This window comes from Chryseobacterium taiwanense (assembly GCF_000813825.1).
GTDB classification, from domain to species: Bacteria; Bacteroidota; Bacteroidia; order Flavobacteriales; family Weeksellaceae; genus Chryseobacterium; species Chryseobacterium taiwanense.
Genome location: NZ_JWTA01000001.1, coordinates 1 through 57,671 on the forward strand (window position 1 = coordinate 1; position 57,671 = coordinate 57,671).

General features: G+C 33.8%; 52 protein-coding genes and 2 pseudogenes (1 of these 54 running past the window's edge). 26 read left to right on the plus strand and 28 right to left on the minus strand.

The genetic code is table 11. The features are described 5' to 3' along the window. Positions 1 to 421: pseudogene (locus tag RM51_RS00005) on the plus strand (DNA polymerase III subunit alpha); the annotation flags it as partial. Positions 422 to 487: 66 nt separating this feature from the next. On the opposite strand, the gene RM51_RS00010 reads toward RM51_RS00005, so the two are convergent. After that, positions 488 to 796 (minus strand): HigA family addiction module antitoxin, encoded by a 309-nt coding sequence (locus RM51_RS00010; RefSeq protein ID WP_039363593.1) that lies wholly within the window; start codon positions 794 to 796, stop codon positions 488 to 490. 1,101 nt (positions 797 to 1,897) lie between these two features. Between RM51_RS00010 and RM51_RS18920 the strand changes: the two genes are divergently transcribed. From RM51_RS18920 to RM51_RS19655, 6 genes and pseudogenes are all read left to right on the plus strand, one after another. Beyond that, positions 1,898 to 3,121: a site-specific integrase gene (locus RM51_RS18920; protein WP_052248321.1), complete on the plus strand. Its 1,224-nt coding sequence runs from the start codon at positions 1,898 to 1,900 to the stop codon at positions 3,119 to 3,121. 7 nt (positions 3,122 to 3,128) lie between these two features. Next, entirely contained in the window at positions 3,129 to 4,121 is a 993-nt protein-coding gene (locus tag RM51_RS00025; protein WP_039364510.1) for a tyrosine-type recombinase/integrase, read from the plus strand. Positions 4,122 to 4,123: 2 nt separating this feature from the next. Then, positions 4,124 to 5,143: a tyrosine-type recombinase/integrase gene (locus RM51_RS00030; RefSeq protein WP_039363599.1), complete on the plus strand. Its 1,020-nt coding sequence runs from the start codon at positions 4,124 to 4,126 to the stop codon at positions 5,141 to 5,143. 134 nt (positions 5,144 to 5,277) lie between these two features. Continuing rightward, entirely contained in the window at positions 5,278 to 8,433 is a 3,156-nt protein-coding gene (locus tag RM51_RS00035; RefSeq protein WP_039363601.1) for a P-loop NTPase fold protein, read from the plus strand. 164 nt (positions 8,434 to 8,597) lie between these two features. Next, positions 8,598 to 9,626, plus strand: a pseudogene (locus tag RM51_RS00040) (Y-family DNA polymerase); the annotation flags it as partial. A gap of 57 nt (positions 9,627 to 9,683) precedes the next feature. Next, the gene (locus RM51_RS19655) at positions 9,684 to 9,836 is read left to right on the plus strand and encodes a DUF4113 domain-containing protein (protein WP_262483689.1); all 153 of its coding nucleotides are present in this window, start codon (positions 9,684 to 9,686) and stop codon (positions 9,834 to 9,836) included. A 72-nt stretch (positions 9,837 to 9,908) separates the two neighbouring features. Here RM51_RS19655 and RM51_RS00045 read toward each other — a convergent pair whose 3' ends face one another. Then, a complete protein-coding gene (locus RM51_RS00045) occupies positions 9,909 to 10,523 on the minus strand; it encodes a YdeI/OmpD-associated family protein (RefSeq protein ID WP_039363603.1) in 615 nt (204 codons plus the stop codon). A 5-nt stretch (positions 10,524 to 10,528) separates the two neighbouring features. Further along, positions 10,529 to 11,662, minus strand: coding sequence for a serine hydrolase domain-containing protein (locus tag RM51_RS00050; protein WP_039363605.1), 1,134 nt, complete (start codon positions 11,660 to 11,662; stop codon positions 10,529 to 10,531). Positions 11,663 to 11,744: 82 nt separating this feature from the next. Here RM51_RS00050 and RM51_RS00055 point away from each other — a divergent pair, with 82 nt between their 5' ends. Next, positions 11,745 to 13,046: a M48 family metalloprotease gene (locus tag RM51_RS00055; protein ID WP_039363606.1), complete on the plus strand. Its 1,302-nt coding sequence runs from the start codon at positions 11,745 to 11,747 to the stop codon at positions 13,044 to 13,046. Positions 13,047 to 13,070: 24 nt separating this feature from the next. Here the strand turns inward: RM51_RS00055 and RM51_RS00060 are convergent, their stop codons facing one another. Next, a complete protein-coding gene (locus tag RM51_RS00060) occupies positions 13,071 to 14,597 on the minus strand; it encodes a hypothetical protein (RefSeq protein ID WP_039364514.1) in 1,527 nt (508 codons plus the stop codon). 82 nt (positions 14,598 to 14,679) lie between these two features. Further along, entirely contained in the window at positions 14,680 to 16,221 is a 1,542-nt protein-coding gene (locus tag RM51_RS00065) for a glycine--tRNA ligase (protein ID WP_039363609.1), read from the minus strand. Between the two features lie 213 nt (positions 16,222 to 16,434). Between RM51_RS00065 and RM51_RS00070 the strand changes: the two genes are divergently transcribed. Further along, positions 16,435 to 17,130, plus strand: coding sequence for a pseudouridine synthase (locus RM51_RS00070; protein WP_039363612.1), 696 nt, complete (start codon positions 16,435 to 16,437; stop codon positions 17,128 to 17,130). Positions 17,131 to 17,599: 469 nt separating this feature from the next. Further along, positions 17,600 to 18,637 carry a quinone-dependent dihydroorotate dehydrogenase gene (locus RM51_RS00075; protein ID WP_039363614.1) on the plus strand — a complete coding sequence of 346 codons (1,038 nt, stop codon included), beginning with the start codon at positions 17,600 to 17,602 and terminating at the stop codon, positions 18,635 to 18,637. A gap of 183 nt (positions 18,638 to 18,820) precedes the next feature. Here RM51_RS00075 and RM51_RS00080 read toward each other — a convergent pair whose 3' ends face one another. After that, positions 18,821 to 20,065 (minus strand): DUF445 domain-containing protein, encoded by a 1,245-nt coding sequence (locus RM51_RS00080; RefSeq protein ID WP_039363617.1) that lies wholly within the window; start codon positions 20,063 to 20,065, stop codon positions 18,821 to 18,823. A 134-nt stretch (positions 20,066 to 20,199) separates the two neighbouring features. Here RM51_RS00080 and msrB point away from each other — a divergent pair, with 134 nt between their 5' ends. Next, positions 20,200 to 20,643 carry a peptide-methionine (R)-S-oxide reductase MsrB gene (gene msrB / locus RM51_RS00085; protein ID WP_039363620.1) on the plus strand — a complete coding sequence of 148 codons (444 nt, stop codon included), beginning with the start codon at positions 20,200 to 20,202 and terminating at the stop codon, positions 20,641 to 20,643. 128 nt (positions 20,644 to 20,771) lie between these two features. Beyond that, positions 20,772 to 21,527, plus strand: a complete 756-nt coding sequence (locus RM51_RS00090) for a murein L,D-transpeptidase catalytic domain family protein (RefSeq protein ID WP_039363623.1) — start codon at positions 20,772 to 20,774, stop codon at positions 21,525 to 21,527. A 196-nt stretch (positions 21,528 to 21,723) separates the two neighbouring features. Here RM51_RS00090 and RM51_RS00095 read toward each other — a convergent pair whose 3' ends face one another. Both RM51_RS00095 and RM51_RS00100 read right to left on the minus strand, forming a co-directional pair. Continuing rightward, a complete protein-coding gene (locus RM51_RS00095; RefSeq protein WP_039363626.1) occupies positions 21,724 to 23,091 on the minus strand; it encodes a HAMP domain-containing sensor histidine kinase in 1,368 nt (455 codons plus the stop codon). Continuing rightward, positions 23,088 to 23,777: a response regulator transcription factor gene (locus RM51_RS00100; protein ID WP_039363629.1), complete on the minus strand. Its 690-nt coding sequence runs from the start codon at positions 23,775 to 23,777 to the stop codon at positions 23,088 to 23,090. Before RM51_RS00100 ends, RM51_RS00095 begins: the two co-directional genes overlap by 4 nt. A gap of 246 nt (positions 23,778 to 24,023) precedes the next feature. Here RM51_RS00100 and RM51_RS00105 point away from each other — a divergent pair, with 246 nt between their 5' ends. The 3 genes from RM51_RS00105 to RM51_RS00115 are packed head-to-tail and all read left to right on the plus strand — an operon-like array spanning position 24,024 to position 26,279. Next, positions 24,024 to 25,352 carry a hypothetical protein gene (locus RM51_RS00105; RefSeq protein WP_039363631.1) on the plus strand — a complete coding sequence of 443 codons (1,329 nt, stop codon included), beginning with the start codon at positions 24,024 to 24,026 and terminating at the stop codon, positions 25,350 to 25,352. Between the two features lie 11 nt (positions 25,353 to 25,363). Further along, positions 25,364 to 25,783, plus strand: a complete 420-nt coding sequence (locus RM51_RS00110) for a Dabb family protein (RefSeq protein WP_052248324.1) — start codon at positions 25,364 to 25,366, stop codon at positions 25,781 to 25,783. A gap of 22 nt (positions 25,784 to 25,805) precedes the next feature. After that, positions 25,806 to 26,279 carry a cupin domain-containing protein gene (locus RM51_RS00115; RefSeq protein ID WP_228375752.1) on the plus strand — a complete coding sequence of 158 codons (474 nt, stop codon included), beginning with the start codon at positions 25,806 to 25,808 and terminating at the stop codon, positions 26,277 to 26,279. 87 nt (positions 26,280 to 26,366) lie between these two features. On the opposite strand, the gene RM51_RS00120 is transcribed toward RM51_RS00115, so the two are convergent. The 12 genes from RM51_RS00120 to RM51_RS00175 all read right to left on the minus strand — a co-directional run bounded on the left by RM51_RS00120 (position 26,367) and on the right by RM51_RS00175 (position 39,356). Continuing rightward, positions 26,367 to 27,479 carry a TlpA family protein disulfide reductase gene (locus tag RM51_RS00120; RefSeq protein ID WP_039363633.1) on the minus strand — a complete coding sequence of 371 codons (1,113 nt, stop codon included), beginning with the start codon at positions 27,477 to 27,479 and terminating at the stop codon, positions 26,367 to 26,369. Between the two features lie 249 nt (positions 27,480 to 27,728). Further along, positions 27,729 to 28,970, minus strand: a complete 1,242-nt coding sequence (gene fabF, locus RM51_RS00125) for a beta-ketoacyl-ACP synthase II (protein WP_039363636.1) — start codon at positions 28,968 to 28,970, stop codon at positions 27,729 to 27,731. 1 nt (position 28,971) lies between these two features. Continuing rightward, the gene (locus tag RM51_RS00130) at positions 28,972 to 29,397 is read right to left on the minus strand and encodes a PaaI family thioesterase (RefSeq protein WP_039363640.1); all 426 of its coding nucleotides are present in this window, start codon (positions 29,395 to 29,397) and stop codon (positions 28,972 to 28,974) included. Between the two features lie 11 nt (positions 29,398 to 29,408). Continuing rightward, positions 29,409 to 30,677 (minus strand): acetyl-CoA C-acetyltransferase, encoded by a 1,269-nt coding sequence (locus tag RM51_RS00135; protein ID WP_039363643.1) that lies wholly within the window; start codon positions 30,675 to 30,677, stop codon positions 29,409 to 29,411. A 10-nt stretch (positions 30,678 to 30,687) separates the two neighbouring features. Next, positions 30,688 to 31,293 carry a TetR/AcrR family transcriptional regulator gene (locus tag RM51_RS00140; protein WP_039363646.1) on the minus strand — a complete coding sequence of 202 codons (606 nt, stop codon included), beginning with the start codon at positions 31,291 to 31,293 and terminating at the stop codon, positions 30,688 to 30,690. A gap of 354 nt (positions 31,294 to 31,647) precedes the next feature. After that, positions 31,648 to 32,067, minus strand: coding sequence for an OsmC family protein (locus RM51_RS00145; RefSeq protein ID WP_034677843.1), 420 nt, complete (start codon positions 32,065 to 32,067; stop codon positions 31,648 to 31,650). A gap of 89 nt (positions 32,068 to 32,156) precedes the next feature. Further along, positions 32,157 to 33,023, minus strand: coding sequence for a helix-turn-helix domain-containing protein (locus tag RM51_RS00150; RefSeq protein ID WP_039363651.1), 867 nt, complete (start codon positions 33,021 to 33,023; stop codon positions 32,157 to 32,159). Positions 33,024 to 33,166: 143 nt separating this feature from the next. Continuing rightward, positions 33,167 to 35,851 carry a TonB-dependent receptor domain-containing protein gene (locus RM51_RS00155; RefSeq protein WP_052248325.1) on the minus strand — a complete coding sequence of 895 codons (2,685 nt, stop codon included), beginning with the start codon at positions 35,849 to 35,851 and terminating at the stop codon, positions 33,167 to 33,169. Between the two features lie 68 nt (positions 35,852 to 35,919). Then, on the minus strand, positions 35,920 to 36,288 hold the full coding sequence (locus tag RM51_RS00160; RefSeq protein WP_052248326.1) for a hypothetical protein: 369 nt from the start codon (positions 36,286 to 36,288) through the stop codon (positions 35,920 to 35,922). 21 nt (positions 36,289 to 36,309) lie between these two features. Continuing rightward, entirely contained in the window at positions 36,310 to 36,930 is a 621-nt protein-coding gene (locus RM51_RS00165) for a hypothetical protein (RefSeq protein WP_039363654.1), read from the minus strand. A gap of 87 nt (positions 36,931 to 37,017) precedes the next feature. Beyond that, positions 37,018 to 37,704 carry a response regulator transcription factor gene (locus tag RM51_RS00170; protein ID WP_039363658.1) on the minus strand — a complete coding sequence of 229 codons (687 nt, stop codon included), beginning with the start codon at positions 37,702 to 37,704 and terminating at the stop codon, positions 37,018 to 37,020. A gap of 104 nt (positions 37,705 to 37,808) precedes the next feature. Further along, entirely contained in the window at positions 37,809 to 39,356 is a 1,548-nt protein-coding gene (locus RM51_RS00175) for a sensor histidine kinase (protein WP_039363661.1), read from the minus strand. A gap of 205 nt (positions 39,357 to 39,561) precedes the next feature. On the opposite strand from RM51_RS00175, the gene RM51_RS00180 reads away from it, so the two are divergent. After that, the gene (locus tag RM51_RS00180; protein WP_039363664.1) at positions 39,562 to 40,047 is read left to right on the plus strand and encodes an SRPBCC family protein; all 486 of its coding nucleotides are present in this window, start codon (positions 39,562 to 39,564) and stop codon (positions 40,045 to 40,047) included. A gap of 225 nt (positions 40,048 to 40,272) precedes the next feature. Here the strand turns inward: RM51_RS00180 and RM51_RS00185 are convergent, their stop codons facing one another. From RM51_RS00185 to RM51_RS00200, 4 genes are all read right to left on the minus strand, one after another. Beyond that, positions 40,273 to 40,617: a hypothetical protein gene (locus RM51_RS00185; RefSeq protein WP_039363666.1), complete on the minus strand. Its 345-nt coding sequence runs from the start codon at positions 40,615 to 40,617 to the stop codon at positions 40,273 to 40,275. Next, a complete protein-coding gene (locus RM51_RS00190) occupies positions 40,610 to 42,661 on the minus strand; it encodes a S9 family peptidase (RefSeq protein WP_039363669.1) in 2,052 nt (683 codons plus the stop codon). The genes RM51_RS00185 and RM51_RS00190 overlap by 8 nt, the downstream gene beginning before the upstream one ends. Before the next feature lie 88 nt (positions 42,662 to 42,749). After that, on the minus strand, positions 42,750 to 43,490 hold the full coding sequence (locus tag RM51_RS00195; RefSeq protein ID WP_039364524.1) for a uroporphyrinogen-III synthase: 741 nt from the start codon (positions 43,488 to 43,490) through the stop codon (positions 42,750 to 42,752). An 11-nt stretch (positions 43,491 to 43,501) separates the two neighbouring features. After that, on the minus strand, positions 43,502 to 44,263 hold the full coding sequence (locus RM51_RS00200) for a DUF4271 domain-containing protein (RefSeq protein ID WP_084110865.1): 762 nt from the start codon (positions 44,261 to 44,263) through the stop codon (positions 43,502 to 43,504). Here RM51_RS00200 and RM51_RS00205 point away from each other — a divergent pair. The 4 genes from RM51_RS00205 to RM51_RS00220 are packed head-to-tail and all read left to right on the plus strand — an operon-like array spanning position 44,247 to position 47,601. Then, on the plus strand, positions 44,247 to 44,963 hold the full coding sequence (locus RM51_RS00205; protein WP_039363672.1) for a polyprenol monophosphomannose synthase: 717 nt from the start codon (positions 44,247 to 44,249) through the stop codon (positions 44,961 to 44,963). The two genes, RM51_RS00200 and RM51_RS00205, sit on opposite strands and share 17 nt — an antisense overlap. After that, on the plus strand, positions 44,960 to 45,340 hold the full coding sequence (locus RM51_RS00210) for a DUF4296 domain-containing protein (RefSeq protein WP_117590317.1): 381 nt from the start codon (positions 44,960 to 44,962) through the stop codon (positions 45,338 to 45,340). The genes RM51_RS00205 and RM51_RS00210 overlap by 4 nt, the downstream gene beginning before the upstream one ends. A gap of 5 nt (positions 45,341 to 45,345) precedes the next feature. Beyond that, a complete protein-coding gene (gene tgt, locus RM51_RS00215; protein WP_039363678.1) occupies positions 45,346 to 46,479 on the plus strand; it encodes a tRNA guanosine(34) transglycosylase Tgt in 1,134 nt (377 codons plus the stop codon). Positions 46,480 to 46,491: 12 nt separating this feature from the next. Further along, positions 46,492 to 47,601, plus strand: coding sequence for an LptF/LptG family permease (locus tag RM51_RS00220; RefSeq protein ID WP_039364528.1), 1,110 nt, complete (start codon positions 46,492 to 46,494; stop codon positions 47,599 to 47,601). On the opposite strand, the gene RM51_RS00225 is transcribed toward RM51_RS00220, so the two are convergent. After that, positions 47,595 to 48,308: a biotin--[acetyl-CoA-carboxylase] ligase gene (locus tag RM51_RS00225; RefSeq protein ID WP_039363681.1), complete on the minus strand. Its 714-nt coding sequence runs from the start codon at positions 48,306 to 48,308 to the stop codon at positions 47,595 to 47,597. The genes RM51_RS00220 and RM51_RS00225 overlap by 7 nt on opposite strands. 86 nt (positions 48,309 to 48,394) lie before the next feature. On the opposite strand from RM51_RS00225, the gene rsfS reads away from it, so the two are divergent. The 6 genes from rsfS (at position 48,395) to RM51_RS00255 (ending at position 54,568) form a co-directional block, all read left to right on the plus strand. After that, positions 48,395 to 48,763, plus strand: coding sequence for a ribosome silencing factor (gene rsfS, locus RM51_RS00230; RefSeq protein WP_039363683.1), 369 nt, complete (start codon positions 48,395 to 48,397; stop codon positions 48,761 to 48,763). A gap of 16 nt (positions 48,764 to 48,779) precedes the next feature. Then, the gene (ftsH, locus tag RM51_RS00235; protein WP_039363686.1) at positions 48,780 to 50,792 is read left to right on the plus strand and encodes an ATP-dependent zinc metalloprotease FtsH; all 2,013 of its coding nucleotides are present in this window, start codon (positions 48,780 to 48,782) and stop codon (positions 50,790 to 50,792) included. 135 nt (positions 50,793 to 50,927) lie between these two features. Beyond that, complete coding sequence (locus tag RM51_RS00240) at positions 50,928 to 51,509, plus strand: LUD domain-containing protein (protein ID WP_039363688.1); 582 nt, start codon at positions 50,928 to 50,930, stop codon at positions 51,507 to 51,509. A 25-nt stretch (positions 51,510 to 51,534) separates the two neighbouring features. Beyond that, positions 51,535 to 52,407 carry a phosphatidate cytidylyltransferase gene (locus tag RM51_RS00245; RefSeq protein WP_039363691.1) on the plus strand — a complete coding sequence of 291 codons (873 nt, stop codon included), beginning with the start codon at positions 51,535 to 51,537 and terminating at the stop codon, positions 52,405 to 52,407. A gap of 4 nt (positions 52,408 to 52,411) precedes the next feature. Continuing rightward, the gene (locus RM51_RS00250) at positions 52,412 to 53,065 is read left to right on the plus strand and encodes a phosphatidylserine decarboxylase family protein (RefSeq protein ID WP_039363694.1); all 654 of its coding nucleotides are present in this window, start codon (positions 52,412 to 52,414) and stop codon (positions 53,063 to 53,065) included. Positions 53,066 to 53,239: 174 nt separating this feature from the next. Then, a complete protein-coding gene (locus tag RM51_RS00255; protein WP_039363696.1) occupies positions 53,240 to 54,568 on the plus strand; it encodes a peptide-N-glycosidase F-related protein in 1,329 nt (442 codons plus the stop codon). A 50-nt stretch (positions 54,569 to 54,618) separates the two neighbouring features. Here the strand turns inward: RM51_RS00255 and RM51_RS00260 are convergent, their stop codons facing one another. The 3 genes in view from RM51_RS00260 to RM51_RS00270 are tightly spaced (at most 52 nt apart) and all read right to left on the minus strand, a layout consistent with a single transcriptional unit that may run on beyond the window. After that, a complete protein-coding gene (locus tag RM51_RS00260; RefSeq protein WP_039363699.1) occupies positions 54,619 to 54,966 on the minus strand; it encodes a DUF1801 domain-containing protein in 348 nt (115 codons plus the stop codon). Positions 54,967 to 54,989: 23 nt separating this feature from the next. Next, on the minus strand, positions 54,990 to 56,828 hold the full coding sequence (locus tag RM51_RS00265) for an ABC transporter ATP-binding protein (protein WP_039363702.1): 1,839 nt from the start codon (positions 56,826 to 56,828) through the stop codon (positions 54,990 to 54,992). 52 nt (positions 56,829 to 56,880) lie between these two features. Continuing rightward, on the minus strand, positions 56,881 to 57,671 hold the 3' portion of the coding sequence (locus RM51_RS00270; RefSeq protein WP_039363704.1) for a M28 family peptidase. Its footprint extends 133 nt past the window's final position; 791 of the gene's 924 nt are visible here — the last part of the coding sequence; its start codon lies off the right edge, out of view; the stop codon is at positions 56,881 to 56,883.

Consider the following 57,671-nt stretch of genomic DNA (forward strand, 5'->3'; position numbering starts at 1 on the left):
AGGCTCCGTTTTTGTAAAAGACCTGTTGACATTTCACAAAAGACAGGTGAAAATGTTGGCATATCTGATTTCAAGGAAACATGTCCCCACTAAGAAAGGAACCATGTACTTCGGTACCTGGATCGATGCAAACGGGGAGTATTTCGATACGGCACATTTTCCGGATAGTCTGAAGCAATACAATTTTCAGGGGGGAGGATGTTATTTATTGCTAGGAACGGTGGAAGTAGATTTCCATTTTCCCACCATTACCATTCACAAAATGGTAAAAATGCCCATGATTCCCGATCCTCGGTATTCTTATGATAAGGAAAAACAGTATGATATCCACCGCCAGATTAAAGAAGATGTCAGCATGACTGATAGAAAACCTTATCCTCAGGCGCATGAGATTGGATTACTAAGACATCGAATTAATTAGCAATAGTGAATTTTAATAATCTGTATATCCAAATTACTGTTACGGCAAAACGAGGATGTTTTTTTATTAAATGTGTTTAAACTTATTAAGTTTAATCTGCTTAATCTCGAATTCTTTTTCTGCTTCTCTCAAATAATAAGTACTCTGAAGTTTTGTCCAGAAACTGGCACTTCCTCCAAAAACTTTGGAGATCCGTATAGCCATCATGGGATTAATTGGACTTTTGCCATTAACTATTTTAGATAAAGTATATTGTTTTACTCCTAGAAGATTGGCAGTTCTTTCAATCGTTAGATTATTGAATTTGATAATCTGATTTGAAAAAATTTCGCCCGGATGTGTATTATGGTTAATTCCACGAGCTAAACGTTTCATTTGATATAAATTTTTATGAAATTGAAATTTATGTGTTGGGGCAAGAAATAATAGTACAACAAACTAAAATTAATTAGGCTGTCTCTTGTAAATTATTTTTTCTTGTATTTATATTTAAGCTCAATGTGTTTATTTATGACGTTTAAATAATAGAATTGTTTATCTCTATTGTAACATTCAAAAACAAGTTTGTTATAATATTCTTCAGTCGGTATACGGTATCCAGAAAATAAAGGAATAATATCGTATTCATTTACTTTTTCCTTTATAAAGTTGACTTGTAGAAATGGTTCTATTTGGTAACGTTTCAATTGATATAGGGTATCAACCAGTTGTTTGGACAGCTTTTTTATTTTCTTTTTTCGTGCCATTACTTTTAAGTATTAAATAGAAAGGCGTGAAGCTAAAGCCAATCCGTACAAGAGGTACTGCGAAGAACCCGATAACCAGAGAGACTTAGCCCACGCCAATATAAGGCACGGGCGTAAGTCTATCGATTTTGGTTATCAAAAGAAGATTCGCAGTTTTCTTGTACCAAAACGATAGCTTACGCTTTTTCGTTAATTTATTTTTCTAGGCAAAGATAAAGTATCCATTACTATAAATGGATATAAAATTAATTATTCAGCAAATTTTGTGTTCGCGTAATTCGTTATTAAATAAATACTTTGTTATGTGTTTGTAAGATGTATGTACGACGAACATAAAATATATTAGTTGTGTAACTAATATATTGAATTTGTAATTTTGTGTAACTTTTGTTATGGATTTGATTTTTTTGTCGTAGAAGACTAATCGTTTTTTTGTAAAAATATTAGCTTTATACAGGATTTTTTGTAAATTCGCTTAAATAAAAAAATCTGTTAAGTATTGGCCCACTAACAGATTTTAAATTTTTCAGTTAAAAGAATATATGGAAAAAAGAGAATTCTTTTATCCCCTATATCTTATTTAGCAAATGTAAAAAATATCGCTGATATAAAAAAATATCTGCGCTAAATTTTCCTCATGAAATTTGCTAGAAACCATAATATTGATATGGAGGGATAATTGTCATTCTTTTAATTATTTAAGAAAAACAATTTTTAACTTTTATATATTATGGAGAAAAACATCCACGAATTACATTCGCAGCTTGAAACGTATATTAAAGAGAATATATATTCAAGCAGTATGATTGAGCGTCTATCAATCGAATACAAAAGGCTTCTGGCATACATGAAAGAAAAATCAACCGAGATTTATACGCCGGAATTGGGAGAGATCTATTTAAAATATAGAGACACAATTATCAAGAAGCGTACACATCACCATTATGATGCACGCTATGTTACATTGCTAAATGGAATGCTTCAGGATCGATGGATATTAAAAATTTCCCGAACAAAGTATGATGCACCATTTCCTGGGAGAATTGGTTCTTTTTTTACAAAGTTTCTTGAAGAGCACGTAGCTGAAAAAAGATTAAAAATATCAACAAGAAATAATTATTATCGAAGTCTTTACAAATTTTGTGAACGAATGGAGTATGAAAAGGTAATAGAATTAAAAGATATTACTGCTGAAAAAATTCTTGATTTTATGTCATCCGTAAGAAATTGCAAAGATCACAGTGCAATAATATTAAGGGCAGCACTCAAAAAGCTTCATGATAAGGGGATGATAGATCGTCGCACTTCAAAGATATTAGATCATTTAAAAATTAGAGTAAGAAATGAAATCCAAACATACTTTACAGCTGATGAAATTTTACGGCTTGAGCAAAGTATAAATAGAACTATACCAAAAGGCAAAAGAGATTATGCTATGATTTTATTAGCGACTAGATTGGGGTTAAGGTCTTCTGATATTAGATTTCTTCAATTTTCGAATATTGATTGGAAAAATAATATAATTCGTTTAGAACAGTTCAAAACAAAAGTCCCTATTGAGTTACCTTTATTAGTAGATATTGGGGAAGCATTAATTGATTACATCAAAAATGGTAGACCTAAGATAAAATCAAAGGATGTATTTCTAAGAGCTAATGGGCCATATACAACTATGACTAGCACTGCCTTTCACAATAATATACGCAAATACTTAAAAAGAGCTAATATCGACTATAGCAATAGGAAGCATGGTAGCCATGCATTACGGCATAGCTTGGCAACTAACTTATTGAAAAATAGAGTTCCAATATCAATAATTTCAGATGCATTAGGACATTCGAATACAACAGTAACAATGGATTATTTACATATAAGTGTAGAAAATTTACTTGAATGCTCTTTAGATGTACCAATGGTTGATAATAATTTTTATTTACAAGCAAATTTTAAATAAAATAAGTATGGATAAAAAATTTGTATATACGAGTAAGTTAGCGCCTTATATAAAAGGGTTTTTAAAAGAAAGAGAACTTAAGGGATATAACTCATCTGCTATTAAATTTATTTTTTTAGAGATTGATAAATTCTGTAATGAGTATAATATTCAGGATGATTATATTAAAGAAGAGACAATTGATAAATGGAGAAGTACTAGGCCGAATGATAGTGACCGCTCTTTATATATGAAATATAACGCTTGGATTCAATTAGGTAATTATATGCGTGATTTAGGTATAGACTGTTATGTACCAATTCCCTACAGAAAAGGAGCAAAAAATAATTATATCCCATATATTTTTACCCACGAAGAAATTAACACGATATTTTTACTGTCTAATTCTTTAAAGATCCGTTATCAATACTCAGGAACAATGATCTTTACCATGCCAGCAATACTTCGATTACTTTATAGTGCTGGATTAAGAATTGGTGAAGCTTTAGCAATTAAAAATAAAGATATCGATTTTGAGAAAAGAACAATAGTAATAAACGATTCTAAAAATAATACACAAAGACTCGCAGCAATAAATGATTCGTTATTGCCAGTATTGCTACAATACAAAGAGTTTAGAGACAAAAATCCAATAGAAAAAATTCTTGTACCTGAGTCGCCATTTTTTGTTACACAAAGAGGAAAGAGCTGTCTGGGAGAAAGTGTTAGGCGCTGGTTTTCTGATATTTTAAATACAGCAGGAATATCTTCAAAGCTAGGAGGAAATCCTCCGCGAATTCATGATCTTAGGCATACGGCTGCTGTTCATAGCCTTGCAAAGATGGTTCGTAATAACATAGATGTTTATTGTGCATTACCTATGATTTCGGTGTTTTTAGGTCATAACGATCCAAGGTCAACCAATAATTATGTTCGGCTTACAAACGAAATGTTTCCTGGAATAATACAGCTAGAACATCCGACGTCTCTAATTTTTCCAAAAATCCCAAAAAGTGAATAGTTATGACGGATTTTGCTAAATACTTACAAAGTTTTTTCCATAAATATCTTCTTGGAAATTTTGGGGCTTCATCCAATACGATTAGAGCATATAAAAAAAGCTTCAGTTTGTTGGTGTCATTTATGACTAAGGTAAAAAATATCCCTCCTCATAAATTAGAATTAAAACATTTAAATAAGCAATCCATAGAAGATTTCTTAATGTGGCTTGAAATACATTGCAAAAATTCCATTTCAACAAGAAATAATCGTTACGGAGCCATTTGTTCTTTTTGTAAATATTTACAATATGAAGTACCAGACAGATTAGCTGAGTGGCAAAATATCCGATCAATTAAAAGTAAAAAAGGATTTTCAAAAGTAATGAATTACTTGTCTGTAGAAGGTATAAATTTATTACTTGAACAAGCGTCTATGGAAACTTTGGCGTCTCGTCGGGATTTAGCTATGTTAGCATTGTTATATGATAGCGGGATGCGAGTTCAGGAGCTTGTAGATCTAAGCCCGTCATGTGTAAGGTTTGAATATCCTTATCATATAAGAGTAACAGGTAAAGGTAATAAGCAACGAGACATTCCTTTGCTGAAAGAACAAATTAATTTATTGGAACGATATGTCAAAGAGAATCATTTGCTCAGGCCTGAAAGACAATTTAGCCCTTTATTTTTTAATCGAGGAGGAGGAAAGCTTACTCCTGCAGGTATAACTTATATTTTAAAGAAATACGCAAAAAGTGCTAGAATAGTTAATAATCAACTGATTCCTGAAATTATTAGTCCTCACGTGTTTAGGCATTCTAAAGCAATGCACCTTTTACAAGGTGGAGTTAATATTGTTTACATTCGAGATATTTTAGGACATGTAAGTGTACAAACGACGGAAAGATATGCAAGAGTTGATTCAAAACAAAAACGAGATGCTCTTGAAGCAGCTTATCAAGATGTAATTCCTGAAAAAGGAAGACTTGGTTCTTGGGAAGGAAATGATGATGAGATAGATTTTTTAACTAACTTAGGAATATAACAAAAAGGAACTACTGATTTTGGTAGTTCTTTTTTTAATGCGAAATGATATTTTTTTTATTTACCAATAATAACAGGGTGGAAAATTAATATTACATTTGAGAAAACTACTAATAACCAGATAATAATTTAATTATGAGTAAAATTTATCCTAAATTTTTAGGAAATCAACCATTGGGTGAAGATCAATTCGAAGGTAAATCGCAAGATTCAATGGCCGGAATTATTGCGGGAAGTGTGGTGAGCTCTATTCATAATATTATTGGAATTGATGGGAATTGGGGATCAGGGAAGAGTAATTTAGTGAAAATAGTAGAAGGCAAGTTAAAAGATAAGAACTACTTTTTTTTCATTTATGATGTGTGGGGACATCAAGAAGATGAACAAAGAAGAACAATATTAGAAGAAATAACGGAATATATAAACTCCAAAAATCTTGTTCAAAAAGATAAATGGGAAGAAAAACTTAAGAATTTACTTGCTAAAAATAAAGAAACAACGACTAAGAAAAAACCGGTTTTAAGCTTAGGTATTATTCTTTCATTGGTTGCATTACTATTGATTCCATTTTTTAAATCATTTGGAGATGAAATTAAATCTGATTGGAAATATTTAGTATACCTAAGTCCAGCATTGATTTTATTTTTTGCTTACTTATATTACTTTTTCAAAAATTTTAATTCTACTGAAAATGTTTATTTAATTGCTGGAATTAAATTATTTGAAATCTACTCTAAAGATAAAATTGAAGAGACAACTTATGTTACTATAACTGAAGATGAACCTTCTGTAAAAAAATTCAGGGATTGGATTTTAGAAATTGATAAAGACTTAAAAGAGAATAAAGTTATACTTGTATTTGATAATTTCGACAGACTCCCGAAAGATAAAATCTTAAAGCTATGGTCTTCAATTCACATATTTTTTGCTGAGCAGAAATACAAAAACATTAAAGTAATTATTCCTTTTGACAGGGAGCACATAAGAAATGCTTTTGAAGATTTAAATCCTAAGGGAAATTCAAGTGAATTCACTAATTATGCAGAGGATTACATAAACAAAACATTTGACATTGTTTACCGCGTTGCTCCCCCAATCATGTCTAATTGGAAATTTTTTTTCGAGGGTAAATGGAGGGAATGTTTAGGTGAAAATTTTAAACAAGATGAATTTGTTAGAACAGTTCAAGTGTATGAACTTCTAAATAAGAAAATAACACCTAGAGAAATAATAGTCCTAATAAATGAAATAGCTACGCTTAAATTAGTTCATAGTGATAAAATCCCTGCACAATATTTAGCACTTTTTGTACTTAATAAAGATTTAATTCTATCAGATCCTATCGTGGAAATAGTTAGTCCATCATATTTAAGAGGACTTGATTTTATTTACAAAAAAGATGAAAATTTACCAAAGTATATTACTGCAATTGTTTATCAATTAGATCCAGATGATTCTTTGGAAATCATATACTCTAAAGAATTAAGGGATGCGTTAATGAGTAAAAATACCGATAGTTTAATGAAAATATCGCAAGCCAATTTCTTTTCAAAGATATTAGAAACTGAATATTCAAAAATTTCAAATGATTACTTACCGAATGTAATTGAAGCGTTAAACAGTCTCAATGACTCTGCATATGAGAATAAAAACGTTGAGGAATTAATTTGGGAAGACATAATAAATAATGTTGGGAAAGAACTAAAAAATGATACTCACGAATTTCAAGAATATCAAGGCATTATAATTTCAAGAATTAAAAAAGATAGTGATATAACAGAATACTGTAAATCCATCTGTAAAGAACTAGCTTACGAAAAAGATTGGGATTCGATGAATTATATTAATAATATTGATATACTTGATAAATTTTTAAAAAATAAAGGTATTAATGTAGATGTTTTAAATATATTGGAAGATTTTACTACCGATAGTGTAGACGATTTTTTAAAAATCCTGAAGGATAAAAAAGAATCCTATTCAAAATACAAAATTAATGTAAACTCTGCAGAATTAGATCTGTATTTATCTAAGATTGGAATAAATGATCTTGAAAATATTGAGGAAATTAAAAATATCAATATTGCTAAATATGGGTTGCCAAAATTTAAAAACACATTAAAATCTTATCTTCAACAGTACTATAGTAATAATACACACTTGAAAAATATTATTAGTTTTTTAAAGATATTTGGCGAACTTGTTAATACTAAAGATATTTCAGATTCAGAGTTATATAGTCGATTTGTTAGCTTAACTTCTAACGATGATTTATATTATGATATTATAGGAATTAGATTGTCCCGAACTTTAAATTTATCAGGATATCAAAGTTACTTTCAGGGTGTCATGAACGAAGTAGAGAATAATTTTGTTGATAAAGTAGCTAAAAAAATATTAAATTATATTGAATATGGTAATCTTTTACTAAAAATCGATGAGTTTAAAGACGTTCCACTATATAAAGAAGTAATAAAGAAGCTAACAGTAAGTAATTATGGTAAATATAGATTAGGATTAAATGAAGTTCTACCCAAGTTTGAAGATATTTGTTTTAATACGGAATTAGAACCTGATCTATTTATTAAGAAATTAAATGATTGGGATTCTGCTGTTGTAAATGTAAATACAGTAAATAAACTAACACCATTTTTTTTCGAAACTGCAGTTAACAATAATAATGCACTTGCAAACCGTTGTATAGATCTCAAAAATGATTATTTCGAGAATTTTACAAATGATAATTGGATCATTACGTTTGATAAGAGTAATTCTAAAGACTTCAAAATTTTACAAATAATTGAATACAAGAGTTGGTCTAGCGAAGCTTTGGAGGCCCTAAAATATGTTTTCAAAGAAAAATCCTCTAAAATAATAGAAAATGTTACTGAAGAACATGATATTTTTAATGATTTAATTACTTCTTTTGAAGAAAATGGGCATAAATTTAAGAATACTTTTGATACTATAAGAGATGAGTTTATTAAAACTGGAAATATGGATAATAACAGATTTCAGTTTTATGCAGAATGGCTATTTAGATATTCAAATTTAAAATCAGAAGGAGTTGTAAGAACTATTTTTAAAATTGATCTGTTAAAAAGTAGTGAATGTATTGAAATTATGAAGAAAAATGCTAAAAAGTTAAAAACAATATTGTTGGTAAATAGTGAAGAAGCTGAAGATTTAAAAAACGCTATTGTTGAAAAGTCTGAAATTAATAGCTCTATAAAGGAATTGGGAAATTTGTTAGGTTTTGTAAAGAAACAGAATAGTACTGATAAAAAGTAAATTAAGAAATTTTATTTTAGTGTCAAGTTTGGCATAATCTCGTCCTTTTATCAAAAGTGTAATATCTATTACGAATGTTTATATGTTTGATTTTGTGTTATTTATGTTTTCTTCTTTCGATATCATTTAACTTTTGATAAACTGAATTATCGAAAGCTTTTGATAACTCCTGTGAAAGAACTTTGGATCCGAAGCTTGAAAATAAACCCGTTGTGGTACTTTCCAACAACGACGGGTGTGTTGTGTCCCGAAGCCAGGAAGCAAAAGATTTGGGAATTCCAATGGCGGCTCCGGTTTTTAAATATAAAGAGCTTTTTAAAGAACATGATGTAAAAAGTTTTTCTGCAAAATTTGAACTGTACAATGCAAAAAGTCAGGAGGTGATCAGTATTGCGAAATCATATGTTGTAGAACATGAGGTTTATAGTATTGATGAACTTTTTTTGAATCTTACAGGGTTTAAGTACATCAGTATTTATGAGTATTGTCTTGAAATTAAAGATAAAATTTGGCAAGAAGTAAACATCCCGGTGAGTGTCGGAATTGCTCCTACAAAAACACTTTGTAAGGTTGCTAGCAGAATAGTGAAGAAAGATCCTGAAAGATTTAATGGGGTTTTTGCCTTAGATACTCCCGAAAAAATAGAGAAAGCCTTAAAATGGCTGAATATCGCTGATGTTTGGGGAATTGGAAGAAAGCTGGCTGTAAAAATGCAGGACAATGGAGTTTTCAAAGCTTGGGATTTATTACAGAAACCTGAAATGTGGGTTCGCAAAATTATGGGAATTCACGGGGTAAGAATGGTGAATGAATTAAAAGGAATTCGTCAGTTGGAGCTGGATGTTCCTTCTCCGAAAAAATCCATTGCAGTGACGAGAAGCTTCATGGAAATGCTGACAAAAAAAGAAGAAGTTCGTGAACGGGTAGAAACTTTTGGGATGTATTGTTCGGAACGGCTAAGAAAGCAAAATACCTGCTGTAAAATGGTGACGGTTTTTGTTCAAACCAATCGTTTCAGAAAAGATTTACCTGAATATAGAAAAGCAATGACTCAAATTCTTCCCAATCCGACAAATTCTTCAATTTTGATTGGAAGAGTGGTGAATGAATTATTTGAAGCTATTTATAAAGACGGTTTCCATTACAAAAGAGCGGGTGTTTTTGTGAATGACTTTGTTCCTGAAGACCAAAGACAGATCAGTCTTTTTGAAAAAGATACTCAAAACCAACATTTGCCTGTTATGAAAGCCATGGATGCCATGAATAAAAAATTTGGGAAAGATAAAGTACGTCTCGGAAGTATGAGCGGAGAAAACACTTTTGGACGCGCAAAATTATCTCCGGAATATGAAGCATTCTTAAAAAATAATACCCTTCCTGAAGCGAATTTTAGATTCCACTAAGATTTTAGTTCTAGAGATATGGGATTCGTGTTTCGAGATATGATTTATTGTGTTCGAAATCTTCTTAGCCGATTACTTTTTACTCATATATTTCCAGTTTCTCGCTTTCCCTTCAGAAATCCATTCTATGGCCTGTTCCATACGTTTGTTTCGGGTAGCTTCTGTTTTGGCTTCTGTAAGCCAGTTGATATATTCTTTTCTGAATGATGGCGAACCTTTAGTAAATACTTCTAAAGCGCTTTTATTTTGTTTCAAAGAATTTTGAAAATAATCAGGAACTTCTGTTTCCGTTTTTGAAGGAGCTGCCTTTTTCAGAGTAACTCCCATATCGGTAAGCTCCATCGCTTCAAGAATCATTTTTTTTAGCAATGGTTTTGGAGGAAGGTCTTCCACTTTTGTAATTTTCCCCAAGCTGAACATATTGGTTTTTTCAACGTCGGTTTCAATGTTTTTTAACGTTTTCATTTCATCATGAAGCCAAAATCCTAAGCTGCAATAATGTTTAAATGAAACCATAGAACAAAGGATCTTTCCTTTATACATAAAAGTGGGGAATTTCCATTTGATGGCTTCTTCTATATCCGGACATACTTCGTGAACGATTTCGCGGATATAATGTAAAATTGGTTTTGCAAAATCCTGAGATTTTTCAATATACTCATCAACTTTTATATTGTAATGTTCCATAGTGTTTATTGAAATAGTTGTACGGTTTCATTAACGAGAAACTTCACCTGATCTGGTCTTCCTCTGTCTGTTTTAGGGAGGTTGTTATAACTTCCGGTTCTTACGATCACCATATTGTGTTCTGGGATCATAATGATATATTGTCCTTGAAGTCCTAAGAAATAATAATGTTTTATTGGATTGTCATTATTGATCCAGAATCCCATTCCATAAATTTCTTCTGATTTTTGTGTCGGGGATTTCATCTGATTAATAAAATCAAGATTTAAAATCTGTTGGTCATCCGCTTTTCCATTATCTAAAAATAATTGTCCCAATTTTGCAAAATCTCGGGAATTAGAATGAATACAGCAGTAGGTTTTTTCCATCCCGCTTTCATCAGTACTCCAGTCTGCATGTTGTTCCATTCCCAACGGAATCCAGAATTTTTCGGATAAATAACTTGCCAATGATTGGTTAATAGCCTTTCTCACAGCAAAACCTAAAAGTTGTGTCGAACCGCTTTGATATTCAAATCTTTCCCCCGGATTTTCTTTGAATTTTCTTGAAAAAGTTGCATCGATAAGACTTTTCCCGTAGTAAGCTTTTGCATTGGGTAAAAAAGGATTTTTATAATCTTCATCCCAATTCAGGCCGGCTTCCATCTGGGCTAAATTTCTAAGCGTTAATTGATCTCCGAATTCTTTATTCTTAAATTCTTCAAAATAATTGGAGAATTTATCATCAATACTTTTTATTTTACCTTCTTCGAGAGCTTTTCCCAAAAGCATGACTGTCACTGCTTTTGCCATAGAAAAAGAATTGGTTTTTGAGAGCTGATTATAACCGTTCCAATATTGCTCATGAACCAGTTTTCCGTTTTTTACCACAATAAAAGAAGCGGTATTGGATTGAATTAAATCATCAACTATGTTTTTCGGTAATTCAGTTTTATTATATTCAGGAGCTTCTTCCCAAAGTTTTGGAGTTTTCGTAGCGATGAGGTTGCTTGAAAATAATTTACCATCGTCAATATTCGCGCTTGATTTTCCACGCAGATAGGTTTTTGAAATACCATTGAAAAGATAGGCATATCCTAAAAGATACATTGCAGCTATAATAGCAACAATAACGGTGACGAAATAAATAAAAATTATCATATCGATTGATCTGTAACAAATTTAAAATAATTTTAAAAACATGAAGCGAAATGATTTATTTTTGTGATTATTTGATGAAAATATGATTAAAAAAATTGTTTCTTTTTTATTCCTTTATGGCTTTATACTCTGTTTTGGACAGGCTTATAAACCGCTTGATACGGCAGACTATATCAAGAGAAAAGAATTCCTTAAAACTTTTACTACCGACAATGAAAACCTTATTACGAAAAGTAAATCTACTTATTCCGGGAAAAGAGGAAGTGAGTTATCAAAAATCTATAAAGACCTTGAAAAAGACTTTGAAAAACAGGTGAAAAATAAAGATTTTGTTTTCAACTCTGTATTTGAGGGAAAAGCTAAAAGCCTGATTGCCCGTTTAAAGAAAAATAATCCTCAGATTCCACAAGGCTTGACAATTCTTATTGCAAAAGATAATACACCTAATGCATATTGCTTTGCGGATGAGGTTTTTGTGATTAATATGGGACTGTTTAACTGGCTGGATAATGATGATCAGCTCGGAGCCGTGATTTCCCATGAATTAGGGCATAAAATATCCGAACATTCTTTGAAAACCTTTTTACAGATGATCGATCAGGATCAGCTTGATAAAATTACACTTCAGGACATTAAAGCGACAAAAGAAAACCGCAATTCGCGGGCTTTTAATGTCATGAAAAATAGAATTTATAAAAAAGGAGCTGAAAGAAGAAAGGATGAAATGCAGGCCGATTCTTTAGGATATGCAGTTTTTAAAAACAGCGATTTTAAGAAAGCAGAATTCATCAATACATTGAAAAGGCTTCAGGATTTCGATACAATTTCACCAAGAGAATTAAAAGTAGAAACGTATAAAAAGTATTTTAATCTTCCGAAGCAGGAGTTTAAAGATAAATGGCTTAAAAAAGAAGATTTTTCATTGTATAACTATAATCATTTTAAGGAAAAACTGAATAAAGATTCATTGGCTTCACATCCTGAAGTGGTGTTGAGAATTGAAAAGCTTAGAAAAACGTTTCCTGAATTGAAAAATGATGTGGAAGCTGAAAAAGCATCAGAATCTTATGAATCTTTGGCAAAAATTGCAAGAATGGAAACGCTTCCTAATTTATTTCATTCCGAAGATTATGGAGTGGGAATTTATACAAGTCTGCAGTTTTTACAGGATGGGGAAGAGGAAGAATATTATAAAGAATGGCTGGGAAAATGTTTTGTTAAAATTTATGAAGGAAGAAAAAACTATAATCTTAACCGATATTTGGATAGGGTAGATCCTAAAAATCAAAGTGAAAGTTATCAGCAGTTTCTCAATTTTATGTGGAATTTAAGCATGGATGAGATCAAAAATATTGCAGAGTATTACCAAACGAAAAAATCCTGACCGAAGGTCAGGATTTTTTTATCATTAGTAATTTAATCTCTCAAGTCGTACTTTATTGAACTTTTCTTTTTCGTTGTATTCTCTAAGCAAAATATACCCTTCTTTTGCTACGTAAGGCGTCACTACAAAGTTATCTTTTTCAGAAATAGGAATAATCTCCTGCTTGAATTTTCCATCGATAACCGTATTAATGAAAAGGTTCCATTTTTTCTCTTTGGTTACCTGATCTTTTTTGTAATCACGGAAGAAGAAAACAACGTCTTTTCCATCATTCAGATATTGTGAAAACAAGTAATCACTGTTTACCCATTTAGACTTTTCCTTTTCAAAAACCTGAACATCTTTTACCTTAAAGTCTTTATCCGTATTAATGTAGACTAAATCCGTTGTTTTAGGAGCGTTGTATTGTCCTGCCGGTTTAAATTTTTCAGAAAGGATTCCTACACTGCCATCACTCATAAAATAAACGTCTTTGGTTTGAAGAAAATAACCGTTTTCTACGCCGCCATCTGCGCTTAGTTTTGGAATGTGATTAGATAAATCAGGCTTATAATTTAACGTTTTAAGATCGACGTTATAGTTATTTTTATCCAAAATAAATCTTGCAAATCCTTTATCGCCTTTGTCGAAATTTCGTCCCATTAATACCACTTTATCATCGAAATTCTTATCATTATCCAGCTTTTTTCCGCTGGAATATAACGCATCAATATTATAAATGGTTTCCGGAGTAAGACCTGTGATAGGCTGGTTTGAAAGCTCTTTTCCAGTTTTCATATCGATAACTAAAAGAGAAAAAGTTTTGTCATCATCATTTACTTTTCTTAAAATTCCGTAAAGGCGATTCTCGTCTTTTTCGAGTAGAGTAAGATCTGAAAATACCTTTTTGCTTCCATCCGTATTGTAACGGTATCTCCAGACTTCTTTTTTATTTTCGTCAAATTTTATAAGGCTGTTTTTGTTTACATATTTGCCGTAATCATTGTATTCTAGGGCAAAATAACCCCCTTCTTTAATTTCTCCTACCGAAGAAACATAGTTGTAGCCTTTATCTTTTTTCTCTGCACGATTTTCTTTTCTTTCCTCTTTAAAGCTTTTAGGCTGATTGATTTCTACGAAAGTTCCATTTTCAAGATAATCGTAATAGACTTTTGGCTTTACCGTATTGGTTTTAGGATCTATAACCATGGAAACAGGCATTGCCGCATCTTTTGCAAACGCTTGAAGATAGTTGAAATCTGAAGGACGAAGAATGATCTGTCCTTTAAAATCTACATACCCATAATAATTGGAAACTAAAAGATTAGATTCAAATTCGTTATTCGCAACCGGATTTAGGTTTTTATCTAAAAGCACATATTCGAACTTTTGAGTTTTTTTATCTGTTTTTCCGTAAGAATACAAAGAAACATAGCCATATAGATTGTCTTTAGAATCGAAAAGGGCATTCATTCCTACGTTTTCTCCTGAAGCTAAAGCTGCTAAATCCTGAGTCTGAGAATAGGCGAATGTCTGAATCAGACCAAACATCAATAGTGTTATTTTTTTCATGGTTAAAATTTGAGAATCAAAAATAACAAATTCAGGTATATGTTGATAAAAAATAAAGCCCTGATTTCTCAAGGCTTTACATTTATATTTTTGAAAGTAAATTTCTGAAGTTCGTTTTCTCGTCAATGATTCTTCTCAGTTCAGAAACCGGAACTCTTTCCTGTTCCATCGTGTCTCTGTCTCTGATCGTCACGGTGTGATCTGTTAATGAATCGTGGTCGATAGTGATACAGTAAGGCGTACCGATCGCATCCTGTCTTCTGTAACGTTTTCCGATCGCATCTTTTTCTTCATAGAATAAATTGAAATCGTATTTCAAGTCATTGAAGATTTTTTCAGCATATTCAGCTAAACCATCTTTCTTCATTAATGGAAGAATAGCCGCTTTAATTGGAGCTAAAGCAGGAGGTAAAGATAATACTGTTCTTTCTGAACCATCTTCTAATATTTCGTCTTTTAAGCAATGAGCGAAAATAGAAAGGAATAATCTGTCTAAACCTACTGAAGTTTCAACAACATAAGGAACATAGTTCTGATTTCTTTCAGGATCGAAGAACTGAAGTTTTCTTCCTGAGAATTCTTCGTGAGCCTTCAAATCGAAATCCGTTCTTGAGTGAATACCTTCCAATTCTTTAAATCCGAATGGGAAATTAAATTCAATATCAGCTGCCGCATTTGCGTAATGAGCCAATTTTTCGTGATCGTGGAATCTGTAATTTTCATTCCCTAATCCTAAAGCTAAATGCCAGTTCAGACGTTTTTGCTTCCATTGTTCGTAGAATTCAAGTTCTGTTCCCGGAGCAACAAAGAACTGCATTTCCATTTGTTCAAACTCACGCATTCTGAAGATGAATTGTCTTGCAACAATCTCATTTCTGAATGCTTTTCCGATTTGGGCAATACCAAAAGGAAGTCTGTGACGTGAAGTTTTCTGTACGTTTAAGAAGTTGACGAAAATACCCTGAGCGGTTTCCGGTCTCAAATAAAGATCCATCGCAGAATCTGCAGAAGCTCCTAACTTAGTTCCGAACATCAGGTTGAATTGTCTTACTTCCGTCCAGTTTTTAGAACCCGTGTCAGGATCAGCAATTTCCAATTCTTCAATTAAAGCTTTTACATCAGCAAGATCTTCATTTTCCAGAGATTTTGCCAGTCTTGAAAGAATAGCTTCTCTTTTTGCTCTGTATTCCAATATTTTCGGATTCGTCGCTTCAAACTGAGCTTTATCGAAAGACTCACCGAATCTTTTCGCTGCCTTTTCGATTTCCTTTTTCTCTTTATCTTCAATTTTTAAGCAGTAATCTTCCACCAAAACGTCTGCTCTGAAACGTTTTTTAGAATCTTTATTGTCAATCAATGGATCGTTGAAAGCGTCTACGTGGCCCGATGCTTTCCAAGTGGTTGGGTGCATCAAAATTGCTGAATCAATGCCGACAATATTTTCGTTAAGCTGTACCATCGCTTTCCACCAATATTGTTTGATATTATTTTTTAATTCGGCACCGTTTTGTCCATAATCATAAACAGCGGATAAACCATCGTAGATCTCACTCGAAGGGAAAATAAAACCATATTCTTTAGCGTGAGAAATCACTTTCTTGAAAACATCTTCTTGCTTTGCCATAATTTTTTTCGTCTGAAGTGCAAAAATAGCAATTTGAATCCCAATTCCATGAGATTCAGTAAAAAAAGCGATGAATAATAGTTCAAATATTGATAATTTATTTTTCAGGAGCCGGGAACCTGCTTTTCGCTATATCTTTTGCTGAACAAAGTGAAGCAAAAGGATACCGCTGCAATCAGGGCTAGATCGGTTGAAAATTTCTACTTTTGCACCATGTTAGAAATTCTTTATCGAGACGAACATCTTATTGCCATCAACAAGCCCAGCGGATTATTGGTTCACAAATCTTTTTATGCCGGAGAAGCCGATACGTATGCGATTCAGGAGTTGAGAAAGCAGATTGGGCAAAAAGTGTATCCCGTACATCGACTTGACCGAAAAACTTCGGGCGTATTGTTGTTTACTTTAGATAAAGAAACGTTAAGAATCATGAGCGATCAGTTTGCCTCAAGAGAAGTCGAGAAGAAATACATTGCTATTCTTCGTGGCTGGGCAAAGGAAGAAGAAACGATTGATTACGATTTAATTAACGAAAATGAAGTCAAACAAAATGCTATTACTTATTATCGCCGTTTACAAACTTCGGAAATAGATCTCCCTTTTTTAAAGCATCAGACTTCAAGATATTGTTTGGTAGAGGCGATTCCTGAAACGGGAAGATTTCATCAGTTAAGAAAGCATTTTAAACATATTTTACATCCTATTTTAGGTTGTCGAAAACATGGCTGCAATAAACAGAACAAATTGTGGCTGCAGACATTTGGCATCAACAAAATGACGCTTCATGCTCATCAATTGATTTTTAATCATCCTGTTTCTCACGAAAGAATTACGGTAAATGCTGTGATAGATGATGAATTTAAAAGAGTGGGAGGGATATTGAATTTCGATTTGAGTTTGTATTCTTAATTTCTTACTAAGATGCAGTTTGTCATGCTGTAAGCATCTAGATATAGTATTAGAGAATTATCTGTAAAAATTGTAGCTTGGATTCCTACGGAATGACAACCTTTGAGAGTATTTGATATTATTAAAAAGAATTACCATTGAAAGTAGAATATAGTTCAAAATAAAATATAAAAAATAATTTAAACGCAAAGATTTTATTTGTATAGCTTTCTATTTTGAGAGCAAAAACAAATAAATTTGTTTTGTGAAGCTTGAACGTAGTGCTTCATCCAATCAACTTGTTGATTCCTACTTTGCACACTTATATATTGTGCTTTTTAGAATAAAATCTTTGCGTCAAAAAACAATCCCGCAGATTTTACAGATATTGGGTTTTATAGATGCCATTGATAATACATTTTTTCATAAAATATCATAGGGTAACCAACCATTAATTTTAAAATGAGTATTTTTGTAAAACTTTTTTTCAATGTACAAATCGCTCATTCGCCCGATTCTTTTCAAATTCGATCCTGAAGAAGTGCATCACTTTACTTTTTCAATGCTAAAAAATTTTGGATTCCTTACCAAATTATTTTTCCCAAAACCTATTGAAGACAAACATCTGGAAAGAGAAGTTTTCGGATTGAAATTTAAAAATCCAGTAGGATTGGCTGCCGGTTTCGATAAAAATGCAGTTCTTTTTAATGAATTGGGAGATTTAGGTTTCGGATTCGTAGAAATCGGAACGGTCACTCCAAGAGCTCAAGCCGGAAATCCTAAGAAAAGATTATTCAGATTAATTGAAGATGGCGGAATCATCAACAGAATGGGATTCAATAATGATGGCTTACAAGCGGCGATCGAAAAACTGAAAGGTAACAAAGGAAAAATCATCATCGGTGGAAACATCGGAAAAAATACAGATACAGCACCGGAAAATTATACTCAGGATTACCTGGATTGTTTTGAAGGACTTCATCCTTACGTAGATTATTTTGTACTGAATGTAAGTTGTCCGAATGTAGGAAGTCACGCCAAACTGGAAGATGTGGAATATCTTCGCGAGCTGATTACTGAAGTTAAAAAGATCAATCAGTCAAAAGCTGTACAGAAGCCGATTTTACTGAAAATAGCTCCGGATTTAAATAACAATCAATTAGACGAAATCATTGAACTGATTGCTGAGACGAAAATCGACGGGATTGTAGTTTCCAATACATCCGTGAATAGAGAAGGATTGAAAACTTCTCCCGAAGTGTTAGCACAAATCGGAAATGGAGGATTAAGTGGAAAGCCTATTCGTGAGAGAAGTACAAAAATGATTAAATATCTTGCAGATAAAAGCAACAGAGCTTTCCCAATCATTGGAGTCGGAGGAATTCATTCTGCGAAAGATGCAATAGAGAAACTGGATGCGGGAGCTACTTTGGTTCAGTTATATACAGGATTTATTTATGAAGGCCCGGAATTGATTAATGATATCAATAAAGAGGTTTTAAAAAGAGCAAGTCGTTTACCAAAATAATTTTCAAACAATGAATATTATAATCTTAGCCATTTTGAATATATTTCTGATTTCAGCATTGAAATTTTTATTTCCTGTAATGAAAGAAATGAGAATTGGAACCGAAGATTTTTATCCCAATCTTTTTAGAAAAATATTTAAGAAAAAATAGAGAGAGCTTTGAGCTCTCTTTTTTGTTAATGGTTAAAGGAAAAAATGAGCAATTGTATAAATAATCAACCCAACCAATCCACCAACTAAAGTTCCGTTGACGCGGATGAACTGAAGATCTTTTCCAACTTCCAGTTCCAGTTTTTCACTTAATTCCTTTCCCTGCCAGTTTCCGACCGTAGAACTGATGAGGTTCCCGAATTGATGTGTGTTTTTCAGGATATATTTATAAGCCGTTACGCGAATCCAATGATCTATTTTATTTTGAAGATTTTCGTCCGTCTTTAGATTTTGCGAAAATTCGTTCAGGTTTTTTGAAATATAATTTTTTAAAGAAGACTGATCTTCCTGTAATTCTTTTTTCAATGTATTTTTAATGGAAATCCAGATGTCATTTGAATATTCATCAAGTTTATTCCCTTTTAAAAGATCATTTTTAATGTTTTTAAACTCGTCTTCCCATTTCGGATCCTTTTTTAGCTCGTTGGAGAACTCGTAAATTTTTCGGGTAATCAAAGCTCTGATTTCATGGTTGGGATCTTCTTCCACTTCTTTAAAAAAATCTGAAAGCCCGCTCGCAATTTTATCAGCAATTTTATTGTCGACAAAAGCCGGAATAAAAGAATAGCTTCCTTTTTTTACGCGTTCCTGGATCATTTCATCATTTTCAATAATGTAATTTTTGATCTGGGAAGAAAGATTGGTAATGATTTTCTGATGATCATTTTTGTCTAAAAGATAAGTGATTCCGTTTCCGAGAATGACGTTTAATTGAATTGAATCCGTCATTTCTGAAACTTTTTTGCTGATGAAATGACTCACTTCAGAATCATCAAGTTTATTTAAAATATCTAAAACAATATCTGAAAGATTTTTAATTAAGATCTCCTGGTTTTTTTCTTTTACCAGCCATTCCCCTACAAAGCCCGAAATCTTTAGTTTCTGAATATAAGGACGGATATTCTGAGGAGAGAGAAAGTTGTTCACTACGAAACTTCCCAGATTGTCTCCTAATCTCTGTTTGCTGTTTTCAATAAGATTGGTATGTGGAATAGGTAAACCAAGCGGATGACGGAATAATGCGGTAACAGCGAACCAATCCGCTAAAGCACCCACCATTGCAGCTTCAGAAAAGGCTTTGACATAGCCGATCCAATGAGAATCGTTGGTTTTCTGTAAAAGAGTGGTCACGATAAAAATCACCGCCATCAGAAGGAATAATCCGGTGGCAAAAGCTTTATATTTCCTTAATTGTTTTCTTTTGGCTTCATCATTCATATGCTCAAATTTAGTAAATTTGGTTGTGAACTTATGATCTATTCTCACCACAAAAGTCATAAACGGAAGAGATAAAGCTTTTATGACTTTTGTGGTTTAATTTAAATTATCAAAAAAATAGTTAAAATAATTCTATGGAAAACCAAGCAAAAAACAATCCATACTATTCCAGAACCGATACTTCGAAACTCGATATTTCCAATGAGGAATGGAAAAAGATCCTCGCTCCGGATTTATATGCGATTTCAAGAGAAGCGGCAACAGAAAGAGCTTTTACCGGAAAATACAATGATTTTGATGAGTTGGGAGAGTATTATTGTGCCGTTTGCGGAAATCATTTATTTCGTTCGACAACTAAATTTTCCAGCAGTTGTGGTTGGCCAAGTTTCTTTGAAGCAGATAAAGAAGGCGTATATTATAAAAGAGATACCGCTTATGGAATGGAAAGAGTAGAGGTACTTTGCAAAAGATGTGATTCACATTTGGGACACGTCTTTGATGATGGTCCGAAACCTACAGGACTGCGCTATTGCATGAATTCTATAAGCTTGGAATTTGTTCCGGATTCTGAAAAATAAGAGAGTTTTATTCACAGAATCAGGAAGTTAAATTTTCTTAAATTGAGTTAAACTTTGTGGAGTTATTCCTGTTAGGTAATTATGTTTTAATACATTTGCTGACTAATTTGGATTTAACATAATATTGAATGAAAGGATTTTTTAGTTTATTAGGTATTGTTTACATGGTAACTACGTCATTCTATTTGTCTCCGAAAAAGGCAATTGTAAAGAATGAAATTGGTACAAAAAAAATTGAGAGAGTAGCCACGAAATCTGAGAAAATCACTGAAAATGCAGTGTCTTCATCAGAAGCATTATACAAGTCTATAGCGTTTGAACAAGGGCATGAACTTAACGAAGAAGTTTTCTTTAAAGCTTTAACAGGTTTTGAGAATTTAAAGAAAGCTGGTTTGCTTAATTCGGAGTCGCATTTACTTACGGTATGCGATTTTTCTATGTCTTCGAATACAAAAAGACTTTGGGTAATTGATATTAATGAAAAAAAGGTATTATTCAATTCACTGGTTGCTCACGGAAAAAACACAGGTGAAGAGTTTGCAACGAATTTTTCCAACACGGAAAGCTCGCTTCAAAGTAGTTTAGGTTTTTATATAACCGATGCTACTTATAATGGAGACAACGGATTTTCTCTGAGACTGCTGGGAATGGATAAAGGATTTAATGATGCAGCGTACAGAAGAGCAATCGTTATGCACGGTGCGGATTATGTAAGCGAAGGCTTTGCAGCCATGCACAAAAGAATCGGAAGAAGTTGGGGATGTCCCGCTGTTCCAAGAGATCTTACACAACCGATCATTAATACTATAAAAGGAAGAAATCTTCTCTTTATTTATTATCCTGATCAGAATTACCTTTCCAAATCGGAATGGTTGAAAGCATAAAACAAAAGCAGTCTGTTACGGACTGCTTTTTTATAATATTTAATTAACCACAAAAGTCACAAAAGCTATTTAATGTTTTTTAAAAAGAATAAAATCATAGATTTTTTTCAAAGCTAATATGTTCTTTTTTGCAGTGTTCTTTTAACTTTAAATAAACTACGGTGTTAGATCTTTTGTGACTTTTGTGGTTGAATTTTTATGAAGTAAATTTTATTGTAAAAATACTTCCTTTTGAAGGTTCAGACTGTAGTGAAAGTTTTCCCTGATGCATTTCCACAATTCTTTTTACAATCGACAATCCGATACCGTTTCCTTTTTCATAATTCTTATTGTTTCCGCGATAAAATAAATCGAATATTTTGGACTGATCTTCCTCAGAAATACCAATTCCGTGGTCTATGAAACGAATTTCCAGATTATTGTTTTGTACCTCAATCTCAACACGACAATTTTTATCCGGCGAATATTTGCAGGCATTTTCCATTAAATTAAGAAAAGCAATCTGCAGCAAATACGGGTTTCCATGAAAATCATAGTTGCTCTCATCTTTATCCGCAAGATTGTCCATATAATGAATCCCTATTTTATAGGTCGGATTTTTTTGAAGTAAAGCCACTTTAGCATCGGCCAAAATCTCATCCAGACGAAGATCTACAAAGCTGATTTGAGAAACATCATAACTCGCCCGCGCGAAATCGAGCAGAGCCGATGAGAGTTGTGAAGCATGATTGGCGTCCTGCAAAGCATTGTCAATTGAAATTTTGTAATCGTCTAATGTTACATTCAGTTCTTTAGCAAGCTCAAGCTCAGCGATTAAGGTCGAAAGCGGGGTTCTGAATTCGTGGGAAATAGTCGTTACAAATTGTTTGTGATTGTTGAATGATTTTTCTAAACGGTTAAAAGTTGAATTAAAAGTTTCGGTGAGCTCGTAAATTTCATCTTTTGCTTTTGGAACGACCAGTCTTTTGTTGAGGTTATGTTCCGAAATATCGCGGATCTGAAGAATAATATCTTTTAAAGGTTTTAGCGTGTAATAGGAAAACAAAAATCCAATGATGAAAATAATTAAAATTGAAATGATGTAAATAATAATGATGTCTTTCTTAAATTCTTCAATATGAGCGTTTCCGGTAACATCTACCGCGCTTCCGATAATGTAGAAATTCTCATGATTGAATTCATATTTAAAGGCCATATATTGGCGGTCTTTCCGTTGCCAGGTTATTCTGTTTTTTTTCGTTTTAATTAATTGATTTAAATAATACTGATTTTTTGAAGACGGTTCAATATCGGTAAAGATCAGTTCTTTTTTACTGTTGTAAACGCTGATATCGGCTTCATTCAGGAGTTTCTTATTGCGCTCGTGCAGCTCTCGGATTTTGGCATCATCCATTTTCGCATCAAAAAGAAATTCTGATCTCCAGGTGATTTTGTAACCCAATCGGTCATTAAATTCATCTTCTCTGTTTTTTTCAGAGACAAAATACAGGGTATACGCAAAAACAAAAAGAATTCCTGCGGTAAGAATGGCGTAGTTGAGGGCAGTTCTGGTCGCTATTTTCATAACTGATGTGTAAAAATGAATCCCATCCCGGGTTTGGTATGAATCAGTTTTTCATCGAAATCTTTGTCAATCTTTTTTCGGAGATACGCGATATAAACATCAATATAATTGGTTCCGGTATCAAAATGATTTCCCCATACATTCTCGGCAATTTCTTCACGGCTCAGAACCCTGTCTGCATGGGTCATGAGAAAAACCAACAATTTAAATTCTTTTGGAGTCAGGCTGATTTCTTTTTCGTTTCTGAAAACACGGTTCGTATTGGTATTAACAGTAAGGTTTTGATATTCAATTAAATTTGAAGAATCGCTTTTCTTAGGAGAAGATGATTTTCTTAATAAAACCGCTTTTATTCTTGCATATAATTCTCTTATTTCAAAAGGTTTTACCATATAATCATCAGCTCCGGCATCAAACCCTTCAATTTTTTCATCAATTGTTCCTAAAGCTGTAAGCATAATGATGGGCAGATCAGGGTTTTTCTGTTTGATGATTTTACTTAATTCAATACCGTTCATTTGCGGAAGCATGATATCGGTAATGACGAGATCAATGGCAATTCTTTCGATCATGACTAAGGCATCTTCTGCATCTTCCGAAATATAAATTTTGTAATCCTGACTTTCCAGCCCTCTTTTTAAAAGCGCAGAAACACGGGCATTATCTTCTATAATTAAAATGGTCATGTGAAAAATAATTTCAGAACAGATTTTCAGGTTTTATTTTGAAATACTATTGATAGCTGACTGATTATCAGCCGCTGTTTAATTTCTTGTACAAAGGTATTCCATATTTTCATTTTTAAAGAACAGATTTATTCTTTTAATGATTTTCTAAAGATTTTCTAATGGTTTTCTAACGATGTTCCTTGTTTTTCGAGCCTAATTTTGCCCTGTTGAAATCAACAAAAGGATTAAGAAAAAGAATATATTATGAATAAAAAATCTGTTAAGGTCGGGCTCATTTTAATTTCTATGATGAGTGTTTACTCTAAAGTTGAAGCACAGAAAAAGAACGATTTTAATAATCCGGGACTTACACATTATCTGAATGAAGAACATACAAGATATGTTTCTTTCAGCGGATATGCAGAGCTTTGGGCAAGATATACGCAGCTCAATCCGGGAAGTCTTATCAATAATCAGGCAGAATCTGAAGCTTCGGATCTGTCGTTGAGAAGAGTAAGAGTAAAGATGACGTATAAACCTACAGAAAAACTGATGTTTGTTTTGCAGGGCGGGACAACCAATGTGAATATGAATGCAAAAGCAAGTAATTATTTTGATTTGCTTGATGCCTACGCAGAATATTCATTCAGTGATAAAATTGCTTTCGGGGCAGGACGTTCTACATGGAGAGGATTGTCAAGATTCACAACGGGACCTTTGAATACATTATTGTATGATTTACCGGCCTATGCGACTTCCAATGCAGGTGCTACAGATTATACGGTAAGAGAACTGGGGGCATATGTTAAAGGACAATTAGGGAAATTTGATTACCGTTTGGTGGTTGCAGATCCTTATACCATGGCGACTTCAGATCCCAAGTATAATGTAGCCACTTTCAGCAAAAATGCTCCAAGTAAAGATTTCTCAGGATACTTCAGATATGCCTTTCTAGATAAGGAAAATATTTCGACCCCTTTTAATTCCGGAACGTATGGTGGAAAGAAGAATGTGCTGAGTTTAGGCGCCGGTTTCGATTATATTCATAATGCAATGTGGCATCAGGATATTAATAAAAATACCATTAATGATGATATGAAAAACTTTGCGGTAGATTTATTTTATGATGCTCCTTTAAACAAGGAAAAGGGAACTTCTATAAGTGCTTACGGAATGGCAATGCATAATGATTACGGACCTAATTTTGTGCGTTACGTAGGGGCAAATAATCCCGCAACTTCTGTGGATGCCACTCAGGCAAGTCTGAACGGTGCCGGAAATGCAATGCCTGTAATCGGAACAGGAAATACCTATTATGTTCAGTTGGGCGGAACGTTGCCTTACTTAAATAAAGACAAAAAAAATCTTCAGTTGCAACCTGCGGTAAGTATGCAGTTGTCTGATCTGAAAGGGCTTCATGATAATGCCATAATTTATGATGCAGGAATTTCTTTATTGATGAATGGAATGTCTTCCCGATTAACTTTTGATGCTCAAAATAGACCTGTCTACACGGCAGATCCTTCTAATAATGCTGTGGTTTCCGACAGAAAATGGCAGTTTGTTTTGAAATACAGAATAGATTTTAACTAAAAAATAGTACAATGGAAAGAAGAAAATTTTTATTCCGGTCGGTTCAGGCTTTTGCGCTGTTGCTGATTTCAGGAAATATGTTTGCGTCTGCTTTACCTATGTTTAACCCTATAAAAAAGAAAAAGGTGTACTTCCATTATTTGTTGTTCTGGCTTAGGAAAGATCTGTCCGAAGCTGAGGTGAAAGAATTTGAAAACTTTTTTGAAGGCTTGAAAAAACTGCCTTATCAAAAAAATCTACGGTACGGAAAACCTGCCAATTCGAGTCCAAGAGCAGTTCTTGATAATACCTTCACATATAATGCTTCTATGGAATTCGACAGTCTGGAAGAACTGGAAGCGTACGGTCAGCTTCCTGAGCATTTAGCCTTAGTTCAGAAATACAAACCGTTTTTTGAGAAAATGATGGTGCATGATACAGTTTACAATTAAAAAATAAAGAATTAAATTTATAATGAAAAATTTCGTTAAAGGCATTTGCCTTGTTTTAGCATTAAGCAGTGTTGGATTTATGAACGGTCAGGACAAAGATCATAAAAAAGTAAGCGTAAAAGCAGAAGAAACCACAGAGTTTATTCCTGCAATAAGGTTAATCAATAAACCGGATGGTTCATGCGCCTTTGAAAAAGGAAGAATTCCTACCCTGAAACACATGAATACGACGACTTTTTGGATGAGCAATAAAACCGAAGAATGGGAAAAGAATGCACATCCAGCTCCAAGAAGACAATATGTGATTACCATAAAAGGGAATATCCGATTTAAAGTGACCGACGGATCTACATTTTTGATCAAGCCGGGAACTGTTTTGCTTGCTGAAGATCTGAAAGGAAAAGGACACAGCTGGGATATGGTAAAAAGCAAAGAATGGGAAAGATTATACATCCCGATTGCTGAAGATGCCGATGATTTGTTTATTGCAGATTAAGATTTTATCATAATACTTTAATGTTTTATATACTTCGTACAATGGAAAAAGCAGTCTATATTTAGACTGCTTTTTTATGTTAAAAAGTTACTGCAAATATTCTTTAATGATATTTCTGGCTTCTTCAATATTGTTTCTGATTCTTGCAATTATTTTCCCGTTTTCGTCAATGATTAAATGAAGAGGATATCCTGTTGCATTTAGCTTCTTTTGGAAGTCTTTATTGACATCAAAGAAATTGATCCAATCGGCATTGTTTTTCTTTAAAATAGATGTAGCCAACTCCATTCTATTGGGAGCGCGTTCATCCGTAATGGTTATGAAGTTTACGTTTTTATCTTTGTAATCATTGTACAGATTTACGATTTCAGGCATGCCTTTTATGCAGGGAGCACAAGTGGTAGACCAATAATCGATAAAAGTTAATTTATGTTTCTTAAAATATTCAGAAGTCAGTTTATTCTGTTTATCAAAATAAATATCAGGAATTTTTTGTCCGATAGATGTAGACTGTTCCGCCTTTAAATGAGATTCAACACCTTTGTACAATTTGTTTTGTTTGAACTTTGCTGAAAATAAATTCATGTTTTTCAAATACCCCGAATGGTAATTGTACATTGTATAATCATTTACAATTTCCCACAACGCAACATACGAATTTGGATTTTGCTTGATGTATTCTGCAAGAAATTCCTGCTTTTTGTCCAGACTTATTAAGCTGTCTTGCTGGTAGGGATGGTTTGATTTTACATAAAATTTTTCCAGTGCTTTCTGCAAAACTTTATATTCCTTATTGGTGGGTGTATCTATATTGAGATCTAAAAAATTGATGTCTTTTGGTAAATCAATTTTAGATTTTCCTTTTTCCAGAAAAAATATTTTAGTTCCGGAAACCGATTTATTCTTTTTATCCAGATAGACAAAAGCAACCGGTTGAGGATATTCTATAAACCCGTTGATACGGTTTTCTTTTTGAACTTTTATAAAATACAGCGAATGATCCGAACCAAATTTTGAAATATTTTTATTCGGTTGTACATCGAATGTGTAAAGATCTCCAAACCCTTTTCTCGTCATGGGAGCTCCCAAAATAAGGCTGTCATTAATATAAGAATCAGAAGTAAGCTCAATCTCAAAATTGTTTTGAGAATAAATGAAATTTGAAATGAAAATTAATAAAACATAGTGGAGTTTCTTCATAAAAATAAATTGTGGTGTGTATGCGAACTTACAAAAAACTTTAAGACATAAAAAATCCCTGTGCTTCAAAACACAAGGATTGTAATTATCTTCATTAAAATCTTCCAATATTTTGTTATTCTGACGAAGGAAGAATCTATTAAAATTTTAAATATTAATGATATAATTTTTTCTCTCGAAGATCAAACAAATTTAGCCGATGTATTGCAAAAAAATCTGCGTCATCTGCTAAATCTGCGAGAGATTTATTTAAGAAAATTTCTTAAAAATCAAAGTCGCATTATGCCCTCCGAATCCAAAAGCATTACTCAACGCATAATTGATGTCTTTTTCCTTAGCTTCTCCAAAAACAATATTAATGTCTTTCGGAATATTTTCATCAATCGTGTGAAGATTGATCGTTGGTGGGATAATTCCGTTTTCAATTGCTTTAATCGAAAGAATAGCCTCCGCTGCTCCGGCTGCTCCTAATAAGTGACCTGTCATCGATTTTGTTGCACTGATGTCAAGATTTTTACTTCCTTTAAATAATTTATTAATACCATTCAGTTCAACCAGGTCTCCAAGTGGGGTAGATGTTGCGTGAGGATTAATATAATCAATATCTTCTGTGTTGATTCCTGCTTCTTTTAAAGCCAATTGCATAGCTTTTATTGCTCCAACTCCATCAGGATGAGGTGCTGTCATGTGATATGCATCTGCTGTCATTGCTGCTCCAACCAATTCTGCGTAGATTTTTGCCCCTCTTGCTTTTGCGTGTTCGTATTCTTCCAAAATCAATGCTCCTGCACCTTCTCCCATTACGAAACCGTCTCTGTCAGCATCGTAAGGACGGCTTGCCGTTGCAAAATCTTCATTTCTTGTAGACATTGCTTTCATAATTGAGAAGCCTCCAACCGAAGCCGGAGAAATAGCTGCTTCCGAACCTCCGCTCACGATAACTTTAGCTTTTCCTAAACGGATATAATTGAAAGCATCCATCAATGCTGTATTTCCTGTAGCACAAGCTGAAATCGTAGTATAATTGATTCCCTGAAGCCCGAATTTCATAGAAATCATTCCCGAAGCCATATTCGCAATGAATTTAGGAACGAAAAACGGATTGAATCTCGGTGTTCCGTCTCCGGCTGCGAAATTCATCACTTCACTTTCGAAGGTCCACATTCCGCCTTGCCCTGTTCCCCAGATTACTCCGGTGTCGAACGGATCCATATTTTCCAGTTCAAGTCCGGAATCTTTCAATGCTTCTGCTGTAGAATACATTGCATATTGTGAGAAGAGATCACTTCTTTTGATTTCGTTGTGTGTCAGATGAACTTTTGGGTCAAAACTTTTAACCTCACAAGCGAAATGTACTTTAAATTTTTCCGTATCGAAGTGTGTAATTGTATTTGCTCCACTCACTCCGTTGATGCTGTTTTGCCAGAATTCTTCGACATTATTTCCCAATGGCGTCACTGCGCCAAGACCTGTAATGACAACTCTTTTCATATTAGTTATTAATTTTGAATAAATTAGAGGTTCCTCTTGCAATTAATCTTGATTTGTCTGCGTTCCATATTTCACATTCTGCATTGACGAATTGCTTCCCTCTTTTTATAATTTTTGTTTCCGCTACAATATTATCATTTTCTTTTGCAGTTGAAAAATAATCGATGCTGTTATTTATCGTTACTATAAAGGTTTTTTCATTTAAAGAAAACATTGTTGCTCCAATGACGTCATCAAAAATTGCTGCGGTAACTCCTCCGTGAAGATTTCCCATTGGGTTCAGCCACTCTGGTCTTACGGTATATTGAAATTCAAGATGTCCTTCTTCCACCGAAATAACAATCGGGTTGAGCCATTTCATAAAGGGAGAAGGTGATGCTGTGAATTCTTTTCCAATGAATTGTCTTAATTGTGCTAATCTATCCATACGTTCAATTTTTATTTTTCTAAAATCATCGTTACCCCTTGTCCACGAGCGGCACAAATAGAGATAAATCCTTTTCCGCTTCCTTTTTCATGTAAAATTTTCGCTAAAGTTCCGATGATTCTTCCTCCCGTTGCAGCGAAAGGGTGAGCTACGGCTAAACTTCCGCCTTTTACATTTAATTTAGTTCTGTCGATTTTTCCCAATGCTTTTTCCAGTCCGAATTTTCTTGCCAGATCATCATTTTCCCAGATTTTTAAGGTGGCTAAAACCTGTGCTGCAAAAGCTTCGTGAATTTCATAGTAATCGAAATCTTCCAGATTCATTCCTGCTTTTTTCAGCATTCTTTCGGCTGCAAAAACAGGAGCAAGAAGCAAGTTTTGTTGATTTTCAACATATTCAATTCCTGCAATTTCTGAAAAAGTGATATAAGCTAAAATCGGTAAATTATTTGCTTTTGCCCATTCTTCACTTGCCAGTAAAACAGCAGAAGCTCCATCGGTAAATGGTGTTGAATTTCCTGCCGTTAAAGTTCCGTTTTGTTTATCAAAAGCAGGTTTTAGTGTTGCTAACTTCTCTAAACTTGTATCTCTGCGAAGATTATTGTCTTTATCTAAACCATAAGCCGGAGTAATCATATCATTGAAAAATCCTTCATCATATGCTTTTGCCATATTTTGATGACTTTTAAAAGCCAATTCGTCCTGATCTTCACGGGAAATTTCATAATATTTAGCGGTAATTTCTGTGTGACCTCCCATTACCAAACCTGTTTTCGGTTCCTGCCCTTTGTAAGGAATCGGCATCCAATCTTTTAATTTTGGACTCAATAATTGCTTGATTTTTCCAAAGACAGATTTTTCTTTATTGGCTTTTAACAAAGCTTTTCTTAATCTCGGTGAAGATTCAAAAGGAATGTTGCTCATTGCTTCAACACCACATGCAATTCCGCTTTCAATTTGACCTAAAGCAATTTTATTTCCGATATAAACGGCTGCTTCAATCCCTGTATCACAAGCCTGTTGTAAATCACAAGCGGGAGTTGCAGGATCGAGAGAAGTATTCATTACGGTTTCACGGATGAGATTACTTTCAGAAATATGCTTGATTGTCGCACCTCCGGCAACTTCACCAAGAAGCTTTCCTTTGAGGTTGTAGCGGTCGATCAAACCATTTAATGCAGGAAGCAATAAATCCTGATTTCCTTTGTCTGTATAAGCTGTATTCATTCTGGCGAACGGAATTCTGTTGTATCCTACAATTGCCACTTTTTTTGTTTCCATATCGTGAAGTTTATGAGGGAAGTATGTTTAATTCATTGTCAATCATTTTGGTGATCCTTTCTAAAGCAAGGTTTAAAAATTTTTCATCTCCCGTTGTTTTGGATAGTAAAATTCCTCCTTCGAGAAGCATGATGAAAATAGAAGCATATTCTTCTGCATTAGCTTTTTCATTTAAATCTCCATTTTTCTGACCTTGAATAATAACCGATGAAATTTTTCCTGCCCAGTCTTCAAATGATTTTTTAACCTGATTTTTAAGCCCCGGAAAAATATCGTCGGATTCTGTTGCGGCGTTCATCAACGGACAACCTCCATTTGAAAATACCGAACGCCAGTTTTTTCTGTAAAAGTCCACAAAAGCATGAAGTTTATCCATTGTCGTAGGAAATTCATCTCCAAAAGATCGTGACATACTTTTGCTCAATAGACCAGAGTTGTATTTGTAAACTTCAATGGCCAGTTCATCTTTGTTCGCAAAATTTCCATAAATGCTTCCTTTCGTCAGATGGGTTGCCTGTGCAATGTCTGATAAAGTCGTTGATAGATAACCTTTGGTATTAAACAAAGATGCCGTTTTCTCGATAATGAACTGTTTTGTCTTTTCCGCTTTTGACATTTTCAATTGATTATGATACAAATATACAACAAATATACCGATCGGTATATTTTATTTTACAATTAAGAATGATGGTTTTGATCTATTGAATTGAAGCATTGAGATTTTATTGAAGAAGTGAAGGTTTATTAAGGTGGATCTTTGATTTTTTTTAATTTTGGCTAAAGCCAATTGAATGGGCTTAAATTGAAAAACGGGCTAAAGCCCGTTCCTATTGATGTTTAAATTTAAACTTTCTATTTTTTCTATACGTTTAGTTTGTCATTCCGTAGGAATCAGAGCAAAGATTTATAATTATATCTCTAATAATTCGCTGAGATTCCTACGGAATGAAAAACTTTGTGCTTTAAATTCTTAGTTTGCCAAAGTAGCTTCCAAAGTAATTTCAAAGTTGAAAGCTGCACTTACAGGGCATCCTTCTTCAGCGATTTTCGCATACTTTTGAAATTCTTCTTCTGAAATTCCCGGTACTTTAGCCGTTAATGTCAATTCGGATTTTGTGATTTTTCCGATGTTTGGGTCTAAAGTGATCACAGATTTTGTCGTCAGTTCTTCAGGAGTGTAGCCTGCCTGAGAAAGTTCTGCGCTCAATTTCATGGTGAAACATCCTGCGTGAGCTGCTGCCAATAATTCTTCAGGATTTGTTCCCACTCCATCTGCAAAACGGCTGTTGAAAGAATATTGAGTTTGGTTTAATGTTGTACTTTGAGTAGTGATGTGTCCGTTTCCTTCTTTGATGTTACCGTTCCATACGGCTGTTGCGTTACGTTTCATAATAATTGTTTTTTGTTTTTAAATATTAATTGATTTTTGATGTTACAAAGGTATAGCAGATGTTGTTTCGGATAAATAGATAAATAGACCTAAATATTGTACTTTTTTCCCGAAGTGTAATTTTTTTTGAAATTTGTCGGTGTACTTCCAATTTTATTAGTGAAAAGCCGGTTGAAATACGCCGGATCTTCATAGCCTAAATCATAAGCGATTTCTTTCACGGGTTTATCAGTATAAAATAAAAGTCTTTTGGCTTCCAGTAAAATCCTGTTAATGATAAACTGGTTGGGAGATTCAAGGTTTAAACTCTTAAATTTATGCGTTAATGTTTTCGGAGCGATGTGAAGTAGGTCTGCATAATCTGCCACATTATGTTTTTCTCTGAAATGAATTTCCAGATGTCGGCTGAAATCACGGAAGATATCGAGTTCATTGATAGGAATTTTTACTTCGTCGTTATCCAGATTTTGCTTTTTCCATTTTCTTGTTGCTCGAATGATGATTTGTTTTACATAAGTTCGGATCATTTCCTCCGCGGAAGAATCTTTCCATTCCAGTTCCTCTTTAATACTTTGGAATAAATTTTTGATGATGAAATTTTCATTTTCATCAAGTTCTACGAAAGGGATTTCAAAAACATTGTGAAAGAGAAGTCCATCACAGGCTACTTCTTTATCATGAATCTGGATGCAGTAAAAATCACGGTTGTAATATAAAAGATGCGATTCGTTTATGCCTTTTCCAACATTCAAATGTTGGTTGGTTAAAAAGAATAAAGCCGGATTTTCTGTTGTATACTGCTTAAAATCTACTGTCAATTCGTAACCTTCCGGAACATAGAAAACTTTGATTTCAGATTTGTAATTGGAATCTTTGAGCGTTTGCAGATTCTTTTCAGAAAAAGTTTCGAAGCCCAATTTCTTGTAATTATCTTCAAAGATAAGTGTCTGTGACATAGATTTTCTTTAAGATAAAGGTACAAAAAAGCATGGCTTCTTAATTATTAAATTATTGAAACCATGCCTTTTTTTAATTTGAAAATTTGAGAATGAAATAATTTGAAAATAACTCAAACATAACGACTCTCAAACGCTGGAACCTAGAAAGTCACATCAAGTCCTACGTAAAAATTCGCTTTCATAATCGGAGCATACACCATTCCACCATCGAAATAATTTCCGAAAGGATTTTTAACATCAACGATTGCGTTTTTCTGATAATATGAAGTCAGGTTTTCACCACCTACATAAGCTCTGATTTTTTTATTGAAGTTTCTGGAGATTTGTGCATTTAAAATTGCATAAGATTCAGAATAGGTTGGTAACTGAAACTCTTCAGGATTTGAAGAGGTATTCGGTAGTCTTTGTTTTCCCACCAAATTCAATGTTGTGTCAAAACTCCAGAATCCGCCGTTGTTATTTTTATTGGTTGAGTAGGCCAAATTCACAAAACCTCTGTGCTTCGCCATGAATGGAACTTCACGTATTCCATCTAAATAATCTGCCTGAACATCGTAATATTTGTAAGCCAATCTTACCTCAAAGTTTCTGAACGGTGTAAAATCCCACTGTGTTTGGAATGAATTGGCAAAAGATTTTCCGTCAAGATTATAGAAAGTCAATTGCTGAGGTGAACGGTCTAAATCTATCATTACCTGATCCTGGAAATCCGTTCTGAAAAAATCGGCCACAACTGTAGATTTTCTTCCGAAAAGTTTAAACTCCTGTTGTAAACTTGCTCCGTAATTCCATGCGATTTCCGGTTTTAAACCATAAATGTTTCCACCGTTTTGTAGAATCTGAATACTTCTATTCGACGCAAAATATTGCTGGCTTTCCGCAAAAACATTCGCTGTCCTGAAACCTCTTCCCGCAGACAATCTCAAAATAGTTTGTGGTGTGAAATCATATTTAAAATTCAATCTTGGAGTAAATTGAGTTCCTGCCAAATTATGAAAATCAACTCTTGCTCCTGCAACCAAAGTATATTTTAAACCTGTTAAAGTATATTCAGCAAAAGCTCCGGGAACGATTTCGTTTCTTTTAAAATTGTTGGTTAAATACATTTCATCATAACCATCATACATAAAACTTGCTCCGGCTTTATATTTATGGTTTGTATTTCCTAAAATACTTTCAAAAATCAAGTTTGAATAATAGGTTTGCTGTTTCCCGGAATAATTTCTTAACCCAAAGAAACTGTCTTGCTGATGATACGTATATTGGTTCATCCAGCCTAAACTCTGGTAAGGTTTTCCTTTAAAAACATACCCGGTTTTATTCCAAACCTGAAATCTGGAAATATCAATTCCGACACCGTAAAGCGATTGCTTGTCCTGCGGAATTTTTTTATCAAATCCGATTTGCCCTGAAGTTCTTTCGTCTTTAATAAAGTTAATTCCAAAATGCGAACCCAAACCAGACTTTTCCAAATCGTTATAATTCAGTAAATAAGCTGCATTTAACTGAGTTCCTTTTGGTCTGTCCAGAAATCCGTCTTCATTCATGTCCGTATCTCCGAAAGTTCCGTTTCCATGAAGTAGAAATGTTTGTGACCATTTATCATTGATGGGCGAAACATTGGTAATATTGGCTTCGGCTCTTCCGTTAAAATCAGAAAATAAATTTAATGAAGTCTCAGGTTTCTCAGCATTTTTCAACAATTCTGTATTGATTTGTCCTGTAATGCTTTCGTAGCCATTTGTTACCGTACTTCCGCCTTTTGTCAGCTGAATGTTCTCAATCCATCTTCCGGGAATGAAATTCAACCCATATGCAGAAGCCAACCCTCGAATTTCAGGTAGCAATTCTTTTGTTAAGCTTGTGTATTTTTGATCTAAACCTAACATTTTCAATTGTTTTGTTCCCGTTACGGCATTGCTGAAAGAAACATCTACAGTGGCATTGGTTTCAAAGCTTTCGGATAGATTACAGCAAGCAGCTTTTAATAATTCTTTTTTATCAATAGTAAAAACCAATCCGGCTTCTTTTTTATTTAAAGAAGTTGCTGCTTTTGAACTGGTTACTGTAACTCCTTCAATCTGTTTTTCATGATTGCCATGATTTTCATTTGTGGCATTATGATCGTTGTGTTCTGAGTGTTCGGAAGTACCTTCTTCAGCATGAACTTTTGGATTAGCTTCTCCAAAAAGAATTTCTCTGTCGTACAAACAACATGCAGGTAAGTTTTTATACGTACTATCGCTGGATTTGTATTTTTCATTGTCGTGACCAACATCTGCGATTTTCTTTAAAATTTTATCTGAAGAAGTCTTTTTTGGATCAAAATTTAAAGTCACCAATTGCTTTTCGGCATTCCATTCTGCAGAATCTGCTCCTGCATCTTTGGCTGCCTTTTCAATTCTGGCTTTACAAGATTCACAATTTCCTTTTACATAGAATTCATTCTCTTTTTTGGAATGATGTTCATGGTTTTCAACAGATTTTGGCTGTAGATTTCTTTCATAATGACAACATCCTGGCAGTGCTTCGTAGGCTGAGTTGTCGGATTTGAACTTTTCATTGTCATGACCTGCTTCAGCGACTTTTTTTAAGATATCATCGGTTGAAATTGTATGGTCTGTTTCTAAAGTTAATGTTTGCAGATCAATAGAATAGGTTGCTGTTTTTGCTCCTGCTTTTTTAGCCGTGTTCTCAATTCTTTCTTTACACATTTCGCAGTTTCCTTTTACTTTGAACTGGTTTTTAGAAAGATGTTGGGCAAATATAAATTGTGTAGATAGTAAGAATACACCAAGAATAATCCTGGAAATATATAATTTCATTTTGTTTAAAATTTAGATTAATTAAAAAACGGTTCACTAAATATTTTAATGAACTTCTGTTGATTGAATTAAGCTATTTTCGGCGGTTGCCAAATCTCTTTTAAACGATCTGAAATATACGGATCGGAATACTGAAATTGTAAGTTTTTGTTTGATTTGTAGTAAGATATATCCAGTTGAAAGCTCTTCGAAAAAGGAGTTTCTATAAAAGTGTAACACGCCACACAAGTTGAACAGCAATCATCATTACAGGAAGATTTTTGTTCTTTTTTGTTGTGATTGTCTTTAGAATGTTCTTTGTGATCGTTTTTGCAGCAGTCTATACCTGATTCAGATTTGCAGCAAGTTTCCTGCATATTCTGAGCATAGAAATTATCTTTAGGAACTAAAAAAATCCCTAAACAGAAAATAACTGCTATAATCTGACCCCATTTCACTGTGGCAAATTTACAAAAAAATTAAAGAGGATCTCCTACTTTTTTGGCGCAGTCATGCCAAGGTTCTCCGTGAGCAGGGTTTAATTCAGGTTTTGGACCTGTCGGTGCGGGAGTTGGAGCCGGAGTAGGCGTGTTTTGAGCGATTGTCTGAACAGGTTGTGGAGTAGCAGCAGGTTTGCTGTTCAATGGTTGTCCGACTGCAATATCACATCTGTGGCCCGGTTCTCCATGAGGAGGATTCATTCCCGGAGCGGTTTTTACTGGTTTATTAGTACTATTGATCTGTTTTAAAGAACTAGGATCAATTTGAATAGTTTGACCTTGATTTGCGTTTACCGTAACATTTTGAGTTCCCGGCTGTGGATTTTGTGTCGAAGCGGAGCTTAAAGGCTGCCCGACAGGAATATCACAACGGTGTCCCGGCTGTCCGTGAGGAGGGTTCATTCCCGGAGCAGTTGCCATTTGAGTGGGTTGAGCGGTTTGAATTCCGGCTTGAGCCATTAGAGATGCTTTTGGAGTATTGTTGACCGTAGAAACAGGCTGACTTCCGTTTTCATCTTTTATATAGGTTGGTCTCTCATCTTTTTTACAAGAGATGGTTAAAAGTCCGGTCACTGTAAATCCTAAAAGTAAAGTTCTCATATCCAATTTGATCGTTTAAAACAAAAATAGCAAAACATTTCGAAATGTTTTGCTATTTTACATAATATATGGCTTGTTTAAAGCATTTTAATTTTTAACCAGAAGTCTAAATCCTTCTCCGTGTACGTTGATAATTTCCAATCCTTCATCATCTTTTAAAAGCTTACGAAGTTTTGCAATATAAACGTCCATACTTCTTGCGGTGAAGTAGTTTTCTTTTTTCCAGATTTTTCTCAAAGCAAGATCTCTTGGCATGAAATCGTTTCTGTGAAGACAAAGAAGTTTCAGCAATTCGTTTTCTTTTGGTGACAATTTGTATTCATTATCTCCAACTCTTAGTTGTCTCAACATAGAATCAAAGAAGATATTGCTGATCTTAAACTGCTCTTGTTCTTCGTTTTCCAATGTAGAGCTTCTTTGAAGAATAGCTTTGATCTTGTATAAAAGCAATTCCGTGTCAAATGGTTTTGTGATGTAGTCATCTGCTCCCAATTGATATCCTTTTAAAATATCTTCTCTCATATTTCTTGCAGTCAAGAAAATAATCGGTGTGTTTTTATCAATTTTTTTAACGTCTTCAGCCAACGAAAAACCGTCTTTTTTAGGCATCATCACGTCGAATATACAGATGTCGAATTCGTTTTCTGTAAATTCTTTTAATCCTTGTTCACCATCTGTGGCAAGAGTAACTTCGAAATTATTTATTGTCAAATAATCCTTCAACACTGCCCCGAAACTCTGATCGTCCTCTACTAATAATATTCTGTTGCTCATAGTTTTAAATTAATTAAAAAATTAATATTTAAGAATGAACGAAGTCACTCTTCTCTTTTTATAATTTGTTATTTGGTTTAATATTTTATTAAATTTTTTCTTTTTTAGCTCATTGGAAGCTTAATGGTAAATGTACTTCCGCTTCCTTTGTGAGAATCTACAATGATTTGTCCTTTATGTAACTCTACAATTTTCTTTACATATGAAAGTCCCAAACCTTGTCCTTTCACATTGTGAATATTTCCGGTCTCTTCTCTGAAGAACTTTTCGAAAATCTTCGTTTTATTCTGGGTTTCCATCCCCATTCCTTTATCTGAAACTTCAATAACGTAAAAATGGCCTTCATTTTTAGTTTTAATAGTGATTTCAGGCGTTTCTGATGAATATTTATTCGCATTGTCCAAAAGATTCACGAGCATATTGGAAATGTGGAATTCATCAATCTTAAAGGTGTAGTTCGTAGCATTAAATTCCTGATTAAGCGTTCCGTTTCTTTGCTGAACAATCAGATTGAAGGATTCAGTTGTCTTTTTGATCAATTCTCTTACGTTCGTTTCCTTTAAGAATAATTTTACTTCATTACGTTCAAGCTTCGACATATTCAATACGTTCTCCACCTGTTTTTTCATTCTGAGATTTTCCTGCTTTATCAGTTCGGAGTAATATTTTACTTTATCCGGATTGGTTGCAATCTTGTCATTTGCCAAAGAATCTGTCGCTACAGAAATGGTTGCGAGTGGAGTCTTGAACTCGTGAGACATATTGTTGATGAAATCCGTTTTAACTTCTGCCAGTTTCTTCTGCCTCATCATATAATTAATGGAAATAATATAAATTCCCAAAATCGTCAGCAATGAAAGGAAAGTACCTAAAAGCATCGGCCAATTGTTCATAGCTAAAGAGTATTCCTTTTTAGGGAAAACTAAAGTTAGGCTATAGATGGTACGGTCTTTTTTATCTGTAAAAAGCGGATAATTATAGAAGTTATTATCTTTTTTCTCTTTATAGATTTTGTTGGCAACACTGGTCAGAATGTTGTTTTTATCGGTAATTCCATATCCAAAAGCAGCAGTAATACCTCTTATCTTAAGCTCTTTAGTGATCACGGAATCCAAAATTTTCTGATCGACTCTCTTGGTAATGGGAAGATTGTTTCCATAGACCTTTACGTACTCTTTCATAGAGTAATCGCCTGTTTCAATATCCTGATTGATGTCTGCGGTAAGAGGTTCCCGATTGGTGGTATCTCTTTTCATTTTGTATGCTGCTTCATCAGTATATAAAGTGGTAAGCTTTATTGAGTCGCCTTTGGGAGAAATCGGCAACTGAGTTTTTTCAATGATATTTTTAGAGTAGATGATCTGTCTTTGTGTTCCGGAATCTTCTACTTGTTGTATGGTTGTTAAAGAAGGTTGTTCACTATTGGCTAAAATGTTTTTTCTGAAGTTTTTAAAATCTTCATTCAGGTATTTCTCGACCTCAATTTCGCCAATGGTCTTGGAGGTGCTTTCCAGAGCAGCATACACTTTGTTGGTGAATTCCTGTTCCAAAGCTCCATAATAACCTTTCAGCCAATAAAATTGGAGTGTGACAAAAACGATCAGTGAAATCGTCATAAACACTGAAATTATTGGGATGAATTTGTTATTCATTATTTAATTTTAATAGTTTTTTATAATTGTGAATGTTAAAATTAATCATTTTAAGATTTGATAAACAAAATACGAGCCAAAAAATTGTATAATTTTTCTTAAAAGAGTGTTTTTTAACATTTATTTATAAATATTTAATCATTTTTATAGAATTGGTTTCCGGGTGAGAATAAAAAACTAGCTTTGTTTAAAACAAAATGGTAATATGAAATCAACGATCACTTTTAACGAAGATTTTGATTCAAATTCTGTGTATGTAATGAAAATTTACCATGCGGAAGTGTCAAAAGTCTGGGACTATTTTACCCAATCCGAATTATTGGATCTGTGGTGGGCTCCAAAGCCTTGGAAGTGTGAAACTAAAGGACAGGATTTTAAGGAGAATGGAACTTGGTTGTATTCAATGGTAGGACCACAAGGAGAAAGGCATTATTCTTTATTAAAATATGGTGAAATCAGAGAGCATAGAAGCTTTGATGGAATAGATGCTTTTTGTGATGAAAACGGAACAATTAATGAAGATTTTCCACAGGCAAAATGGCTTCTTGGTTTTACAGGAGTAGAAGAGGGAACAAAAGTTACGATTAATATTCATCTTCCGTCAGAAGAAGCTTTAAAGCAATTGCTGGAAATGGGATTTGAAGAAGGTTTTAAAACGGGGCTTAATCAGTTGGAAGAGATTTTAATTTGAGAATTTGAAAATGGAGTAATTTGAAAATTAAAAGTGATATTTTTATGAATAGAAATGGGCTTTAGCTTGTTTTTTAATTTAAAAACGTTTTTAGTCAAAACTTAAGAGTAATGAGTATACTTTAAATTTAAAAAATCTCTTTAATTCAAACAAAAAAAATGGAAAGCAAAAATTACCTTCCATTTTTATGTTATACAATTCAAAAATTTTCAAATTATCTCATTTTCAAATTAATTCTTCATCCTGAAAGTATTGAATAATTGCTTTTTTCATCAGGATCTGTTGTTCATTCGGCTTTAATTCCGGAAGTTTTTCCAGTTCTTCAAAGTGTGGATATCCATCATCGTCATAATGTGAGAATTTATAATATCCAAAAGGTTCCAATAATCTGCAAACCGCAATGTGGATTAAATTTACCTTATCATCTTTTGTATACTTCTGTTGGCCACTTCCCAATTCCTGTAGTCCGATTAAAAATAAATAGGTTTCAATCGGAGCGCCTTTTTCAGTATCAAAATTTTCAATGAAAAATTGTTCTATTTTTTGCCAATATTCTGCTTCGTTAATCATCCTTTTTATTTTCTAATTTTAATAAAAATGCATATTCCAATGCATCTTCTTTTAGTGACTCAAATCTTCCGCTTGCTCCTCCGTGTCCTGCACTCATATCGGTCTTGAAAACCAAAAGATTATCATCCGTTTTTACTTCTCTTAATTTTGCCGTCCATTTTGCTGGCTCCCAATATTGAACCTGAGAATCATGTAATCCGGTTGTTATTAATATATTTGGGTAATCTTTTGCTTCTACATTGTCGTAGGGAGAATACGATTTCATATAATCGTAATATTCTTTATCGTTTGGATTTCCCCACTCATCATATTCCCCAGTAGTCAATGGAATCGTTTCGTCAAGCATGGTAGAAATTACATCTACAAAAGGAACCTGTGCTACAATTCCATTGAATAAGTTAGGTTCGTAATTTACAACTGCTCCAACCAATAATCCTCCTGCGCTTCCGCCCATCGCGTATAAGTGTTTTGACGAGGTATAGTTTTCTTTAATTAAAAATTTTCCGACATCAATAAAATCAAAGAACGTATTTTTCTTAAACAACATTTTTCCGTCTTCATACCATTCTCTTCCTAAATATTCTCCTCCTCTGATGTGAGCAATCGCATAAATGAAACCTCTATCCAGAATTGATAATCTTACATTGGAGAAACTTGCATCAACGGTGTGTCCATAACTTCCGTACCCATATAAAAGTAGAGGAGTATCCGCAGATTTTTTAGTGTCTTTATGATACACTAAAGAAATTGGGACTTTTGCTTCTCCATCTCTCGAATCTGCCCAGATTCTTTCAGAAATATAATTTTCAGCTAAGAATTTTCCTCCCAAAACTTCCTGTTGTTTCAGGAGCTTGGTGGTTTTTTCCTTCATGTTGTACTCATAAGTTGAGCCTGGCTTTGTCAGAGAAGTATAGCCATAACGTAAAACCTCCGTATCAAATTCTAGATTAATACCAATGTAAGCCGTGTAAGTAGGATCGGAGAAAGGTAAGTAATAAGATTCCTGAGTTTTTTCGTCAATAATCTTTATTTGTAATAAACCTTCTTCTCTTTCTTCAAGAACCAGATAATTTTTAAAAATCTCAAATCCTTCCAATAATACTTCTGGGCGGTGAGGAATCACATCGACCCAGTTTTCCATTCCGCAGTTGTCAATCTTTGCTTTTACGATTTTAAAGTTGAAGGAATCGTCTGCATTGGTGATGATATAAAACTCATCTTCGTAATGCTCCACAGAGTATTCTAAATCATCAATTCTTGGCTGAATAATGGTCCAATCTGCAAAAACATTATTTGAAGGGATATATCTGTGTTCATCCGAAATCGTACTCGAACTTGCAATGAAAATATATTCTAACGATTTTGTCTTAAAAACATTCACATCAAAAGTATCATCCTTTTCGTGGAAAATTAAAACGTCTTCTGAAGTATCTGTTCCTAATTTGTGTCTGTACACTTGGAAAGCACGTAGGCTATCATCTTTTCTGATGTAGAAAATGTGTTCATTATCATTTGCCCAAACTGCCTTTCCTGTTGTATTTGGAATTTTATCAGTAAGAATTTCTCCTGTTATTAAATCTTTAAAATTAATCGAGTAAATTCTACGGCTTACATTATCGGTAGAAAAAGAAGTAAGCTTATTATTCGGAGAAACAGCAACGCTTCCTACTTCAAAATAATTTTCGCCTTCTGCTAAAATATTCACATCAAGAATAATCTCTTCTTCATTGTCTAAACTTTTATGTTTTCTGCAAAAAATAGGATATTCTTTTCCTTCTTCATAACGAACGATGTACCAGTATTCATTAAAGAAATACGGTAGAGATTCATCATCCTTTTTATAGCGGGCTTTCATCTCTTCAAAAAGATCTTCCTGAAGCTGCTCTGTATCCTTCATCATAAAATCGGCGTAAGCATTCTCTTCTTCCAGATACTTTATCACCTCCGGGTTTTCTCTTTCGTTGAGCCAAAAATAATTGTCAATTCTTTTGTCACCGTGTATTTCTAGTGTTTTTTCTATTTTTTTTGCCTGTGGAGCTTCCATTCAATGTTAATTCTTGTTCAAATGTAATTAAAAAAAAGCCATCTTTCCTTTACTGAAAAGACGGCCGATTTATTTTTGATATTAAAAACTACTTATGAAGTGTTTTAATATATTTTTCTAATGCCATAGTCATAGAAGGGTTTTCTTTAGTAGGAGCCATTAAGTCTACTCTTAATCCCGCTTCTTCTGCAGCTGCTAACGTTGTATTTCCGAAAACACCAATTTTTGTTTCATCCTGGTTGAAATCAGGGAAATTCTGTTGTAGTGACTTAATTCCTTGCGGACTAAAGAAAATCAGCATTTCGTAATCCTTAATGTTAATGTCTGTAAGATCACTGCAAACCGTTCTGTACATGATTGCTCTTGTCCAGTCGATATTTGCTGTATCCAATGTCTTTACAATATCCGGACTCAATACATCTGAAGATGGTAGTAAGTATTTTTCTGTCGGAAATTTTTTGAAAAGAGGAGCCAGATCAGAGAAGTTCTTCTCTCCGAAGCTGATCTTTCTTTTTCTATAAACAATATGTTTTTGAAGATAGTTGGCAATTGCCTCAGATTGGCAGATGTATCTCATCGTATCCGGTACCGAAAAACGAAGCTCTTCTGCAAGTCTGAAATAGTGGTCTATCGCATTTTTACTGGTGAAAATGATACCGGTATATTGCGTTAGATCTATCTTCTGTGTTCTTAGTTCTTTGTTGTCAACTCCTTCGACGTGGATGAAAGGACGGAAATCTATCTTTATTTTTTCCTTCTTCGCTATATCCAAGTATGGAGAAGATTCACTAGGCGCAGGTTGTGAAACCAATATAGACTTTATTCTCATCATTGACTGTTTTATAAAAATAATACCTTCCAAAGCAATAATATTGGTGCGATTTGGAGGGTGCAAATATACAAAAATTTATAATACCATTTTTCTGGCAAGATGTTGTTTCTGTGAAATAAATAGAAAAAAACCTTGAAAATAAATACAAAACAAAAGAAGTATAAATAATACAAAAAACTTTTATTTCTGTCTATCGGGAAATAATAGTGGGTGATACAGAGGATTATCATTAAAAATGATAAAACAAAATAGAATTTTGTAGCGGTAAAATAAAAAATTGACCATTTTTTTCCATCGCCTATACTTTGGTAAAATAAAAAACCTAAAATAGATTTGGTCGCATAAAAAAATACGATAGTCGCCAAAGTAAATCCGAATTTATTCAGTTGATATCCTAAAATCTGAAGATCGGCAACAAATTTTGGAATAACCGGAATATATTGGGATGCTAAAACCGACAAAGTGAGGGCCGTCACACAAGAAGTAATGATCCAACTGGGTAAGTTATTACTGGCGTCAAAATATTTTTGAAGCAGAAAGTCTTTTAGATTAGCATCCCTTTCTATGATATTCATCATAAAAATAAATAAAAAGATGCATCCTACTAATATAAAGATTACCCAATCGTTGTTCTCAGGTATTCTTACATGGTTGATGAAATTTTGTGATAATAACAACGGAATGTTTTTTGCAAAATTATAGATTATTTTGTATAAAATAAAAAGGTTAAATAAACTATCTTTGCAAACTGAAATGAAAAAACTGGTCATAATTCCGACTTACAACGAAAAGGAAAATATTGAAAATATTATTTCCGCGGTTTTTGCATTGGAAGATGACTTTCATATTTTAGTTGTGGATGATTCATCGCCCGATGGAACAGCTGAAATTGTAAAAGACTTACAGAAGAGGTTTCCACACCATCTGCATCTGTCAATCAGAAAGGTGAAAGACGGTTTGGGAAAAGCTTATATTCATGGATTTAAATGGGCAATCGAGAATAAATATGATTATATTTTCGAAATGGATGCCGATTTTTCTCACAATCCAAGTGATTTGTCAAAGCTTTTTGATGCATGTATAAATGCAGATATGGCAATAGGATCGCGTTATTCCAAAGGAGTAAATGTGGTGAATTGGCCAATGGGAAGAGTATTGCTTTCCTATTTTGCTTCAAAATATGTAAGATTTGTATTGGGGCTTCCGATTCATGATACGACAGCCGGTTTTGTGTGTTTCTCAAGAAAAGTGTTGGAAGAAATAGGCTTGGATAATGTAAAATTAAAAGGATACGGATTCCAGATTGAAATGAAATTCAGAACATTCAAAAAAGGATTCAAAATTGTAGAGGTACCTATTATTTTTACCAACAGAATTTTAGGAGAAAGTAAGATGAATGGAGGAATTATTCACGAAGCAGTCTTTGGAGTTTTAAACTTAAAATGGAAATCAATCATCAACAGATTATGAAAAAAACGATCTTCATTTTTATTTTGATGTGCCTGTTTTCATGTGGAGACTACATTGATAAACCTAAAAATCTTATCCCGAAAGATCAAATGGCAGAAATTCTGGCAGATTTGGCAATCAATGATCAGGCGACGTATATGTATCCAAATACAAACTTAGAGGCAGGAACAAGATATGTGCTGAAATCTCATAATGTAAAATCAGTAGATTTTGTTGAAAGCTTCAAATATTATGTTATAAAGCAAAAAATGCAGGGAATCACTGAAGATGCTCAGGTGATTTTATTGGAGAAAGATCCAAAAGCAGACAAATTCATAAAAGATAAATTGAAGAAAAACGGACCTTCTCAGAAGGATATTCCTGTTTTATCAAGATAATTAAGATGCAAAAGTTTTTTAATATAGAAAAAACCTCTGAGGGAAAGGCGAGAGCAGGTGAGCTTACCACAGATCACGGTAAAATTCAAACACCTATTTTTATGCCTGTAGGAACTGTTGCAAGTGTAAAAACAGTTCACCAAAGAGAATTAAAAGAAGACATAAAAGCCCAAATTATTTTGGGTAATACATATCATTTATACCTGCGTCCCGGAATGGAAACAATGCAGGAAGCTGGAGGTTTGCATAAATTCATGAACTGGGATCTTCCTATTCTTACCGATTCAGGAGGTTTCCAGGTGTTTTCATTGGCAAGCAGCAGAAAGATGTCAGAAGAAGGAGCAAGATTCAAATCTCATATCGACGGAAGCTATCATATGTTCTCTCCTGAAAAATCAATGGAAATTCAAAGACAGATCGGAGCAGATATTTTCATGGCTTTTGATGAATGTGTTGCTTATCCATGCGAATACAATCAGGCAAAAACATCTATGGAACTGACGCACCGTTGGTTGAAAAGATGTATTGAATGGACTGAGAATAATCCTGAATTATACGGTTACAAACAAAGACTTTTCCCGATTGTTCAAGGTTCTACATTCTCTGATTTAAGAAAAATTTCTGCAGAAGTTATTGCAGAAGCCGGAGCTGAAGGAAATGCCATTGGTGGACTTTCTGTAGGAGAACCTGAAGAAGAAATGTACAGAATTACCGATGAGGTTACCGATATTCTTCCAAAAGAAAAGCCAAGATATTTAATGGGAGTAGGAACTCCTTGGAATATTTTGGAATCTATTGGCTTGGGAATTGATATGATGGATTGTGTGATGCCTACCAGAAATGCTAGAAATGCGATGCTTTTTACATGGAAAGGGGTGATGAACATGAAAAACGAAAAGTGGAAAAAAGATTTTTCTCCTCTTGACGAGTTTGGAACAAGCTACGTAGATAGAGAATATTCAAAAGCATATGTGAGACATTTGTTTGTTTCCAAAGAATATTTAGCGAAACAGATTGCTTCAGTTCATAACTTAGCATTCTACTTAGACTTAGTGAAAGTGGCGAGAGAGCACATTCTTGCAGGAGATTTCTATGAATGGAAAAATTCTGTAGTTCCGGTTCTTAGACAAAGATTATAAAAGAAAGACATGATTACAATTATAGATAAATACATTATAAAAAAATATCTTGGAACATTCAGTTTCATGCTGATATTGTTGTCTATAGTTGTATTGGTGATCGATGTTCAGCAGAAAATTCCAAGAATTGAAAATGCTAAATTAATTGATCCGAAATTAGATTTGTCTTATTTTCTGGTGCATTTCTATCCGTTTTGGATTGTCAATTTGGTCATGACCTTTTTGTCTATTTTGGTTTTTATCTCAGTGATTTACTTTACCTCAAGAATGGCAAATAATACAGAAATTGTTGCTGTCATCAGTAGTGGAGCAAGTTTCCATCGTTTTGCAAAACCTTATTTACTTACCTCTGTTTTAATTGCAGGGATTTCTCTTGTTGTAAATCATTTCGTGCTGCCTTGGGCGAATATTAAGAAAAATGAGCTAGAAGCATACACCTACAATGCCCGAAATAAAGAAAAAGTATTAGGAACGGCTCCAGCATCAGCACAATTGAGCCGTACAGAATATATCTTTGTTAATTCTTGGAATAAAGCAGAACAAAGAGGTTCAGGATTTATTTTTCAGAAGTTCGATAAGGATAGAAAAATGACCTACGAACTAAAAGCTTCAGATGTATACTGGGACAAAGATAAAAAGCAATTTGTACTCAATAATTATCTTGAAAAAACGATTAATAAAGACAATTCTGCCAAGCTAGGAAACGGTGGTGAATTAAGAAAAAGTTATGGGCATAGTCCGGAAGAACTATTTCCGAATGAACTTTTAGGACAGAATAAAACCACTCCTGAGTTGATAAAGTTTATCAACAGAGAAAAGGAAAAAGGAAACAGCAATTTAAATACCCATTTAAATGAGCTTTACCAAAGAACTTCGATGCCTATCTCCATTATTATTCTTACGTTTTTGGCTTTGTCATTATCTTCTCAGAAAAAGAGAGGAGGGTTGGGAATTAACCTTGCTGTAGGGATTTCTTTAGCTTTCGTTTTCGTTTTCTCTTTTGAAGCTTTAAAAGTGGTGTCAGAAAATAAAAGCATGTCACCGGCTTTGGCAATGTGGTTTCCAAACATTGTCTTTTTTCCTCTTGCAGCTTATTTATACCTGAAAAGAGCCAATCAGTAAAGAAGTCTTATTTCTTTATGATAAAAAGATTGTAAGCCATTTTCCAGCTCAATCCAGAGTTCACCCTTTTCATCGGCTTGTCTGATGATGCCATTTTGTCTTTTCTGGTCAAGTTCAAAAACCGAAATTTTATCCTTTCGAAATAAATGAGTGTTGAAAATAGTAAGTATTTCCTTTTCAGAAGGGATTTTTTTTAATTTCTCAGAAAGAAAATCATGCAGGTCTAAAGTAAATTGATTGAGGTCAAAATGCGTTCCTATTTGCGTTAAAAGAGAACCTGCGTTAGATATTTCATCAAATTTCTCCTGCAAAATGTTGAAGCCTGCTCCAATGATGAAATAATTATTTTGATTTATTTTTTTCTTTTCGATTAAAATTCCAACGATTTTTTTATTTTTAATGATGATATCGTTTGGCCATTTTATTTCCACTATATTTTCAGTCAGATTGGCAAGAAAATCTCTTATGACAATTGCGGTATAATAATTGAACATAAAATCTGAAACCAAAATGTTTTGAGTTTTTACAGCTAATGTAAACGCCAGGTTTTTTTCTGCCGTAGCCTTCCAGGTATTTCCGTATTGTCCGCGACCTTGAGTTTGATTGAAAGTATGTAAAGAAATAAAATCTGAATCATCATAAAGTAAAAACTTAGATATTTCGTCATTAGTAGAAGAGCATTCTTTTAAGTAGAATAGTTGGCTCATTTAAGAAAACTTTAAGACATTAAGGAGGTAAAAGTAAGGCTAAAGTAAAAGAAAAACAATAAATTTGCAGATTATAGTATTTTTTAATGAATAAAACAGTAGAAAAACAAGCACTAATAGATAAAATTGTAGAGGCTATCCAAGATGTAAAAGGTGAAGATATCATGATTTTTGATCTTGCTAACATCGAAAATTCAGTAGCAGAAACTTTTATAATTTGTAGTGGTAACTCTAATACACAAGTATCTGCATTGGCAGGAAGTGTAGAGAAAAAAGTAAGAAACGATCTTAAAGACAGACCTTGGCACGTAGAAGGTACTGAAAACTCAATGTGGGTTTTGGTAGACTACGTTACCGTGGTGGTGCATATTTTCCAAAAAGAAACTCGTGAATATTACGATATTGAGGAACTTTGGGGAGATGCAAAAATCACAAAAATTGAGAATGAATTTTAAATTTTAAAAAGTATAAATGAACAATAAGGGATTTAACTGGTTTTTTCCAATAATAATCATTGCTCTTTTGTTATTTGTTGGCTCTAATTTTTTAGGAGGCGACGGTGCAAAATCTATTGATGAAGATGGCTTCTTCAGAGAAATGCAGGCAGGAAAAGTTCAGAACATTATAATTTATAAAGATACTGAGAAAGCGGATGTATTCCTTACGAAGGCTGCAAAAACAGCAATGGTGGATAAAGCAAAAGAAAACGATCCTCTTGCTGCATTTTCAGTAGCTCCTAAAGCAGATTTCACTGTTAAATACGGAGATCTTCAGCTTTTTCTTCAAAAATTTGATCAGATAAAAACGGCTAATCCAGCTTTAGCTACTACAAAAGACTATGGAACAGGGAAAAATCCAATGATGGAAATTCTTGTTCAGGCATTGATCTGGATTACGATTTTAGGAATATTCTATTTCTTCCTTTTCAGAAAGATGGGAAGCGGTGGCGGACCTGGAGGACAAATTTTCTCTATCGGGAAGTCAAAAGCTAAACTTTTTGATGAAAAAGAAAGAATTCAGGTGACTTTCAAAGATGTTGCGGGATTAGAAGGTGCAAAAGAAGAAGTACAGGAAGTTGTAGATTTCTTGAAAAATTCTGAAAAATATACAAAATTAGGAGGTAAAATTCCTAAAGGGGTTCTTTTAGTAGGGCCTCCGGGAACAGGTAAAACTTTATTGGCAAAAGCGGTTGCCGGTGAAGCTAAAGTTCCTTTCTTCTCTCTTTCCGGTTCAGATTTCGTAGAGATGTTTGTAGGGGTAGGAGCTTCCAGAGTTAGAGACTTGTTTGCTCAGGCGAAAGCAAAATCTCCGGCAATTATTTTCATTGACGAGATTGATGCTATTGGACGTGCAAGAGGGAAGAATAATTTCTCTGGAGGAAATGATGAAAGGGAGAACACCCTGAACCAGTTGCTAACTGAAATGGATGGTTTCGGAACCGATACGAATGTTATCGTAATGGCGGCTACGAACAGAGCAGATATTTTAGATAAAGCTTTAATGAGAGCAGGTCGTTTTGATCGTTCAATTTATGTAGACCTTCCGGAATTACACGAAAGAAGACAGATTTTTGATGTTCACTTGAAGAAGATCAAGCTTGATGATAATGTAGACAGAGAATTCTTGGCAAAACAAACTCCGGGATTCAGTGGTGCAGATATCGCGAATGTTTGTAATGAAGCTGCATTAATTGCTGCAAGAAATAATCATAATTCAGTAAGCAAGCAAGATTTCCTTGATGCAGTAGATAGAATCATTGGTGGTCTTGAGAAAAAAAATAAGGCTATTAAACCATCAGAAAAAAGAAGAGTGGCTTATCACGAAGCAGGTCATGCTACAATTTCTTGGTTGGTAGAACATGCTTCGCCATTGTTGAAAGTAACGATTGTTCCGAGAGGACGTTCTTTAGGAGCAGCTTGGTACTTGCCGGAAGAAAGACAATTGACAACTACAGAGCAGATGTTGGACGAAATGTGTGCGACATTGGGTGGTAGAGCTGCAGAACAGGTGATTTTTAACAATATCTCTACAGGAGCGCTTTCTGACTTGGAAAGTGTTACGAAGAGAGCTCAGGCAATGGTTACGATCTACGGTTTGAGTCCAAATATTGGGAATGTTTCTTATTATGACAGTTCAGGTCAGTCAGAATATTCTTTCGGAAAACCTTACTCCGAAGAGACAGCGAAAAAGATTGATATTGAGATTAAAGCAATTATTGAAAATCAATATGACAGAGCTATTCAGATTTTGACTGAGAATAAAGATAAATTAGATGCTTTGGCAAACAAACTTCTAGAAAAAGAAGTGATCTTCCGTGAGGACTTAGAAGAAGTATTCGGTAAAAGAGCATGGGATCCGGAATTAACGGAAAAACCTGTGACGAATACGATTCCTGAAGGGAAAGATAATGCAGAAGAAATAGTCATTAAAGACAAAGAAGAAGAAAGCGAAATTCAGGCTCCTGAAAGCTCTTCTCAACTATAAAATCTTTAAAAATAAAGATCCATACAACCTGACAATTCTAAATTGTCAGGTTTTTTCATATTTAAGGCCATATTTTTGGAATCTATTCTGATTTATTTTCTATTTTTGTATAAAGTTGACTAAAAATAGATTAAGTTGAATTTATTCAAGAAGATTGTAAGCAAACTGACCAACCAGCCTGAGGAAGAGGATAATCAGAGTCTGGAGAAGCTGGGGGATTCGTTGAAAAATGCGGATCTCGACTATAAGTTTGCGCAATTGTTTACGCATTCGGGAGGGTTTTTTAATTATTGTGCAGATGAAGGAGAAGCGTTACAAACTTTGAATCAAATTGTTAAGATAGAAGGGGTGACCAATGCCTTTTGTTGGGATAAAGAGCTTCAGAGCTTTTTAAATGTTGTGAAGGTTCCTTATACCTCAGAATTGGAACATTCTAATGATTCAGCTTTTATTACCTGCGAATATCTTATCGCGTATGATGGCAGAATAATGCTGTCTCATAACAATATTCTTCATTACCATTCTTCAAGATTGCCAAGCAAAATCATTATCATCGCAAACGTTTCACAAATTGTGAATAATCTGAATGATGCAATGGGAAAGATCAAAAGAAATGGGAATATCAAAAATCTTACTTCAATCAGCGGAAATCAATCGAAGATGGATACGGCTTCCAATTCGAATACAAAACTATTTTTATTGTTGCTTGAAGATTAAGCATCAACTTTCTAAATTTTAAATTTTGGACAAAAACCTTATTCAACGAACGCTATCCGGAATTGTATATGTTGCAATTATTGTTCTATGCGTAACTCCATTAGGCGCACAATTGATTAATTCTATTTCTCCGGATCTGGTTAAACAACAATATCTTTATTTCGGACTGATTACATTTTTAATGTTGGTAGGAACCTGGGAATGTGTGAAAATCGTCCAGTTTGGCAATGGGTATGAAAAATGGGTGGTGCTTCCTCTTATTGCTTTCATATTTTATCTTTTTGCTAAACGATATTTTAATTACGGATTCTTTTTTGATTTCAGGCTGAGCGAAATATTGGCGGTTGTTTTAATTTTAATTGCAGTCGTTACTTTATTCAAATATCCCAACGAATTATACTATGACAGCGGAAAACTGATTTTTACGGTGATCTATGTTGCGCTTCCGTTTTCTTTTGCCTTGGGTCTTCCTAAATTTACCTCTTACGACAATACGTTTTCTCTGGAAGTATTATTCCTGTTTATTTTGATATGGAGTAGTGATACGTTTGCTTATTTAACGGGTAAGTTTTTCGGAAAACATAAGATGGCGCCTAAAATTTCTCCTAAAAAAACTTGGGAAGGATATATTGGTGGAGTAGTCTTAACATTGGTTTTATCTTACTTTATAGAACAATATCACTCAGACCTTAGAGGAAACTGGATGATTGTAGGTTTTTTAGTGGCTGCATTTGCTCCTTTAGGGGATTTAGTGGAAAGTCAATTGAAAAGAAATTTTGGGGTAAAAGACAGCGGAAATATCATTCCGGGGCACGGTGGAGTATTAGATCGACTGGATAGTTTTTTAATCTGCGTTCCTGTCGTATATTTGTACTTTATTTTAGCAAAATTTATTTAATCTCATGAAATTACACAAAGAATCGAAAGGAACAATTACAGTAGCTACGATATTGTTCGTCATCCTTGGCGCATTAGCTATTTACTTCCTTAAAATTTGGTCGTTACTCATTATTCTGCCATTATTGGTAATATATAGTTTGGTATTTTGGTTTTTCCGAGTTCCGGATCGTAACATTTTAGAACATAAAGAAAATGTGATCGCACCGGTTGACGGAAAAGTGGTAATGATAAAAGAGGTTGATGAGGATGAATTTATCAAAGGAAAAGCAATTCAGGTTTCTATCTTCATGTCGCCGTTAAATGTTCATATTTGTAGATATCCAGTATCAGGAAATGTGATTTACAAGAAATACCATCCTGGAAAATACTTGGTAGCTTGGCATGAGAAATCTTCTACAGAAAACGAAAGAACAACAGTTGCGGTAGAAACTTTAACAAACCATAAAGTAGTTTTCAGACAAATTGCAGGATATGTGGCGAGAAGAATTGTTTTCTATTGTAATGAAGGAGATGCAGCAAAAGCTGGGCACGAGTTCGGATTCATCAAGTTCGGTTCAAGAATGGATGTTTTCTTGCCGCTAGATACTGAAATCATCTGTAAGATCGGAGATATTACAAAAGGTGGTTTGGATGTAATCGCAAAACTGAAAGATTAAGATTTAATCAAAATATTTTTAAAAGACTGTTTCGAAAGAAGCAGTCTTTTTTTTATTGAAATTTGAATTATATTTTTAATGTATTGTTGTTTTGTATTTATTTAAATGTTTAACCTTGTTTATTTTTCTTTTAAATTGTATTTTTGATGCAAAATCATAAATTTAAATTTTAAAATGAAAAAAATTCTACTTCCCTTCATGCTTTTTGCTGCATGTTTTAAAATGCAGGCTCAAACTACGATCAATGTTTTTTCACAGATTGTTTTTTATGACGGATATGCGGCAAATGTTTCCAATGCAGTTCCTGCAAATACGATTCGATTGGCGAATTACAGATATGCCAAAAAGCTAAGTGATGCTGAACTGAATTCTTTTCAGAATAAAATTCAGATGAATGTAAACATCGGAGCGCTTTGTGATAATTATGACCGGATCGGAGGGGTACATATTGCTTTAGTTCCCAAAAATCAGGCAACCTATACACTAAGTGATACTGGAGTGAAAAGATTTGAAATAGGGAGATATATTACTCCTTTTATGAATAAAAATATTTCTCCAACTACAGTTCCTTACACGTATGAAGTAGATAATCTATATGCGGTTTTCAGTAATGTAACTTTAAGAAATACATATGATATTTATGTGGAACTTGATGTTTTTGGAGTTCCTTATGCAGCCAATACTCAGGTGGTAGGTTGCTCGGGAAGAAACGATGTTTTTGAGGGAACTTTAGATTTTGTCACATATAACGATCCTTCGGTTACGACTTTGTATAATAACTTACTTCCGCTATTAGACTCCAATGAATTGAATAATTATAATAATACAGACCAAGCTGGGCAAACAGTAAGATTGGTCAATTTTAATGTAAGCCAAAGTACAAATAATGCTAAATTTTTCATCATATCTACACCACATGGAGCCAATACTAATGGAGAGGAATATGTAAGAAGAGAAAATCAGGTTTCATTAGATAACGCTCAGGTTTTAACCTTTACACCGGGTGGAAAATCTTGTGAACCCTATCGAATGTATAACACGCAAGGAAACGGAATATATGGAACAACTGTAAAAACGACTGCTTGGTGGACCGCTTGGAATAACTGGTGCCCTGGAGATTCTGTACCTATCAGAAGCTTTACATCAACGACGCTTACTGCAGGAAATCATGTGCTGAAATACGAAGTTCCGACTGCTGTTTTTTACGGACAGGACGGAAGAGTGGTTCTTTCTATTTATATGCAGAGTAATAATCAACTTTTGTCTGTGAATGATGTTTCCACTATAGATGTGTCAATTTATCCTAATCCTACTACGGATTTTGTAAACATAAGATCGGATAAAAAAGTGAAAAACATTCTTGTATATTCTTTAGACGGAAGAAAGCTCAGCGAGGTAAAAGATTCTAGGGTTGATCTTACTCAGTACCCAACCGGTACTTATTTGTTGGATATTACGTTGGAAGGAGGAACTCAATTTAAACATAAGATCATTAAGAAATAATCTAATATCTGTAAAAATAAATAAGAGAAGTCGAAATGGCTTCTCTTATTTTATTTAATGTACTGTTTTACTTCTTTAATAAGGTTCAAAATAAAATCTAAAGGCAAGTCCTCATCTGTGTCAATTAAAAGGATTTTAAACTTCTTTCTGCCTTCCTGTAGCAACAATGGATGATCTAGCTTATCTCCATGATAGAAACTTATATAATGCTGCTGGTGTTTTTTGCTATAATACAAATAGCACAACATTTTCTTTTTATACTTAAAAAACGGTAATCCAAAACTCAAAGTTTCAGTGATATTTTCTGTGTCGGATTCTAAAATCTTTTTGCGTAAAAAAAGAAGAGTACTTCTTTCAGGCTCATCGATTCTGTAGAAGTACTCTTGTATAGGATTCATTTTAAAATTTAATTTAAAAAGATTTAATCAAAATTTTGTAGCTCAACCAATTTGTGATAAACGCCTCTTTTAGCAATAAGATCGTGGTGAGTTCCCTGTTCCATAATATCTCCTTTTTCCATTACTACAATCCAGTCTGCTTTCTGAATGGTTGAAAGACGGTGGGCGATCACTAAAGAAGTTCTGTTTTCCATCATTTTTTCCAGTGCATCTTGAACGAATCTTTCGGATTCTGTATCCAAAGCAGAGGTTGCTTCGTCCAAAATCATGATCGGAGGGTTTTTCAATACCGCTCTTGCGATAGAAACCCTTTGTTTTTGACCTCCGGAAAGTTTTCCGCCATCATCTCCGATATTTGAATCATATCCTTCAGGAAGATTGGTGATGAATGAGTCTGCATTAGCGATTTTTGCCGCAGCAATTACTTCTTCTCTTGTCGCATCGGGTTTACCCATCAAAATGTTATTGTAAACAGTATCGTTGAATAAAACAGACTCCTGAGTCACCATTCCTAATAACTTACGGTATTCTTTTAATTTTAAATGTTTAATATTGGTTCCGTCAATTAAGATTTCTCCCTCCGAAACATCATAAAATCTGGCCAAAAGGTTCGCAATGGTTGTTTTACCACTTCCACTTTGTCCAACAAGCGCAACCGTTTTTCCTTTTGGAATGCTTAATGAGAAGTTTTTAAGAATTGTATGGTCTTTATCGTAATAGAAACCAATATTATTAAACTCAATGGCATTATTCAACGTAGAAATTGGTGTTGGATCTGCTACTTCATCAATTTTCACATCGGCATCGAGAATTTCTAACACTCTTTCAAGGGAAGCTTCTCCTTTCTGAACATTGGAAATAGACTGGGATAAACTTTTAACAGGAGGTAAGATCTGGAAGAAAATTCCTAGGAAAACCAAAAAATCCGCTGGAGAGATACTCTGTTCTACAATAATTTGTTTTCCACCGTACCAAGCGATAATTAAAAAAGTCACTGAACCTAAAAATTCGCTCATCGGCGATGCAAGTTCCTTTTTTCTACCCAATCTTATTGAACTATTGATCCATCTCTGCATCGACTGCATGAATCGGTTATCCATTATTTTTTCAGCACTGAAAATCTTAATGACTTTAGTAGACTTTAATGTTTCATCTACAATAGAGAAAATGGTTCCCATTTCATTTTGAGCTTCATGAGAATCCTTTTTTAAGCTTTTTCCTATCAAGGCAATCATCGTTCCCATTACAGGTAAAACAAGTAATGAAAAAAGCGTCATTTCCGTACTCAGGAAGAAAAGAGTTACCAATGTACTGATTAGCATGAATGGAGCATTAATCAATTCAACCAAACTTCCCAAGATATTTCCTTCTACTTCACCTACGTCATTCGACATACGAGACATCAAATCTCCCTTTCTGCTTTCTGTGAAAAAAGAAACGGGCAAAGAAAGTATCTTTCTGTACATGGCTCCACGAAGGTCTTTGGTAACTCCTACACGATAATTGATCAGTAAAAATGATCCCAAATATCTGAAAAGGTTTCTCAGTAAAAACATAAAAGCGGTGATGATACACAGCCACGCCAATACCTTAAGTGCTCCATAATCTGTAACCAAACTCTGGACATAATAATTGGCATATTCTTTTGTATAAGAGAAAAAGTCTAAAATTTCTCCTGAATAAACAGGTGGTGTACTATATTTTTTAGCCTCAATGGTTCCGAAAAGCATTCCCAAAACCGGTAAAATTGTTCCTAAAGAAGCAATTTGAAACACAGAATACATAAGATTGAAAAACAAACTCCCATAAATGTATTTCTGGTGCGGTCTTGCGAATTTTAAAATTTTTTGATACTTGTTCATTCAATGAAAAAATTGGATAGCAAAATTACGTAATTTAAATGATAAGACGTTTTTAATTGAATTTTACTTTGTCGTTATAAGTTGGATTGAAGTTTTTCGGGCTTAGTTTCTTCAAAGTCTTTCCGAAATTGTTCACAATCTGAGTTAAATTATCAAAATCAACCACGTGTAAATCATCACTTTCATCATGATAATGAGTCGCTTTCGTCATGTCTGCTGTTGAAAAAGAATGTGCAATAATTTTCTTTTTTACAAAGCTTACATTGTCTGATCTGTAAAATAATTGCTCTGAAGCATATGGATCCGGATTGATCTTTAAACCATTTACTGCATTTTTATTGAAAAGTTCATCAAGATCAGAAAATTCATCACCCGTCATGAACAAGGCGTTTTTTCCAAACTGAGATTCTGTTGCCACCATTTCAAAATTAAAAAGAGCGGTCATATTATTATAAATCTTATCTAAAGCTTTATCCTGAGATATTGCTTTGGAACCAAGCATTCCTTTTTCCTCTCCATTAAAAGCGATAAAAACCATAGAAAACTCAGGTTTTTCATTTTTAAAATAATCTGAAATTCCTACCAGTGTAGTAATTCCGCTTGCGTCATCATCGGCTCCGTTATAAATATTATCACCCTCTTTCTGGCTGGTTCCTATATGATCAAAATGCCCTGAAAATCCAAGGTATTTATCTGTTTTTCCTTTTTTTACTCCACATACATTGTATACCGTTTTTCCTTTATAATTAAACGGAACCAGATAAGAATTTCCGGTACAGTATTCTAAGTTGTTTTCTTTAAAAAGCTTGGCAATATAATTTGCTGCATTCTCATTTTCCTGAG

What these genes read in the sequence shown, in the direction of transcription:
- RM51_RS00110 (WP_052248324.1), top strand. Translation starts at nt 25,364, where the DNA reads ATGGAAAGAAGAAAATTTTTATTCCGGTCGGTTCAGGCTTTTGCGCTG.
- RM51_RS00185 (WP_039363666.1), bottom strand. Translation starts at nt 40,617, where the DNA reads ATGATTAACGAAGCAGAATATTGGCAAAAAATAGAACAATTTTTCATT.
- RM51_RS00100 (WP_039363629.1), bottom strand. Translation starts at nt 23,777, where the DNA reads ATGACCATTTTAATTATAGAAGATAATGCCCGTGTTTCTGCGCTTTTA.
- RM51_RS00065 (WP_039363609.1), bottom strand. Translation starts at nt 16,221, where the DNA reads ATGGCAAAGCAAGAAGATGTTTTCAAGAAAGTGATTTCTCACGCTAAA.
- RM51_RS00145 (WP_034677843.1), bottom strand. Translation starts at nt 32,067, where the DNA reads ATGAAACGTAACGCAACAGCCGTATGGAACGGTAACATCAAAGAAGGA.
- RM51_RS00025 (WP_039364510.1), top strand. Translation starts at nt 3,129, where the DNA reads ATGGATAAAAAATTTGTATATACGAGTAAGTTAGCGCCTTATATAAAA.
- RM51_RS00190 (WP_039363669.1), bottom strand. Translation starts at nt 42,661, where the DNA reads ATGGAAGCTCCACAGGCAAAAAAAATAGAAAAAACACTAGAAATACAC.
- RM51_RS00175 (WP_039363661.1), bottom strand. Translation starts at nt 39,356, where the DNA reads ATGAATAACAAATTCATCCCAATAATTTCAGTGTTTATGACGATTTCA.
- RM51_RS00075 (WP_039363614.1), top strand. Translation starts at nt 17,600, where the DNA reads ATGTACAAATCGCTCATTCGCCCGATTCTTTTCAAATTCGATCCTGAA.
- RM51_RS00045 (WP_039363603.1), bottom strand. Translation starts at nt 10,523, where the DNA reads ATGGAACATTACAATATAAAAGTTGATGAGTATATTGAAAAATCTCAG.
- RM51_RS00150 (WP_039363651.1), bottom strand. Translation starts at nt 33,023, where the DNA reads ATGTCACAGACACTTATCTTTGAAGATAATTACAAGAAATTGGGCTTC.
- RM51_RS00265 (WP_039363702.1), bottom strand. Translation starts at nt 56,828, where the DNA reads ATGAACAAGTATCAAAAAATTTTAAAATTCGCAAGACCGCACCAGAAA.
- RM51_RS00055 (WP_039363606.1), top strand. Translation starts at nt 11,745, where the DNA reads ATGATTAAAAAAATTGTTTCTTTTTTATTCCTTTATGGCTTTATACTC.
- RM51_RS00205 (WP_039363672.1), top strand. Translation starts at nt 44,247, where the DNA reads ATGAAAAAACTGGTCATAATTCCGACTTACAACGAAAAGGAAAATATT.
- RM51_RS00195 (WP_039364524.1), bottom strand. Translation starts at nt 43,490, where the DNA reads ATGAGAATAAAGTCTATATTGGTTTCACAACCTGCGCCTAGTGAATCT.
- tgt (WP_039363678.1), top strand. Translation starts at nt 45,346, where the DNA reads ATGCAAAAGTTTTTTAATATAGAAAAAACCTCTGAGGGAAAGGCGAGA.
- RM51_RS18920 (WP_052248321.1), top strand. Translation starts at nt 1,898, where the DNA reads ATGGAGAAAAACATCCACGAATTACATTCGCAGCTTGAAACGTATATT.
- fabF (WP_039363636.1), bottom strand. Translation starts at nt 28,970, where the DNA reads ATGAAAAGAGTTGTCATTACAGGTCTTGGCGCAGTGACGCCATTGGGA.
- RM51_RS00010 (WP_039363593.1), bottom strand. Translation starts at nt 796, where the DNA reads ATGAAACGTTTAGCTCGTGGAATTAACCATAATACACATCCGGGCGAA.
- RM51_RS00135 (WP_039363643.1), bottom strand. Translation starts at nt 30,677, where the DNA reads ATGGAAACAAAAAAAGTGGCAATTGTAGGATACAACAGAATTCCGTTC.
- RM51_RS19655 (WP_262483689.1), top strand. Translation starts at nt 9,684, where the DNA reads ATGGATGCCATGAATAAAAAATTTGGGAAAGATAAAGTACGTCTCGGA.
- RM51_RS00095 (WP_039363626.1), bottom strand. Translation starts at nt 23,091, where the DNA reads ATGAAAATAGCGACCAGAACTGCCCTCAACTACGCCATTCTTACCGCA.
- RM51_RS00035 (WP_039363601.1), top strand. Translation starts at nt 5,278, where the DNA reads ATGAGTAAAATTTATCCTAAATTTTTAGGAAATCAACCATTGGGTGAA.
- RM51_RS00115 (WP_228375752.1), top strand. Translation starts at nt 25,806, where the DNA reads ATGAAAAATTTCGTTAAAGGCATTTGCCTTGTTTTAGCATTAAGCAGT.
- RM51_RS00180 (WP_039363664.1), top strand. Translation starts at nt 39,562, where the DNA reads ATGAAATCAACGATCACTTTTAACGAAGATTTTGATTCAAATTCTGTG.
- rsfS (WP_039363683.1), top strand. Translation starts at nt 48,395, where the DNA reads ATGAATAAAACAGTAGAAAAACAAGCACTAATAGATAAAATTGTAGAG.
- RM51_RS00155 (WP_052248325.1), bottom strand. Translation starts at nt 35,851, where the DNA reads ATGAAATTATATATTTCCAGGATTATTCTTGGTGTATTCTTACTATCT.
- msrB (WP_039363620.1), top strand. Translation starts at nt 20,200, where the DNA reads ATGGAAAACCAAGCAAAAAACAATCCATACTATTCCAGAACCGATACT.
- RM51_RS00090 (WP_039363623.1), top strand. Translation starts at nt 20,772, where the DNA reads ATGAAAGGATTTTTTAGTTTATTAGGTATTGTTTACATGGTAACTACG.
- RM51_RS00130 (WP_039363640.1), bottom strand. Translation starts at nt 29,397, where the DNA reads ATGGATAGATTAGCACAATTAAGACAATTCATTGGAAAAGAATTCACA.
- RM51_RS00080 (WP_039363617.1), bottom strand. Translation starts at nt 20,065, where the DNA reads ATGAATGATGAAGCCAAAAGAAAACAATTAAGGAAATATAAAGCTTTT.
- RM51_RS00140 (WP_039363646.1), bottom strand. Translation starts at nt 31,293, where the DNA reads ATGTCAAAAGCGGAAAAGACAAAACAGTTCATTATCGAGAAAACGGCA.
- ftsH (WP_039363686.1), top strand. Translation starts at nt 48,780, where the DNA reads ATGAACAATAAGGGATTTAACTGGTTTTTTCCAATAATAATCATTGCT.
- RM51_RS00165 (WP_039363654.1), bottom strand. Translation starts at nt 36,930, where the DNA reads ATGAGAACTTTACTTTTAGGATTTACAGTGACCGGACTTTTAACCATC.
- RM51_RS00255 (WP_039363696.1), top strand. Translation starts at nt 53,240, where the DNA reads ATGAAAAAAATTCTACTTCCCTTCATGCTTTTTGCTGCATGTTTTAAA.
- RM51_RS00070 (WP_039363612.1), top strand. Translation starts at nt 16,435, where the DNA reads ATGTTAGAAATTCTTTATCGAGACGAACATCTTATTGCCATCAACAAG.
- RM51_RS00060 (WP_039364514.1), bottom strand. Translation starts at nt 14,597, where the DNA reads ATGAAAAAAATAACACTATTGATGTTTGGTCTGATTCAGACATTCGCC.
- RM51_RS00105 (WP_039363631.1), top strand. Translation starts at nt 24,024, where the DNA reads ATGAATAAAAAATCTGTTAAGGTCGGGCTCATTTTAATTTCTATGATG.
- RM51_RS00120 (WP_039363633.1), bottom strand. Translation starts at nt 27,479, where the DNA reads ATGAAGAAACTCCACTATGTTTTATTAATTTTCATTTCAAATTTCATT.
- RM51_RS00225 (WP_039363681.1), bottom strand. Translation starts at nt 48,308, where the DNA reads ATGAGCCAACTATTCTACTTAAAAGAATGCTCTTCTACTAATGACGAA.
- RM51_RS00210 (WP_117590317.1), top strand. Translation starts at nt 44,960, where the DNA reads ATGAAAAAAACGATCTTCATTTTTATTTTGATGTGCCTGTTTTCATGT.
- RM51_RS00250 (WP_039363694.1), top strand. Translation starts at nt 52,412, where the DNA reads ATGAAATTACACAAAGAATCGAAAGGAACAATTACAGTAGCTACGATA.
- RM51_RS00260 (WP_039363699.1), bottom strand. Translation starts at nt 54,966, where the DNA reads ATGAATCCTATACAAGAGTACTTCTACAGAATCGATGAGCCTGAAAGA.
- RM51_RS00200 (WP_084110865.1), bottom strand. Translation starts at nt 44,263, where the DNA reads ATGACCAGTTTTTTCATTTCAGTTTGCAAAGATAGTTTATTTAACCTT.
- RM51_RS00050 (WP_039363605.1), bottom strand. Translation starts at nt 11,662, where the DNA reads ATGATAATTTTTATTTATTTCGTCACCGTTATTGTTGCTATTATAGCT.
- RM51_RS00170 (WP_039363658.1), bottom strand. Translation starts at nt 37,704, where the DNA reads ATGAGCAACAGAATATTATTAGTAGAGGACGATCAGAGTTTCGGGGCA.
- RM51_RS00030 (WP_039363599.1), top strand. Translation starts at nt 4,124, where the DNA reads ATGACGGATTTTGCTAAATACTTACAAAGTTTTTTCCATAAATATCTT.